This window comes from Rhodococcus sp. IEGM 1305 (assembly GCF_030058635.1).
In the GTDB taxonomy this organism is placed as follows: domain Bacteria; phylum Actinomycetota; class Actinomycetes; order Mycobacteriales; family Mycobacteriaceae; genus Rhodococcus_F; species Rhodococcus_F opacus_D.
The window spans coordinates 1-53,547 of the sequence record NZ_JASHKX010000045.1; the positions used below are offsets into that span (position 1 = coordinate 1).

Below are 53,547 nucleotides of genomic sequence, written 5' to 3' on the forward strand. Positions count from 1 at the left end.
GCACCGACTTGATCGCGTACTTCTTGGCGCGGTCGACGATGTTCTGGATCATCGCACCCGAGTTGAAGTCCTTGAAGTACAGGACCTCCTTGTCGCCGTTGGCGTACGTGACCTCGAGGAAGCGGTTCTCCTCGCTCTCGGCGTACATGCGGTCGACGACCCGTTCGATCATCACCCGGATGCAGGCCGTGCGGTCGCCGCCGAACTCCGCGATGTCGTCGGCGTGCACCGGCAGCGTCTCGACGAGGTACTTCGAGAAGATGTCCTGTGCCGACTCCGCGTCGGGACGTTCGATCTTGATCTTCACGTCGAGGCGGCCGGGACGCAGGATCGCGGGGTCGATCATGTCCTCGCGGTTGGACGCGCCGATCACGATGACGTTCTCGAGTCCTTCGACACCGTCGATCTCACTGAGCAGCTGCGGCACGACGGTGGTCTCGACGTCGGAGGAGACACCCGACCCGCGGGTACGGAAGATCGAATCCATCTCGTCGAAGAACACGATCACCGGGGTGCCCTCGGACGCCTTCTCCCGGGCCCGCTGGAAGATCAGCCGGATGTGCCGCTCGGTCTCGCCGACGAACTTGTTCAGCAGCTCGGGGCCCTTGATGTTGAGGAAGTAGGACTTGGCTTCCTTGCTGTCCTGGCCCCGGGCCTCCGCGATCTTCTTCGCGAGCGAGTTGGCGACCGCCTTGGCGATGAGCGTCTTACCGCACCCGGGCGGACCGTAGAGGAGCACACCCTTCGGTGGCCGCAGCTCGTATTCGTGGAACAGGTCCTTGTGGAGGAACGGCAACTCGACGGCGTCGCGGATCTGCTCGATCTGCCGTCCGAGACCGCCGATGTCGTCGTAGTGCACGTCGGGAACCTCTTCGAGGACCAGATCCTCGACCTCGGCCTTGGGGATCCGCTCGAACGCGTACCCGGCCTTGGTGTCGACGAGGAGGGAGTCACCCGGCCGAAGTTTGCGGGTGGGCGATTCCGCGTCGTACGCGATCGACTCCCTCTCGCTCTCCTCGAAGACGGTCGCGAGGGGTTCGGCCAGCCACACGATCCGTTCCTCGTCGGCGTGGCCGACCACGAGGGCGCGCTGACCGTCGTCGAGGACCTCGCGCAACGTGCTGATCTCACCCACACGCTCGAAGTTGCCCGCTTCCACGATCGTGAGAGCCTCGTTGAGGCGCACGGTCTGGCCGAGCTTGAGGGTCTCGGCGTCGACGTTCGGGGAGCAGGTCAACCGCATCTTGCGGCCGGAGGTGAACACGTCCACGGTCTGATCGTCGTGCACTCCGAGCAGCACGCCGTACCCGCTCGGCGGCTGGCCGAGGCGATCGACTTCTTCTCGAAGGGCGATGAGCTGCTGACGGGCTTCCTTGAGGGTGTCCATCAGCTTGGTGTTCCGGATGGACAGCGAGTCCACTCGCGATTCCATCTCACGAAGCTGTTCCGGCGACTCCGCGAGCTGCCTGCGCAGTGCCGACGCCTCTGCGCGCAACGCCTCGAGCTCTCGTGCGGCCGCAACCGAATCGGGGTTCTCTGTCGAGCTCATGTGCGTCTCCTCCCAATGAGATCTATCAACGCTACCGGCACTGCCCGAATTCTGCGCCGTGACACGGATTCTGCCGATTGCGAATCGGCATCGTGACGCCCTGGGCCACCGAACCTCTCATGTTAGCCTTACCTACTTGTCGAGCAGTTTCTCTCTGTTCTGTGTAACGAAAGGGTTCGTCGTGATAATCCGCAAGCCCCTGAACGGAACATCTTTCATCGGTAGGGCCGTGGTTGCCGTGGGCGCGGTGGTCCTCGCGCTCGGGATGTCGGCCTGCTCGTCCGACGACGCATCCGACACCGCGGCGACAACGTCCGCGGCTACGGCGAGCGAGGCGGTTGCCGCCCCCACGTCCGACGAACTGCTCGGTACGCTCCAGGTCCTCGTGGACCCCGCCCGACCGGTCGACGAGAAGACCGTCGTGGTCGTCGACGGCGACGAACGTCGCCCGAATCTCGAGGCCATGACGGCGGCGATGGCCAACTACCCGGTGTCCTTCACGGTCACGGATGTGCAGGTAGAGGGCGATACCGCGACGGCGAACGTCGCGATCGTCAGCCCGCACGGCACGGCCGCTCCGACCGCGTGGACGTGGGAGAACGTCGACGGCACCTGGAAGGTGTCGGACGAGAGCACGTGCACCCTGCTGGGCATGGCACGCGCCGGCTGCAGCTAGTCTCCCGCCTTCGGCGGCGTCCTGTCCGGGCGCCGCCGAAGGCGTGTCTCAGCCCTTGCCCGACCGGCGCTGCGGCTTGGGGGTGACGGTTCCCTCGGCGAGTCGCCGGGCGCTCACCAGGAACGCGGTGTGGCCCTGCATCCGGTGTTCCGGGCGCACGGCGAGCCCGACGACGTGCCACCCGCGGACGATCGATTCCCAGGACCGCGGCTCGGTCCAGCACTCCTGCTCGCGCATCGCCTCGACCACCTTCGAGAGCTGCGTCACAGTGGCGACGTAGACGATGAGCACACCGCCGGGAACCAGCGCCTTGGACACCGCGGGCAGCGCATCCCAGGGGGCGAGCATGTCGAGGACCACCCGGTCGACCTGACCGCCCGCCGCGTCGGCGTCGAACTCGGCGACGTCGGCGATGGTCAGGTCCCAGTTCTCGGGGCGTTCCCCGAAGAACGTCTCGACGTTCCGGACGGCGTGTTCGGCGTGGTCGTCGCGCACCTCGTACGAGATGACCCGGCCTTCCGGACCGACCGCCCGCAGCAGTGAGCACGTCAGCGCGCCCGACCCGGCACCGGCCTCGAGCACGCGGGCGCCGGGGAAGACGTCGCCCTCGTGCACGATCTGCGCGGCGTCCTTCGGGTAGATGACCTGGGCCCCGCGGGGCATCGACAGGATGTAGTCGACGAGCAGCGGACGCAGCGCGAGATATGGGGTGCCGTTGGTCGACTTGACCACGCTGCCCTCGTCGGTGCCGATCAGGTCGTCGTGCAGGATGCCGCCGCGGTGGGTGTGGAACTCCTTGCCGGCCTCCAGGTTGACCGTGTAGTGCCGGCCCTTGGCGTCCGTCAACTGGACGCGATCGCCCACCCGAAACGGTCCGCTCGGTCGCGTTTCGCGTCCCACCATCGTCACCGACTCCTCAGCCTGTTCGTCCGGCGCCGTCCGACGCCCACACCGCGCCCCGACTCGACTGTCGGACCGGGGGCCTACCCTGCCAGGTGTGAGCATCTCAGAGTCGCCAGCCCCCGTCACAAAGGGTTCCCCGTCACAGCCCGGCGACACTTCGGCCACCCGCAGGCGCCCCGCCCTGTCACCGTCCCGCGCCGGCGACTTCAAGCAGTGCCCGCTCCTCTACCGTTTCCGCGCGGTCGACCGGCTCCCCGAGGCGCCGTCGCGCGCGCAGGTGAAGGGCACGGTCGTGCACGCCGCGCTGGAGACCCTGTTCGGGCTGCCCGCGGCCGAACGCGTTCCGCGAAAAGCGGTCGATCTGATCCTCCCGTCCTGGGAGCGCATTCTCGCCGAGGCCCCCGACCTGATCGACCTGGTCCCCGAGGACGAGCGCGACACGTTCCTCGACGAGGCGCGTGCCCTCGTCACCGCCTATTACGAGCTGGAGGATCCCACCCGGTTCGAGGCCGAATCGTGCGAACAGCGCGTCGAGACCGAACTCGCCGACGGGGTGCTGCTCCGCGGATTCGTCGACCGCATCGACGTCGCCCCCACCGGTGAGGTGCGGGTGGTCGACTACAAGACCGGCCGTGCGCCCCGCGAGATGTCCGAGTCCAAGGCGCTGTTCCAGATGAAGTTCTACGCGCTGGTCCTGCTCCGCACCCGCGGCATCGTTCCCGCGCAGTTGCGACTGCTGTACCTCGCGTCCGGCACGGTCCTCACCTACGCACCCGACGAGGACGAACTGCTGCGGTTCGAGCGCACGCTGTCGGCGATCTGGAAGGCCATTCTGGCGGCCGGGGTCACCGGCGATTTCCGACCCAAGCCGAGCCGGCTCTGCGACTGGTGTGATCATAAGTCTCTGTGCCCCTCGTTCGGTGGAACGCCGCCTCCCTACCCGGGATGGCCGGAGGGGCCCGCCGAAGACGCACCGGGTTTCGAGGAGATTGTCGAATGAGTTCCGAGTCCTATTACGTACCACTCGGTTTGGAAGCACTGAGTGCGCCGGAAGTGGACTCGGACCAGAAGATCACCGTCGAGCGGTTCGACAGCACGGATCTGACGATCAGTGTGTGGGCGGAGACGATGCAGCACGGCGCTCCCCCGTCCGCGCTGCTCGTGCGGGCACTCGAGCGCTGCGCGCCGCGCGACGACGTGCGTCTCACGCGAGTCGTGGTCGAGATCCTCGGTCCCATCCCGATCGCCGAACTCGAGGTCCGGTCCTGGGTGCAGCGACCGGGACGCCGGGTGGAGCTGGTGGTCGCCGAATTGTGGACCGTCGGCGACCGTCCCCGTGCCGTCGCGCGGGGCTCGGCGTGGCGGATGGAGACCGTCGACACGAGCGACGCCGTCCACGTCGTCGACCCACCACTCGAACCGCGGTCCACCGGCCGGGACGGCAAGTTCGGCAAGGCCTGGAACTCGGGCTACCTGACGACCCTCGACTGGCGGTGGATCGCCGAGATGGGATGCGAGGGCCCGGGCAAGCTGTGGGCGAAGCCGCGACCCGCACTGGTTCTCGGCGAGACCTTGACGCCGCTCGAGCGGCTGTTCTCCATCGCGGACATCGCGAACGGCGTGGGATCGAAACTCGACCCGGCGGACTGGACGTTCCTCAACACCGACCTCACCGTGCACATCTTCCGGGTCCCCGAGGGTGAGTGGGTGGGGGTCAGCTCCGAAACCTCCATCGGACCCGACGGAGTGGGCATGTGCGCGGGCGTGCTCTACGACGAGACCGGCGCCGTCGGCCGGATCGCCCAGACCGTGCAGGTCCGCGCCCGCCCCTGAGCGGAGCGAGCGCGGACCGTGTTGCGGGCGGAGCGAGCGCGGATCGTGTTGCGGTGGAACCAGATCAGAGCGCGCGGCAGGACCGGATGTTGGACGCGAGGATGGCCTTGGCGCCGAGGTCCGCGAGTTCGTCCATGACTCCGTTGTGGCCCTTGATCGGGACCATCGCCCGGACCGCGACCCAGTTCTCGTCGGCGAGCGGCGACAGCGTCGGCGACTCGAGGCCCGGGGTGATCTTCAATGCGTCGTCGAGGATCGTCTTGGGGCAGTCGTAGTCGAGCATCAGGTTCTGCTGCGCGAACACGATGCCGCGCACCCGCTCGACCAGCTGGTTGCGTGCGGAATCGCCGTCGGGCGAGCCGGCGCGCTCGATGAGCACACCCTCGGAGTCGCACAGGGTGTCGCCGAACGCGACCAGGTTGTGCTGGCGCAGCGTGCGGCCGGAGCCGACGACGTCGGCGATGGCGTCGGCGACGCCGAGCTGGATCGAGATCTCCACGGCGCCGTCGAGGCGGATGACCGAGGCCTCGATACCGCGTGCGGACAGGTCGTCGCGCACCAGGTTGGGGTAGGACGTGGCGATCCGGAGCCCCGCGAGGTCCTCGACCGTCCAGTCCTTGCCCGCGGGAGCGGCGTACCGGAACGTGGAGCGGCCGAAGCCGAGCGACAGCCGTTCGGCGACCGGGGCACCCGAGTCGCGGGCGAGGTCGCGGCCGGTGATGCCGAGATCGAGTTCACCGGATCCGACGTAGATCGCGATGTCCTTGGGGCGCAGGAAGAAGAACTCGACCTGGTTGGACGGGTCGAGGACGGTCAGGTCGCGGGAGTCGGTGCGACGGCGGTAACCGGCCTCGCTGAGGATTTCGGCGGCGGACTCGGACAGCGAGCCCTTGTTGGGGACTGCGACGCGCAGCATGGCGGAGGGTTCCTTTCGGGAGCGGGTGGAGGAGTCTCGATCACCGATCACAGATGTCGGTAGACGTCCTCGAGCTTCAGGCCCTTACCCACCATCAGCACCTGCGTCCAGTACAGCAGCTGAGAGATCTCCTCGGCGAGCGCCTCATCGCTCTCGTGCTCGGCGGCGATCCACACCTCACCCGCCTCTTCGAGGATCTTCTTTCCCTGCGAATGGACGCCGGCGTCCAAGGCGGCAACGGTGCCGGAGCCCTCGGGGCGGGTAGCGGCACGCTCGGTCAGCTCGGCGAACAGGGATTCGAAGGTCTTCACGAGGACCCATTGTTTCACGCCGCCGCGGACCTCTCCGAACCGGTCACCACCCGAGTGTGCGGCGACTCTCGAACCGGCGGACCTCACCCGAACGGGGATCGGTGAACTCGATGGCCCGCGCCAGCAACCGCAACGGCGTCGAGAAGTCGCCGGGCTCGGATCGCCGGAAGTCCGGGTAGTAGTTGTCGCCCTCGATCGGCAACCCCAGCGACGACATGTGCAACCGCAGTTGGTGTGTCCGGCCGGTCTTCGGCAGCAGGCGGTACCGCGCGCGGCCGTCGCGGGTCTCGATCAGGTCGACGACGGTCTCACTGTTCGGTTCGCCCGGTTCCTCCGTCGCCGTCATGATCCCGTGTTCCTTGACGATGCGACTGCGGATGGTGCGCGGAAACGTGAGCGTCGGATCGTGCCCGGCGACGGCCTCGTATTCCTTGGTGACCTGCTGGGACACGAACAGTTCCTGATACGGCCTGCGGTCTTCCCGCCGGATCAGGAACACCAGGACGCCGGCCGTCGTCCGGTCGAGCCGGTGCGCCGGTGTGAGGTCGGGCAGGTCGAGCGCCCGCCGCAGCCGCACGACCGCCGTCTCGGTGATGTGCGCGCCCCGCGGAATGGTCGCGAGGAAATGGGGTTTGTCGATCACCACGAGGTGGTCGTCGCGGTGCAGGATGTCGATCTCGAACGGAACCGGGATCTCCGGCGCGGGGTCTCGGTAGAAGTACACGAAACGCGTCGGGGCATAACGGGTCCCGCGGTCGACCACCCTGCCGTGTTCGTCGACGACGTCCCCGCCGTCGATCAGCGACAGCCAGTGCGCGCGTTCGTCCGGGTACGTCTCGACCAGGAATTCGGCGACCGTCTTCGTGCCGACGCCTGCCGGCATCCGGATGCGATCGGGACCGAGGCCGTTGCGGACCGGCAGGGGCGCCCCCGCCACCTCAGCCCGCCCGATTCTCGGTGCAGTCGGCGCAGACGAGCACGAGTTCGCGACCCCGGTCGTCCGGCAGATTCTCGTACCGGGACGTCGGACCGCCGCACGTGCTGCAGCGCCCCAGGGTCTTGGCCTGATCGCTGAACTCGATGCTCATCCGCTTGTCGAACACGTACAGCGACCCCTCCCACAAGCCCGTGTCGCCGAATGCCTCGCCGTAGCGGACGATGCCGCCGTCCAGTTGGTAGATCTCACCGAATCCGCGCGAGCGCATCAGCGAGGACAGGACCTCGCACCGCACTCCCCCGGTGCAGTACGTGACGACGGCCTTGTCCTTGAGATGGTCGTACTTGCCGCTGTCGAGTTCGTGCACGAACTCGCGCGTGGTGGACACGTCGGGCACGACGGCGTCCCGGAAGCGTCCGATCTCCGCCTCGAAACCGTTGCGCCCGTCGAAGAAGACGACGTCGTCACCGCGACCCTCGATCAGGCGATGCACCTCGTCGGGCGCCAGGTGGGTACCGCCGCCGACAACGCCGTCCGCGTCCACCTTCAGCTCGCCCGGCGCACCGAACGTCACGATCTCCGGCCGCACCTTGACGCTCAGCCGCGGGAAGTCGTCACCGAGCCCGTCCGACCACTTGATGTCGGCGTCCTTGAACGGCGCGTAGCTGCGCGTCCCCTTCACGTACCGCTTGACGTCGTGGATGTCGCCGCCGACCGTCGCGTTGATGCCGTGCTCGGAGACGAGGATCCGTCCGGTGAGGCCGTTCGCCTCGGCGAGTGTGTACTGCCACAGCCGTATCGCCTCCGGGTCGGCGAGCGGAGTGAACACGTAGAACAGCACGATTTTCGGGACAGCCACGGGAAACCAGACTACCTAGAGACGGACACCACTCCGCTGCGCCCACACCTCGGCGAGGTCGGAACCGGTGAGGCCCTCGAGACTGTCCCGGAACACCCGCCCCGGGCCGTCGGCCACCGCGATCTCGCACGGGACGATGAGGACGACGCACCCCGCGGCCTGCGCGGACGCCGCACCGGTGGGCGAGTCCTCGATGGCGAGGCACTGCGACGGATCCAGCCCCAGCAATTCCGCGCCCCGCAGGTACGGGTCTGGATGCGGTTTGCCTGCCGGCACCTCGTCGCCGCACACCGAGTGGTCGAAGTGGTGCCTGCCGAGCGTCTCGAGTGCCCGCTCGGTGAGCCGGCGCTCGGTGTTGGTCACCAGCGCCGACCTCAGGCCGTGCGCCCGGACGGTCCGCAGTGCGTCGTGGGCGCCCGGCCGCCACGGGATCCCGTCGCCGAACAATTCCTCGACGCGCGTGAACATCCATTCCTTGGCCTCGGCGAGCGCCGCCGGATCCCGGTCGAGCCCGAGGGCGTCGAAGATGACGCCGAGAGCGTTGGCGCTGGACGCACCGATCGTCTTCAGCCGCGTCTCCTCGGTCATCGGCCCGCCGAGGTGCAGCGACAACTCGCGGACCGCGACGTCCCACATCTTCTCGGAATCGAGCAGCGTTCCGTCCATGTCCCACAGAACACCTGCGAGACCGTCGAATGCATCAGACATTGAAGTACTTCGCTTCGGGGTGGTGCAGCACGAACGCATCCGTGGACTGCTCGGGATGCAACTGCAGTTCCTCCGACAACTTCACACCGATCCGTTCGGGTTCGAGCAGGGCGACCATCTTCGCGCGGTCCTCCAGGTTGGGGCAGGCACCGTACCCGAAGGAGTACCGGGCACCGCGGTAGGCGAGGTCGAAGAATCCGGACACCTCGGACGGGTCCTGCTCGGCCACGTTGTGACCGCCGGGCAGCACGAGCTCCTCGCGGACCCGTTGATGCCAGTACTCGGCCAGCGATTCCGTCAGCTGCACGCCGATACCGTGCACCTCGAGGTAGTCGCGGTACGCGTTGGCGGCGAACAATTCGTTCGCGAAGTCCGCGATCGGCTGTCCCATCGTGACGAGCTGCATCGGGAACACGTCGACCTGACCGGTCTCCTTCGCCTCGGTGCGGGACCGGACGAAGTCGGCGACGCACAGGAAGCGGTCGCGGTGCTGGCGCGGGAACGTGAACCGGAAGCGTTCCTCCGCGTCGGGTGTCGGGTCGGTGAGCACGACCACGTCGTCACCCTCGGACACCGCGGGGAAGTAGCCGTACACGACGGCGGCGTGCGCGAGGATTCCCTCGGTGCTCAACCGGTCGAGCCAGTACCGCAGGCGGGGGCGGCCCTCGGTCTCCACCAGTTCCTCGTACGTGGGACCGTCGCCGGAACGCTGCCCGCGCAGACCCCACTGCCCGAGGAACAGGGCCCGCTCGTCCAGCAGCCCCGAGTAGTCCGACAGCGACACGCCCTTGACGATCCGGTTGCCCCAGAACGGCGGGCTCGGGACCACGATGTCGGTGGCCACGTCGGATCGCTCGGGCACCTCGATCGGGGTCTCGGCCGCCTTGCGCTTCTCCGCGATCCGCTTGGACCGCTCGTGCCGTGCCTTGCGTTCGGCCGCCTTCTCGCGGGCCGCGATCGCTTCCGGGCTGTCCGGGTCGGGTCCGCCGCCACGCTTGACGGCCATGATCTCGTCCATCCGGTGCAGGCCCTCGAACGCGTCGCGCGCGTAGCTGACGTCGCCCTCGTACACCTCGGCCAGGTCGTTCTCCACGTACGAACGGGTCAGCGCGGCACCGCCGAGGAGGACGGGGAACTTCTCCGCGACACCCTTGGCGTTGAGTTCCTGCAGGTTGTCCTTCATCACCACGGTCGACTTCACGAGCAGCCCGGACATGCCGATGACGTCGGCCTTCTGCTCGATCGCCGCGTCGAGGATCGTCGCGATCGGCTGCTTGATGCCCAGGTTCACCACGTCGTACCCGTTGTTGCTCAGGATGATGTCGACGAGGTTCTTGCCGATGTCGTGGACGTCGCCCTTCACGGTGGCGATGACGATGCGGCCCTTGCCGTCCTCGTCGGTGGCCTCCATGTGCGGTTCGAGGTATGCCACGGCCGCCTTCATCACCTCGGCGGACTGCAGCACGAACGGCAGCTGCATCTGCCCGGATCCGAAGAGTTCGCCGACGGTCTTCATGCCGGACAGCAGCGTCTCGTTGATGATCGCGAGCGGCGGCTTCTCCTCCATCGCGGCGGTGAGGTCGTCGTCGAGGCCGTTGCGTTCACCGTCGACGATGCGGCGTTCCAGACGCTCGAACAGCGGCAGCGCCGCCAGTTCCTGGGCGCGGGATTCGCGTGCCGACGCCGCGGAGACGCCCTCGAACAGTTCCATCAGCTTCTGCAGCGGGTCGTAGCCCTCGCGGCGGCGGTCGTAGACCAGGTCGAGGGCCGTTTCCCGCTGTTCGTCGGGGATCCGTGCCATCGGCAGGATCTTCGACGCGTGCACGATGGCCGTGTCCAGGCCGGCCTCGGTGCACTCGTGCAGGAACACCGAGTTCAGGACCTGCCGGGCCGCCGGGTTGAGACCGAACGAGATGTTGGACACGCCGAGGGTGAAGTGCACCCGCGGATGCCGCTTCTTCAGCTCGCGGATCGCCTCGATCGTTTCGATGCCGTCGCGGCGGACCTCTTCCTGACCGGTGGAGATCGGGAAGGTCAGCGCGTCGATGATGATGTCGGACTCGTCGAGGCCCCAGTTCGCGGTGAGGTCGTCGAGCAGGCGCTCGGCGATGCGGACCTTGTGCTCCGCGGTGCGCGCCTGGCCCTCCTCGTCGATGGTCAGCGCGACGACGGCGGCGCCGTGCTCCGTGACGAGCCGCATGATCTTCTGGAACCGCGAGTCCGGTCCGTCGCCGTCCTCGTAGTTGACGGAGTTCACGGCGCACCGGCCGCCGAGGTGCTCGAGGCCGGCCTGCAGGACCGCGGGCTCGGTGGAGTCGAGCATGATCGGCAGCGTCGACGACGTCGCGAACCGGCTCGCGAGGGCGGCCATGTCGACGGCGCCGTCGCGTCCGACGTAGTCGACGTTGAGGTCGAGCATGTGGGCGCCGTCGCGGGTCTGGTCCTTCGCGATGTCGAGGCACTTCTGGTAGTCCTCGGCGATCATCGCCTCGCGAAACGCCTTGGAGCCGTTGGTGTTCGTGCGTTCACCGATCATCAGGATGCTGGCGTCCTGCTGGAACGGCACCGCCGTGTACAGCGAGGACGTCCCCGACTCGTGCACCGGGTTCCGCTCGGCCTTCTCGACCAGACGGACCGCTTCGGCCACCTGCCGGATGTGCTCGGGAGTGGTGCCGCAGCATCCGCCGACCAGACCGAGTCCGAACTCGGTGACGAAGCCGCTGAGCGCCTCGGCGAGCTCCTCCGCGGTGAGCGGGTACTCGGCGCCGTTCGGGCCGAGCTGCGGCAGTCCGGCGTTGGGCATCACCGACACCGGAAGGGAGCTGTACTTGGACAGGTGGCGGAGATGTTCGCTCATCTCGGCGGGACCGGTCGCGCAGTTGAGGCCGATCATGTCGATACCGAGCGGTTCGAGCGCGGTCAGCGCGGCACCGATCTCGCTGCCGAGGAGCATCGTGCCGGTGGTCTCGACCGTGACGTGGGTGATGATCGGCAGCCGCGACCCCAGCGTTTCCATCGCCCGCTGACTGCCGAGGATGGCGGCCTTCACCTGCAGCAGGTCCTGGCAGGTCTCGACGAGGATCGCGTCGGCTCCCCCGTCGATCATGCCCATCGCTGCCTCCGCGTAGGCGTCGCGGAGGATCGCGAACGGTGCGTGGCCCAGCGTCGGCAGCTTGGTTCCGGGTCCCATCGAGCCGAGGACGAAGCGGCCCATGCCGTCGCGTCCGGGCCCCATCTCGTCGGCCACGTCACGCGCCAGCCGGGTGCCCTTCTCGGCCAGTTCCCGGATACGGTCCGAAATGTCGTAATCGGCGAGGTTGGGTAGGTTGCACCCGAACGTGTTGGTCTCGACGGCGTCGGCCCCGGCCTCGAAATACGCGCGGTGGATGTCTTTCAGCACGTCAGGGCGGGTGTCGTTGAGAATTTCGTTGCAGCCTTCGAGCCCGAGGAAGTCGTCGAGCGTGAGGTCCGCGGCCTGCAACATGGTGCCCATGGCTCCGTCGCCGATGACAACGCGCTGGTTCAACGCATCGAGCAGGGCAGAGTGAAATGGCGCAGACATGCCGTCCAGACTAGTGGGCGCGCGAACCAATGCTGGCCGTAGGCTGGGTGGGTGAGTTCCAGTGAGTTCCCCGTCACGCCTGCGGGCCGCGACGACGACACCCCCGACACCGAGGACGCCGGTGCGACGGACAGTGGCGTGCCCGTACTTCGTGACCCTGTCCTCGTCGCCGCCTTCGAGGGCTGGAACGACGCCGGCGATGCCGCGAGCGGAGCCGTCGAGCACCTCGAGTTGACCTGGGACGCCCAGCCGCTCGCCGAGCTGGACTCCGAGGAGTACTACGACTACCAGGTCAATCGACCCACGGTGCGGCAGGTCGACGGTGTCACCCGGGAGATCGTGTGGCCCGCCACCCGGCTGTCGGTGTGCTCGCCTCCCGGCAGCGACCGCGACGTGGTTCTGCTGCGTGGGATCGAACCGAACATGCGCTGGCGCAGCTTCTGCGAGGACCTCCTCAAGCTGATCGACCAGCTGCAGATCAACACCGTGGTGATCCTCGGGGCGCTGCTCGCGGACACCCCGCACACACGGCCGGTCCCGGTGACGGGCAGCGCGTACAGCAGTGAGGCCGCCGAGCGGTTCAAGCTCGAGCAGACCCGCTACGAGGGTCCGACCGGGATCACCGGGGTACTGCAGGACGCGTGCGTCCGGGCCGGTGTGCCAGCCGTGTCGTTCTGGGCGGCCGTGCCCCACTACGTGTCCCAGCCGCCGAATCCCAAGGCCACGGTGGCGCTGCTGCAACGCGTCGAGGATGTCCTGGACATCGAGGTTCCCCTCGGAGAACTCCCGGCCCAGGCCGACGACTGGCAGGAAGCCGTCACCGAGATGACCGCGGACGACGAGGAGATCGGCGAGTACGTCCGTTCCCTCGAGGAGCGCGGCGACGCCGAGACCGACATCTCCGACGCCATCTCGAAGATCGACGGTGACGCGCTCGCCGCCGAGTTCGAGCGATATCTCCGCAGGCGTGGGCCCGGCAGCTTCGGGCTGTGACGAAGAACTCATCCGAGTCGCTTCGTTCCTCGCTCCAGCGCACGGCGCTCTACGCCGGCGGTTTCCTCGGTCCCTTCGGCGGCGGGGTCGTCGCCTCGATCCTTCCCGAGATCGGGGACGACCTCGGCGTGAGTGCGTCCGCCGCGGCCGGCTCGCTGACGGCGTACCTGCTGCCGTTCGCGTTGCTGATGTTGGTGTCGGGCACGCTGGGCGCGCGGTGGGGGCAGACGCGGACCGTGCGGATCGCGTACGGCGTCTATCTGCTGTCGTCGCTGGCGTGTTTCGCGGCGCCGACGCTGCCGCTCTTCCTCGGCGCCCGCGTGCTCCAGGGGTGTTCGAACTCGTTCACGACGCCGCTGCTGCTGGCGGCGCTCGCCGCCTCGACTCCGCAGAAGCATCTGGGCCGGGCGCTGGGGGTCTTCGGCGCCTTCCAGGCCGCAGGAACGTCGAGCGCGCCGCTCGTCGGCGGGCTCGCGGCGGAGGTCGACTGGCGACTCGCGTTCCTCGTCATCGCCCTCGTGGCCGCGGTGCTGGGTCTGGTCGGCGTTCCGGACAGCGCTCCCGCCGAGCCGGGGGCACCGCGCCCGCGACTGCGCGACGCCCTCACCCCGTCGGTGCTGAGAATCGGGGTGGTGGCACTCCTCGGCTGGGGTGCGCTCGGTGGGCTGAGCTTCCTGGTCGCGTTCCGCGCCGAGGACGCCTTCGGGCTGAGCCCCACCCAGCGCGGGCTGCTCCTCACCGGGTTCGGCGTGGCCGGCATCCTCACCGCCCGCCTCGTCGGCGGGGTCATCGACAAGATCGGGGCCCGGTCAGCCGTCCTGATCGGCGCGGTCGGCGGGGCGATTCTCGTCGCGGCCGCCGGGACCGTGTCTCTCCTCGCAGTCGTGGCCGTGGCGTGGTTCGCGGCCGGAATCGCCGGTCAGTTCGTCCTGGTCGGTGTCAACGCCGCCGTGCTCGGGTCGCCGGGCCCGAACCGGGGCGGCGCGGTGTCCGTCGTGCAGGCGCTGCGGTTCATGGGCAACGCGCTCGCGCCGATCACCCTCACCCCGGTGTACTCGGTGTCGCCCGCGGCCGGCTTCCTGCTGCCCGCGCTGCTCCTCGCCGTGCTGGCCCCGCTGCTCATGCCCCGCGACCGCGCACCCGCCTGACACGCCTTCCGGGAGGGCTGTGAGGTGTTCCTGATTCCCACGTAACGTGCGCGCAGCCGTTACGACACTCCCGGGGCGGAGCCTCGACGCATGGCCAACACACCGAGTTCGAGCAAGCTGCTGGTCGTCGGCAACGGTATGGCCGGCGCACGCACCGTCGAGGAGATCCTGAACCGCGGCGGCGGCGAGCGTTTCGAGATCACCATGATCGGCGACGAGCCCTACGGCAACTACAACCGGATCATGCTCTCGCACGTGCTGTCCGGCGAAGCGGCCGTCGACGACGAGGACCTGATCCTCAACCCCATGGGCTGGTACACCGCCAACGGCGTCAAACTCCACGCCGGCGACCGCGCCGTCGCACTCGACCGGTTCGCGAAGACCGTCACCTGCGAGAGCGGCCGCGTCGTCGACTACGACGTGCTCATCATCGCCACGGGAAGCAACACGTTCTTCCCCAACATGGACGGGTTGCGCGAGCACGACGGGCGCCTGGCCCGCGGGGTGTTCGGATTCCGGAACATCGCCGACACCAACGGCATGCTGCAGATGGCACAGGCCCGCGACGACGTGTCCGCGGTGGTGATCGGCGGCGGCCTGCTCGGTCTGGAGGCGGCGTACGGGCTGCGCACACAGGGCCTCACCGTCGACGTCGTCCACTCCCCCGGGCACCTGATGAACCAGCAGCTCGACGAACGCGGCGGCAGCGTCCTGCGCGCCGAGATCGAGAAACTCGGCGTCGGCGTCCACACCTCGATGCGGACCACCGCCGTGCTGCGCGACGAAGCGGGCCTGGTGACCGGGGTGTCGTTCGTCGACGGCTCCACCCTGGACGCCGACATGGTCGTCGTCACCGCCGGAATCCGGCCCAACACCGAACTCGCACGGGCCGCCGGGCTGGTGGTCGAACGCGGTGTGGTGGTGGACGACCAGATGCGCTGCGAGGACGAGGGTTCCGTGTACGCCGTCGGCGAGTGCGCACAGCACCGTGGGGAGACCTACGGCCTCGTCGCCCCGGTGTGGGAACAGTCGGTCATCCTCGCCGAAGTCCTCACCGGCTCCAATCCCGAAGCGGCGTATGTCGGTTCGCGCACCACCACAAAACTGAAGGTCGCCGGCGTCGACGTGGCCGCGATGGGCGTCAAGGGACCGGAGACGGCGGACGACGAGTTCGTCCAGTACTACGAACCGCGCAGCGGCACGTACAAGAGCCTCGTCGTCCGCGACGGCAAGCTGATCGGCGCCACCCTGATGGGCGACATCAGCAAGGCCGGTTTCCTCACGCAGGCGTTCGACGGCAAGGTGCCGCTGCCCGAGGAGCGGATCAGCATGCTCTTCGACGTCGGAGCCCCGAGCGCCGCGACGAGTGTCGCCGATCTCCCCGACGACCTGCAGGTGTGCAACTGCAACGGCGTGAGCAAGGGCGATCTGGTGGCGTGCGTCCATTCCGGCGCCAAGACCCTCACCGACGTCTGCGCCCAGACCCGGGCCGGCAAGGGCTGCGGCTCGTGCAAGGGACTCGTCGCCGACATCGTGGCCTGCGCCGCGGGCGGCGAACTCGAGGCCGACCCCTCCGCAGACTGGTACGTGCCCTGCATCCCGATGACGAAGCCCGAACTCATCGCGACCATCCGGGAACGCGATCTCCGCGCCGTGTCCCAGGTGTTCGCCGAGCTCGCCGCGGACGCAAAGGAGGACGCGTCCGCGAAGATGCCCCTGGCCTCGCTGCTCCGCACCATCTGGGGGCCCGACTGGGTGGACGAGCGCGGCGCGCTGTTCATCAACGACCGCGTCCACGCCAACATCCAGCGCGACGGCACGTTCTCGGTGGTCCCGCAGATGAAGGGCGGCGTCACCACGCCCGAGCAACTCCGCAAGATCGCCGACGTGGCCGACAAGTACGGCGTGCCGCTCGTGAAGGTCACCGGCGGGCAGCGCATCGACCTGCTCGGCATCAAGAAGGAAGACCTTCCCAAGGTGTGGGGTGACCTCGACATGCCGTCCGGGTTCGCCTACGGCAAGAGCATGCGCACGGTGAAGACGTGCGTCGGAACCGATTTCTGCCGCTACGGTCTCGGCGATTCGACCAGCCTCGGCATCGCGCTCGAGGAGCGGTTCCAGGGCCTGGAAACGCCCGCGAAACTGAAACTCGCGGTCGCCGGATGCCCACGTAACTGCTCGGAGGCCCTGTGCAAGGACTTCGGTGTGGTCGCGGTCGGCGACGGCCGATGGGAAATCTACGTCGGCGGCGCCGCCGGAGCGCACATCCGCAAGGGCGATCTGCTGGCCACGGTCGAATCACCGGAAGCCGTAGTGGAACTCGGCGGCCGCTTCATCCAGTACTACCGCGAGAACGCGAAATGGCTCGAACGCACGTACGACTTCGTGCCGCGGGTGGGACTCGAACATCTTCAGGCGCTACTGGTCCGAGACGAGGAGGACATCGTGACGGGATTGGACGAGCGGATCCAGACGGCGGTGGACGGCTACCGGGATCCCTGGAAGGAGCGCAGCGCGCCGAAATCGCCCGCACAGTTCGCTCCGTCGCTCCCGCTGCTGCCGCTTCCCCAGGTGCCGGTCCGATGACCGCCCTGATCGAGGGGCCTTCCGAGGTCGCGGTGGGGCCGGTCAGCGACCTGACGCCGGGCGAAGGCCGGACGTACGTCGTGCAGAACCGTCAGGTCGCCGTATTCCTGTTGTCGGACGGCACCGTTCGGGCGATGGATGCGGTGTGCCCGCACAAGGGCGGGCCCCTCGCCGACGGACAGATCGACGCCACCGGCGTGATGTGCCCGCTCCACCAGTACGCGTTCGCCTTCGACACGGGCGCCTGCGCATCCGAGGGTGTGGGCTCGGTCCGCACCTACTCCGCGTCGGTTCGCGAAGGGTCGGTCGTCGTGCACGTGTGAGAGGCCGCTCACCGGCGCTGTGTCCTGATACGGCGTGCCTTTCGGGAAAGTCTCGGCACCGCTGTCATCATGAGCTCAATGCTGCAGCTGAAGGGGCACGTCGCATGGACAGATCGCTGGTCGAGTGAATACCGTCGCGAGTCCGGAACGGCGACGCCGATCCGGTAACCGCCCTCCGGCCGGTGTCCAGCCGGCCGAGACGAGGTTCCGCGCGGACATCGAGGGTCTACGCGCCGTCGCCGTGCTGGCCGTGGTCCTCTTTCACGCGGGCGTGCCCGGCATCGACGGAGGGTTCGTCGGTGTCGACATCTTCTTCGTCGTCTCGGGGTTTCTCATCACCGGCCTGCTGTGGCGGAACGTCGCGACCACCGGCCACGTCGGGCTGGCCGAGTTCTACGGTGCGCGGGCCCGCAGGCTGCTGCCCGCCGGGTGCATCGTGCTGGTGGCCACTGCGATCGGCTCGGCCCTGCTCCTGCCCCCTCTGCAGGCCCGCGCGGTCCTCGGTGACGGGATCGCCAGTGCGCTGTACGTCGGTAACTACCGGTTCGCCCTGCACGGCACCGACTATCTGGCCGCCGACGCGCCCCCGTCACCGTTCCAGCACTACTGGTCGCTCGGCGTGGAAGAGCAGTTCTACCTGCTGTGGCCGGCGCTGATCATCGGGGTCGCCTGGCTCGTCCGGCGCAGGTCACGGCGCCTCGACGCGGACGAAACACCGTCGACGACCCCGTATCTGATCGTGCTCGCCGTGGTCGCCGCAGTGTCGTTTGCGGTCTCACTCGACTGGACCCGGACCCTGCCGCCGTGGGCGTTCTTCTCATTGCCCGCCCGCGGCTGGGAACTGGCCGCAGGCGGGTTGGTCGCCCTGTCGGTTCGGCACTGGCAGCGGCTGCCGTCGGTGGTCGCCGCCGCGGCCGGGTGGACGGGTTTCGCGCTGATCGTCGTCGCCTGTTTCCGACTCGGTGAGACGACGCCCTACCCCGGAACCGCCGCGCTGGTGCCGGTCGTCGGCACGGTGCTGGTGATCGGGGCGGGGTGTTCGGCGCCCCGGCTGGGTGTCGGGCGGAGCCTGTCACTGCGGCCGATGCGGGCGGTCGGGCGGGTGTCCTATTCCTGGTACCTGTGGCACTGGCCGGTCTTGCTGCTCGCGCCGATCGTGCTCGGCCGCTCGCTCGACCTGACCGACCGTCTGGCGATGGTCATGGTGTCCGCGGGTCTGGCCGGCCTGACACTGGTCCTGGTCGAGAATCCCGTGCGCTTCGCTGCCCCGCTGCGTCGCTCGGCCTCGCGCAGCCTCGTGCTCGGCGGTGCCGTCACCGTCATCGCTGTCTGTGCGGCACTGGTGCTGCTGGTGGCGCGGCCGGTTCCGGTCGGACACGGAGCCGCGGCCGCGGCCCTCACCGTCTCTGCGCCGGCCGGATCGGCGCCTCCCGCAGTCGATCCGCGGGACGCCGCGGTCAACGACATGACCGCACAGGTGCAGGCGGCGGTCGCGGAATCAGCAGGGCTGCAATCGGTCCCGTCGAATCTGTCACCGCCGCTCGCCGACGCGCCGGCAGACAAGCCGGAGGTGTTCGTCAACGGCTGCGTGCGGTCGTGGCTCGAAGTGGGTCAGGACGAGTGCGCGTCGGGGGCCGTGGCGTCTCCGACGACGGTGGCGCTGGTCGGAGATTCGCATGCCGCGATGTGGGCCCCGGCATTCGAATCGGCCGCCGAGCAGAAACAGTGGCGGCTCGAGACGATGGGCAAGGTCACCTGCCCGCTTCTCGACCTCCCACTCACCAGCCCCTACCTCGGGCGGGAATACACCGAGTGCGAGCAGTGGCGCGGCGAGATCGTCGACCGTTTGCGGACCGAACGGCCCCGGTTGGTCGTGCTGAGCATGTCCCGGCGCTACGGCGCCGATTTCGGTTTCACCGTGTACGGCCAGGCCTGGCTCGACAGCCTGACCCGGCTGGTCACCGAACTCCGGGCCACGGGCGCGGCCGTCCTCGTCCTCGGACCGATCCCGGATCCGCAGTCGACGGTGCCGACATGTCTGTCCGCCCACCTGGACGACGCGACCGCCTGCTCACCGCCACGGCCGGTCGCGGTGAACGACGCCGGCGTCGCGGCCGAGGCCACGGCCACCGCCGTAGGCGGCGGGCGGTACGCCGACCTCACCTCCCTGTTCTGCACCACCGAGCGCTGTCCCGTCATCGTCGGCAACGACCTCGTGTACCGCGACGACAACCACCTGACCCTCGAACACGCTCAGGCACTCTCGCCCGTCGTCGCCGCGCTGGCCGACCGGGCACTCGCACCGGGCTGACCGGTTGCGACGGTTCCTGCAATCACATCCGGTTCGGGTGTCACATTCGGCCGGTGGCCGGTGTCTCATGTCGAGAGCACGACAACCGGAGGAGGAATCATGGCCAGCAGTACCCGGATCCCGAAGGCCGAGCTGACCGGCATCTACGGCGCGATCGTCAAGCGGATGTCCCGCAAGATGCTCGGCGAGGTAGCCGAACCGGTCGAGGTCGCGTGGCACAACCGGAAGGTGCTGAACTTCAGCTTCAGCGTCGGCCGCCAGGCACGGAAGTGGGATCAGTGTGACGAGAACCTGAAGTCGTTCGCCCACATGGCGGTGGCCTGCCTGGTCGGATGCAGCTTCTGCCTGGACTTCGGCTACTTCCACGCCCACAACGAGGGGCTCGATCTGACCAAAGCACGCGAGGTGCCCCGCTGGCGCCAGTCGGACGTGTTCACCCCGCTGGAGCGGGATGTGCTCGAGTACGCCGAAGCGATGACCCAGACCCCGCCGACGGTCACCGACGAAATGTCGGCCAGGCTGCTCGAGGCGCTCGGCCCGGCCGCGCTGGTGGAACTGACCGCGTTCGTCGCGCTGGCGAATCTCATGACACGCACCAACACCGCGCTCGGCATCGAATCACAGGGCTTCGCGACGGCGTGTGGCCTCGAGCCCCTCGCCGCACCCACGACGACATGAGCGACGTCGAAATATCAGCCGACGTCGTACGACAGAACGAATTCGTAGCCGCTGTCGCCGGGTCCTGCGATGGACAGGTCCGCGCTGCCGCGTAGGTCGATCAGACCGCCGGTGCCCATACCCGGCACCACCTCGATCCGGGCCGACACCGAACCCTGGTCCTGGCTGCCGATGTGCTGGAACACGCACGTCCCGTCGTGCCCGCCGATCGAGCCCTCGAAACGCTCGAGGCCGAGCACCGGCGCGGCATCGGCCTTGTACGCGATCAGGTAGACCACTGTGCTCGTTCCCTCGATGTCCCCGGAGTACGAGTACGCGACGGTCGCTCGGTTGGCACCGCGAGTGGGGTAGTAGGTGTCGCCGGCGGTCGTGCCTTCGCCGTCGATGTCGACGATTACCGATTCCGACCACGCGGCGATGGAGAACTTGCCTCGTACAGTGTGTGAGTAGCTCATGACACGTGACTCTAGGTACGAGGCAGCGTGGCGTTCTTGAACATTCGCGACACTAGGATGAGCGAATGTCGACTGTGCCAGGACACCCCGAGGCGATCGTCCGCCCGACGGCCGCCACACCGGGGTTCGAGGTCGAACGGGTCGCTCCCCGAGAGGCTTTGGCCGAGTTCGTCGACTACCACTGGCTGGTGAGGTGGTCGGTGCCGAAGCCCCATCGACAGCAGGTGGTGCCCCAGCCCCGCGTTCATGTCGCTGCCGAGGACGGACAGTTGCTGGTGCACGGGATCTCCCGGTCGCCGTTCTACCGAACACTGACCGGGAACGGCCACGTGCTGGGAGCCGCCTTCCACGCCGGAGGGTTCCGGCCTCTGCTGAAGGGCAGCGTCGGCGCGATCTCGGGAACCGTCCAGCCCGGACGGCATCTGCTCGCCGGTGACGATCGCCCGGTCGCGGAGCGGATCCTCGCCGGCACGGACAGCGCGGAGATGATCGACACCTTCGAGCAATACCTTCTCCGCACCGATCCCGTTCCGGATCCGACGGGACGGGAGATCACAGCCCTGGTGGGCGACGCCCAGTGCAACCGCGACATCGTCCGGGCAGACCAGCTCGCCGCACACGCCGGCTGCAGCCTGCGCACCCTGCAACGGCTGTTCACCGAGTACGTCGGCATCGGCCCGAAGTGGGTAATCCAGCGATTCCGCATCCTCGACGCGGCCGGCGCCGCCCACTCGGGCGAGAGGATCGACTGGTCGGCGCTCGCCTACGAACTGGGGTTCAGCGACCAGGCTCACCTGACCCGTGTCTTCACTCACGTGGTCGGGACACCACCGGCTACCTATCAGCGCACGCACGGCCGGCTGTAGGGCGGCCGGGTTCGGTTCACTTCGCGAAGCCGAGCCCCCGCTCCGCGAGTTCCTCCTCGAGGATTCGGATCGCCTTCGGTCCGACGCCGTGGATCTTCAACAGTTCCTTGGCGGTGACCGTCGTCAGTTGATCGAAACGCGTATAGCCGTGGGACGCGAGCTCACGACGGGAGACCTTCCCCATGCTCGCCGGAAACTCTGTCTGACCCGTTGTGTCGGAAGACGACATGTCCGTCCTTTCTACTCGTTGTGATCGGCGTGCAGGTGGGCACGCTCCCCGTCGTGGTCGAAGATCGTGAGGATCTCGACGGGACCGTCGTGGGCGCCGATGGAGTGCGGCACCATGGTCGAGAACTCCGCTGCGGCACCGGCTTCGATAAGTATGGTTCGCTCACCGAGCTGCAGGCGGGCCGTCCCCGATAACACGGTGAACCACTCGTGGCCGGGGTGCACACTCACATGCTCGGGGCCCGCGGGCCGGTCGGAGGTGATGCGCATCTTCGCCACGGTCGCGCCGTGGAGCGCGCGTTCGCGGGACAGCAGCCAGATTGTCAGGCCTCGCGTGTGTTCGGGTTGCGGCCGGATCACCACGTCCTCGTCCTCGACGGACTCGACGAGCTGATCGAGCGTGGTGCCGAGGGCCCGCGCGATCGGGACCAGTTGGTCGAGGGCGATCCTGCGGTGGCCGGTCTCGATGCGGCTCAGCGTGGACGGACTGAGAAAGCAGCGCGCAGCGAGCACGTCCAGTGACCAGCCGCGGGCCAGCCGAAGCCCCCTGATGCGTTGACGGATCACGCTGTCCAACCCGACTTCTTGCGTCATAGGCAAGAGTGTATGCGTGCAACGCAGGATGCGGCTAGCCTGGAGCCATGACACAGCATTCCCATCACCACAGCGGGCACACTCCCGAGCACGAGGCGGCGCTCGCGGATCTACTGGACCTGGACGCCGAGGTGTTCGGGTCCTACCTGGATTCCGTGGCCGAATGGGTCGGACAGCGCACCCGAGAGACCCCGCGCCGCGTCGTCGACGTGGGGGCAGGCACGGGCGTCGGCAGCCTGACCCTGGCTCGACAATTCCCCACGGCAGAGGTGATCGCGCTCGACAGGTCGGAGGTGATGCTCACGCGCCTGCGCACGGCCGCGCACGGGCAGGGACTGACCGGGCGGTTGAGCGTCGTCCACGCCGATCTGGATGTCGCCTGGCCCGCAGTCGACGCGGCGGACGTCGTGTGGGCAGCCTCCTCGTTGCACGAGGTCGCCGACCCCGACCGGGTGCTCCAGGACATGTACGGTGCGCTGAATACCGGCGGCGTGCTGGTGGTCGTCGAGATGGACGCGCTGCCGCGCCTCCTTCCGGACGACCTAGGCCTGGGCCGCCCTGGCCTGGAGTCGCGCTGCCACGAGGCCTTGGCGCGGTTGGACTGGAACGCGCACCCGAACTGGCGGTCCCATGTGGAACGGGCCGGTTTCGTGGACGTCGAGGAGCGCAGTTTCACCAGCGAGGCAACCCCGGCCCCACCGAGCACCGGACGCTATGCACAGAACTTCCTGCGCCGCATTCGCTCCGCGCTCGACAGACAGCTTTCCGCCGACGACCGCGACACTCTCGATCACCTTCTCGCGGACGACGACCCCGACAGCGTCCTGCACCGCGGGGATCTGACGGTGCGGGGCAGCCGGACCGTATGGATTGCCCGACGCCCCTGAACCCGACGGACGGAGTGGAACTCCCTCACGCCGTCTGCGCCTGTGGGAACCGGTCCACGTGGAAGTGGTGAGTTGCGGCGGGATCCGACCACTCGGCGAGGCTCGGAACCGACCACGATCATTCGGTGTATTTTCCGGTTCCGTCTCGGACCGATTCCGTAGACTGGCGACGTGCCGAATCAGGAGAACGCCGAATTCGCAGGCAGCGAGCCGAAGGTGCCGTTTCCCAAGCCGGAACGCGACATCGATCTCTACCGACGGGCGATCGCCACCCTCCAGGCCGCACTCCCCCACGGCTGGACGTTGACGTCCGGAAAGTCCCGCTCCCTCGCCGACGCGCCGGAACGATTGCTGGTCGGCGCACCCAACGGCGAGGTGGCGTCCTTCTCCGTCATCCCCGCCCGGGGGGTGCTCGCGGGCGACGCCGCCCGGTTCGCCGACGGGTTGTCCGGAACCGATCGCGGATTCGTCTGCGCCCGTTACCTTTCCGAGCCGGTTCGCCGTCAACTCGACGCCAGGGGTCTCTCCTACGCCGATGCGACGGGCAACACCTCCCTGGCGGCGGACCGGCCTGCGATCTGGGTGCGCGACCGGGGCGCCGACGCCGACCCGTGGCGTGGCCCCGGCCGTCCGGCCGCCCAGCTGACCGGCGATCCTGCCGCTCGGGTGGTGCGCGCCCTCGCCGATCATTCGGGTCAGCTGACGGTCCCCGAACTCGTCCGACTGTCCGGCGCGTCCACCGGCGCGACCTATCGGGTGGTGGAAACCCTGGAGGAACGCGATCTGCTCGAACGTCTCCCCCGTGGCCCCATCACCAGCGTCCGGTGGCAGCAGATGCTGCGCGCCTGGAGCAGTGACTCCAGTTTCAAGGACTGCCCCACGGTCGGCTACTTCGCACCCGAGGGAGTGCAGTCGTTCGTCGCGAAACTCGGGAAGGTCTCCGGCCACCTCTACGCGGTGACCGGGTCACTCGCCGCGGCGGCGTTCGTCGAATACGCGCCGGCGCATCAGGTCCAGATCTACGCCGACCACGGCGAGGCGCTGGCCGGCGCACTCGAGCTACGCCCCGTCGATCAGGGTGCCAACGTCCTCGTCGCCACTCCCCGATCGGCTGCGGTCTTCGAGCGCACCCTGTTCCGCGACAACGTTCGTCTGGTCGCCCCGGCCCAGGCCTTCGCGGATCTTCTCGCCGGCACCGGTCGTCATCCGCAGGAGGCGGAGCACCTCCTCGATTGGATGACCGAGAACGTGACCGAGTGGAGAACAGCCCTCGGCGCACCGACGGTTACCTGACCGATCACTCGCCGCGGGCGAAAATGCCCGAGTGTGCGCAACACGACCACGCCACGCCGCGCGTGATGGCGCGCACAAGCGTGCTCGGGTAGCAGGATGTACATCTTGTGGCCTCACCGAGTGAGTCGGAACGGGCCTGACGGAAGTCGCGATCCGTTCGCAAAACGAATAGGGGTACTTGCATGTCCATGGGAGTCGGGCTCAGGATCGGCAGTGTCGTGTCCACCGCGGTGGTGGCGTCGAACGATCCAGGATCCCCGGATCCGGTCGTCATCGTCCGGGACACCGTCCTGCACATGTGCCCGGACGGCACCGCAATTCTCGGCGGGTCGGCGCCACACACGATCGGCGACACCCACACCGTGTCGGGGTTCCTTCCCCGCGTCGGCGACCCGGCCGGTGTCGCGGTCGGTGACGGATCGCGCTACCGCGCTGAAGACCTGGTCGCGGGCGCGATGCGGTGCCTGCTCCGGGAGTGCGAACCTCTCCCCGACCACGGCGGTCGGACCGGCGGCGCCCCCGACATCATGGCCGCCTACCCCACCCGCTGGGACTCGGCCGCCGTCGCGGCGCTCCGCGACGCCCTGGACTACGCCGACATGTCCTACCTGTCCCTCGTCTCGGACGCCGAAGCCGCCGCAGCCTGGTTCGAATCCGAGATCGCGGAGCGTCCCGGGCAGCTGGTCGGCATCTATCACGTCGACGACACCGGCGCGACCGTCGCGCTGATCCGCTCGGGCGTCGAGGCAGGCAAGGCGTTTCGTTTCTCCTCGGGGGGTTCTCCCACGGCCCAGATCGCCACCGCGCTCGGGGCGTTCGGCTGGCTGCCCAGCAACCTCGATGCCGTGGTCATCACGGGCGACGGCCTGATCGCGCGGGACTCCGCGGCCATTCACGGGTTCGCGAACACCGTCGGTGAGAAGTTCGGTGTGCGATGTGTCGTCGGCCCGGGCCCCGAGCAGACCGCAGCGCTCGGTGCCGCCATCCGCGCCGCCGGATTCAACCCGACCACCCACAGGGTCACCCCGATCGGCCTGCCGCCGTCGTACGACGTCACCGAGGTGATCGACGCCGTGGTCGGCGAGCCGGTGCCCTCGGCCTCGACAACCGCGAGCCGGCCGGCGACGCGCACGCCCAACCCCGCGTCGGCCGCGGCGGTGGGCGCCTCCCCTGCCCGGGCGTCGGGCGGAACGGCGGTCGCGACACCACCGGAACCTCGCGCAGTCGCGCAGTCCGGCGACGAATCCACCTCCGACCCGACGTCCCGGGCGTCCTGGCTCGTCGCCGCGGCAGTCGGGCTGGCTCTCGTGCTGGTGGCGATCGTCTTCGTGCTGTTCGTCCTCTGAATGCCTGCCCCCCGTCATCGGTGCAGCGGCGGGGTGAGGCGGGTTGATCGTGAGGATGGAACATCGGTGACAGAGGGTGGTTCATACGCGACCGAGCACCTGAATTCGGTAAATTACAGCGTTCCGTCAGGTTCCGATTCAGATTCCAGCGTTGATGGTGCGCGTCGGCACGGCGTTCGCTCGACGGCTGGGCGACCGCATAACCTGTCACGGTGAGTGAATCAGGCAGCGATCCCGGTCGGTCCCCCTCGGGGCTGCGCGCAGCGCGTTCGGCGGTTGCTCCCCCACTCCGAGACGACCGGTTGAAACTGTTCGCCTTCACCACGGCGGAGAAGCGCGCGGAGTACCTGTGGGTGCTGCGGGCCTTCGACCACGCCCGCGCCAACTACGTCGTCCTGCTCCACGCCGGCGACGTCGCCCGCATTCTGGACGGTCTCGCCTGCGACGATCCGTCCGGACAACTCGGCGCCGGCGACGTCACTCCCCTGCTCGAGCAACTGCACGTCTGGGAAGTGCTCGAACGCAGCTACGACGGAACCCGCGCCGCCACGCTGGCCGAATACCGGAACCGGCACTTCGTCTATCAGTTCAGCCAGGCCGGCTACCAGGTGTTCCGAGCCGTCGAGGACGCTCTGGCGGCCCGGCTCGACGACGCGTCGCTGTCCCGCCTGGCGCTGCCCGACCTCCTCGCCGACATGAACGACCTGGCCGCCGCGAATCGTGCGGCCGACAACGACCTCGTGTACCGGAAACTCAACCGTCTCGACGCGACGCTGTCGGACATGGCCGGACGCGCCGCCCAGTTCTACCTGACCCTCGGCGACCTCGTCCGCACCACGGAGATCACGCCCGAGACGTTCATGTCCCACAAGGACGCTCTCCTCACGCACATGCGCGAGTTCAGCTCCGACCTCTCACGCTTTGCACCGAAACTCGCGGCGGCCATCGCGCTCGTGGAAGACACCGGCGTCGAGACGATGGTGGCGCGGGCCGCCGCCAGCGACGAGCGGGTGTTCCTCGGCATCGAAGAGCGCGAAGCCGACTGGCGCGCACGGTGGGCGGGATTGACGCATTGGTTCGTCGGGAGCGAGGCCGGTCTCAGCGAGTCGGAACGCCTCCGCGAGGGCACGATGAGTGCCATCGCCGCCGTCCTGTCGCTGCTGCGCCGCGTCACCGAGACCCGCAAGGGCGGTGTCAGCAGGGAGAGCCAATTACGCCACCTCGCAGGCTGGTTCGCCGCGACTCCGACCGAGGACGCCGCGCATGCGCTGTTCCAGGCCGTGTTCGACCTCGGGCGTCCGCGCCACCTGTCGATGGTGCATCCGGACGCCGACATCATTCCCGACACGCGGTCGTGGTGGGAGGCCCAGCCCGTCGAGATCTCCCGCACGCTGGCCGAGACGGGACGTCCCCCGTCGCCCGGCCTGCCCGCACGGGTGCAGCGCAACGAGGGCAGCGTCCGCCGCCTGCGGGAGGAACAGCTGACCGCACAACGACTTCGCGCCGCCGCCGCCCAGTCGCTGGCCCGGGGCGGGGTCTACGAGCGGGAACTCGACGAGGCCGAAACCGACGTGCTGCTGAGTCTGCTCAACGCCGCGCTGACGGCGCGGGTTCCGGTCAGCGGCCGTGTGAAGAGCAGCACAGGATCGGAGAACGGTGTGAAGCTCACCCTCAGCCCACACAGCGAATCGACGGTGGTGCGCACCGCCCGAGGACGCCTGCACCTCGACGGACTGCAGGTGAGCGTTCGGTGAAGGCACGGGAGATCTCGCCGCTCGCCCTCGACTCGTATCAGCGCGCCGCCCGCGTCATTCTGTCGAATCACCTGGTGACACAGACCTATCCGGATCGCATCGCACTCCCCCTGCTCCGCCGGTGGGCCACCGAATTACGCGACGATCTGATGACGCTCTTCGGGTACCGACTCGAAGTCACGGAGACGACCGCCCGGCTGTTCACGGTGAGCGACCGACTCGACGCCGGGACCCCGGCCAAGACGGCCACCGACCGCACGTTCGACCGGTACCGCTACGCCTACCTCGCGTTGGCGCTGGCCGCCCTCGGCCGCGCCGGAAACCAGATCACCCTGTCCGAGCTCGCCGATCACGTGGCCGCCGACGCCGCACAGGTCGACGGTGTGGACCTGTCCACGGAACGCGCGTCCGACCGGGATGCGTTCGTCGACGCCGTCGGCTGGCTCGCCGCCCGCGGCGCGATCGCCCTCGCCGACGGCGACGCGGGCGGCTGGGCCGCCAATCCCGATGCGGGAGAGGCGCTCTACGACATCGACAGGTCCGTCGTCATCGCCCTGTTCCGGCCGCCGCGCGCACTGCAGCACCTGCGGTCCATCCGCGGACTGCTCGCCGGTGCGGACGCGGTGACCGAGGACGACACCTCCGAGTTCGGGACCGCCCGGCCGGTCGATGTGAAGGAGACCGCGCGGCGGGTCCGGCGTGCTCTCGTCGAACGGCCCGTGGTCTACGCCGCCGACCTCGACGATGACGAGCTGATGCAACTCGCACTCCCCCGCACCGCAGCCGATGTCGAGTTGCTCACCGGACTGGTCGCGGAGCGGCGTGAGGAGGGTGTCGCGATGATCGACTCCTCCGGACGTCTGTCCGACGTCCGGTTCCCCGGTACGGGAACGGTCGCGCAGGTCGCGCTCCTGCTCGCCGGCGAGATCGCCGATCGCGTACTGGATCCGGATGCCCCGGAGACGGCCCGGATGCCGCTGCCGCGGGACCGATTCGACGACCTGATCGAACAGGTCGACAGCGCCATTCCGCAGTCCGGGATCTTCGACAGCCTCGCCGGCCACGACGGATTCGAACCCGCGGACCCCGCCCCCGCGGACCGGCTGTTCCCGGTCATCGAGGACGCGTGGATCGCCGGCACCGTCCGGACACTGACCGAACGGTTCGGGCGCACGTTCGCCGCCGGGTGGCAGGCGGACCCGGACGGTCTGGGACGCGCGGCGCTGGCGCTGCTCGAGCGGCTACGCCTCACCGCGGCCGTGCCGGGTGGTGTGCTCGCACTCCCGGCACTCGCCCGCTACCGGGGTGTCGTGGTCACGATCCGCGACCGCACACCCGAGATCGACCTGTTCCAGAGCTCAGCGAACGACAGCGAGGAAGTCACAGCATGACGAGTGCGCGTTTCCGGCCCACCCGCGCCGGGATCATCAACCTCTGGGACTACCGCGATCAGGAGTTCTCCTTCGCCGACGGTCGCCTCGTTCTCCGCGGTCCCAACGGATCCGGCAAGACGAAGGCCCTCGAAGTGCTGTTCCCGTTCGTCCTCGACGGCCGGATCGAACCCCGGCGGCTCAATCCGTTCGCCGGCGAGGAACGCACCATGAAGTCGAACCTCCTGTACCGCGGGCAGGACAGCGCGTACTCGTACGTCTGGATGGAGTTCTGCCGCGGCGCGAAGGACGACCCCGAGGCCGTCACCGTGGGCATCGGCATGCGCGCCACCCGCACCAACGACAAGGTCACGCGCTGGTACTTCGTCGCCGACGGACGCGTCGGCGTCGACTTCTCCCTGCTCGGCAGCGACGACCGTCCGCTCACGAAGAAGCAACTGGGCGAACAGATCGGCACCGACTCCATCACCGACCGGCCGCTCGACTACCGCGCCGCGATCGACGCCCGGATGTTCGGGCTCGGCGTCCAGCGCTACGACCAGCTGATCAACCTCATCCTCACGCTCCGGCGACCTCAGCTCGCGAAGAACCTCGACCCCAAGGGACTGTCGCAGGCACTCACCGACGGTCTGCGACCGCTCGACGAGCAACTGGTCCTCGAGGCCGCCCGTTCGTTCAGCGACATGGAGGAGGTCGGCCGGGCGCTCGAGGGGCTGGCCGCGGCGGACCAGGCGGCACAGAGCTTCGTCGGCGTGTACGCGAAATACCTTCGCCAGCAGGCACGTACGGACGTCGACCACCTCGCTACCCGCCTGGAGGCCGTCCGATCCGGTATCGCCGCCCTCCATGGGGCGGCAGCGGACCGGGCCCGCAGCCAGGAGAGTCGAGCGGCCGCCGAAGAACGCTTCACCGCCGCCGAACGCGCACTCGACCAGGCAAATGCCACCCTGGACGCGCTGAAGCGGTCGACGGCATACGAGGGACGGACACAACTCGACGACCTCGCGCAGGCCGTCTCGACGCTCGAGAAGTCGACCGAACTGCAGGCCGAGAAGGCGCGCAAGGCCAAGGCGACCCTCGAACAGCGAGCCGAGGAACACGCCAAGGCCGGTGACGCCGTCGCACGCGCCGTCGAGGCGCTCACCCACGCCGAAGACGAACTTCACCTCGCCGCCGAGGACGCGGGAATCACCTGGACCGCACTCCCCGAGAACGCGCGCACCGACCAGCTGACCGCGGCGCTGCGCGGGCACACCGAAGAACGCGACGGCGACATCCGCGCGGTCCGGGCCGCGCTCGCCACCGTCGAGAGGGCCGCCACCGAGCGGACTCGCGCCGACGAGGCGGCACGCCGCGGCCAAGAGCAACTCGACACCGCGACGGTGGCCGTACTCGAGGCCGAGACCGCGGTCGAGTCGGCCCGCAGCCGGTGCGCCACCGAACTCCGGTCCTGGTGGACGGAACAGTCGTCCCTCTACGCCGAGATCGACACGCCCGCTTCACTGTTCGAGGCCCTGGACACCGCCCTCGGCCGGATCGGCGACGACGACGCCGCCACCCTGTCGGAGACGCTGACCGAACAGACGACGGACGCCGTCGACGCGCTCCGGCTGCGTCGTCAGCAGTACGACCGCGACGCCACCGCCGCCGAGGAGGCGATCGCCGAACACGAATCCGCCCGCGCGGCCATCGAATCCGAGCACGACGACGCCCCGCCGCTCTCGACCGCCCGGCAGGACGCCCGGTCCCGGCTGACCGGTGCACCGCTGTGGCGCCTCGTCCGCTTCGCCGACGGTGTCGACGTCGCCGCGGCGGCAGGAATCGAAGCCGCACTGCAGGCCGCGAATCTCCTCGACGGCTGGGTGCCCGTCGACGACGCACTCCCCGACGTCGAATCCGAACAGTTCCTCGTGGCCCTTCCGGCCGGGGATCGGCCCACCGGCACGACCCTCGCCGACGTTCTCGAGGTCGAACAGGACACGGGCGTTCCCGACGATCGCGTGCGCGGGATCCTCGAGTCCATCGCCCTCGAATCCCTCGACCTGTCCGAAGGTCCGGTCGGTGTCGCCGAAGACGGTGCGTACCGGCAGGGAATCCAGCGCGGACGCCACACGAAATCGGACGCCGAGTACATCGGAACCACCGCACGGGCCCGCAGGCGCGCCACCCGTATCGCCGAACTCGACAGGATCCTCGAGGAAACGCGGGCGACCCTCGACGAGACCCGGGCGGCCGCGGATGCGGCAGCGGCGCTGCTGTCGCGGACCACCGCGGCGGCGCAGGCCCTGCCCCGCACCGGATCGATCCTCACGGCGCTGAAGAAGGTCACCGAATCCGCAGGCGCACTCCGCAGCCGCTCCGACACGGCGACAGCGGTCGGTCGCGAACTCGACCAGGCCATCGCCGACCTGTCCGCGAAGGAGAAGCAACTCCGGGCCACTGCGTCCACGCACCGGACTCCCCACGTCGCCCGCGAGATCGACTCGCTCGCCGCGGCCGTCCGGCATTTCGAGAAGCAGGGCGAGATGGTGCAGCGGTGCAGGCGCGAACACGCCAAGGAGGTGGAGCACACCCGCGAGTCCAAGGACCGACTGCACGAGGCGCGCGGCAGCGCGGAGGAGTTCGCGGAAGAAGCTGCCATCGCCGAAGAGGTTCTCGCGCAACAGGTCCAACGCCTCGAGACGCTGCGCGACACGCTGGGAGCGGGGGCCGAGCAGTTGGACCGGCAACTCGAGGAGGCGCACGCGCGGATCGAGGCATGCAAGAAGGAGCAGCGCGACGCCCGCAAGGCCGACAAGGACGCGGGTGAGGCCATCGGTAAAGCCGAGGGCGCGTACAACACCGCCGTCCAGACGCTCCGGCTGGCGCTCACCGAAACGCACGCCGACGCCGCCCGCCTCGCGCCGTACGCCCGGCGCGACCTACTCGAACTCCTCGGCGTCGACGGCGGCCACACCTGGCCGGCGAGCTCGGCGGCGTGGATGAGTGCCGAACAGCTGGTGTATCGAATCCAGAACGCCGAAGACGACACCCCGATCCTGCCGCCCGAAGTGGACGCACTGTTCCGCGCACTGGACGGCGCCACCGAATCGGTGCGGGTCAGCGACTCGGCGCGCAAGTCGACGCGCACCGCGCTCACCACCGCGCTGCAGGATTTCGACGCACAATTGGCGGCCGCCGGCCAGGACTACCGGTTGCAGTGGGACGCCCCGGACGGCGTGACCGTGGTGCAGGTGCAGGACGACGAGGGTTACTCGTCGATCGGCGAGTTCGCCGCCCGCATCGCGTCCGCTCGCTCCGATCAGGAACTGCTGCTCACCGAATCCGAGCGTCGCATCCTGGAGGACGCGCTGCTCACGGGTCTCGCACAGCAGATCCACGAACGGACCGTCGACGCCCGCGAACTCATCGCCCGGATGGGCACCGAGATGCGGGAGCGCCGGATGTCGTCCGGCAACACCATTGGGGTCCACTGGGTGCTCGCCGACAACCTCGACGACAGCGCGAAGGCGATCTCCAAACTGCTCGAGCGCGACACCTCGGCGCTGGGGCCGGACGAGCTCGCCACGATGCGCGCCCACTTCGCCCATCAGATCAGGACTGCCCGCGCAGCCCACCCGGAGCGTTCGTACCCGGAGATCCTGGCGTCCGCCCTCGACTACCGGCGGTGGCGGGTGTTCTCGTTCACCCTGATCAGCGGCAACGGCAACGAGGACCGGCTGACCGTCGCCCGGCACAGCGCACTCTCCGGCGGCGAGCAGTCCGTCTCGCTGCACCTGCCGTTGTTCGCCGCAGCGCACGTCATGCTCGATTCCGCCGACCCCCATGCACCGCGACTGCTGGCGCTGGACGAGGCGTTCGCCGGCGTCGACGACAACGGCCGGGCCGAACTGCTCGGCCTCAGCGTGCAATTCGACCTCGACCTGTTCATGACCGGGTTCGACCTGTGGATCACGTACGGCGGCGTGCCGGGGTGCGCGCACTACGATCTGGCGCACTCGACAGCCGAGCAGAGCGTCAGCGCCACGCTGCTCGTGTGGTCGGATGGCGAACTACTCGCCGAACACGACGGCACCGACCTGGCGCAGGCGCTCGGTTCGCCCCTCCGCAGGCGCGTCCCGACGCCCGCGGAGGGTGCCCTCGAGTTCGCCTGACCCGTGAGTACTTGTTAACCGCGGGCGGTTGACAAGTACTCACGGGCGCCGGAGGCGCACACCGAGCAGGGCGTCCACGGCGGCGGCGAATTCGCCCGGCGCGTTCGTGTCCGAGCCACCGTTGTCGAGGGCGCGACGGGCCCAGCCGTCGAGGGCGTCGAGCGCCTTCGGGGTGTCGAGATCGTCCGCGAGATGCTGACGCAGGCGGGCGATCGTGTCGGTGGCCGACTGCGCCGACTCGAGTGCGGCGGCGTCCTTCCACAGCTGCAGCCGGGTGTGGGCGTCGGCGAGAACCTGCTCGGTCCACGGGCGGTCCTGTCGGTAGTGCCCGGACAGCAGTCCGAGGCGGATGGCGGCCGGGTCGACACCCTCGCCGCGCAGCTTCGACACGAACACGAGGTTGCCGCGACTCTTCGACATCTTCTCGCCGTCGAGACCGATCATGCCGGTGTGCACGTAGTGGCGGGCGAAGCGACGGTCGCCCGTGGCCGACTCGGCGTGCGCCGCGGAGTACTCGTGGTGCGGGAAGATCAGGTCGCTGCCGCCGCCCTGCACGTCGAAACCCGAGCCGATGCGGTTGAGGGCGATGGCCGAACACTCGATGTGCCAGCCGGGGCGCCCGGGACCGAACGGCGACGGCCACGACGGCTCCCCCGGGCGGACCGCACGCCACACCAGCGCGTCGAGGGGATCTTCCTTGCCGGGGCGGTCGGGGTCGCCGCCGCGCTCGGCGAAGAACTTGTCCATCGTCTCGCGGTCGTAGCCGGACTCGTACCCGAACTGCTCGGTCGCATTGGCGCGGAAGTACACGTCGGGGAATTCGGGGTCGTCGACGACGTAGGCGGCGCCGGACGCGACGAACTTCTCGACCATCTCGATCACTTCGCCGATCGACTCCACCGCGCCGATGTAGTCGCGCGGGGGCAGCACCCGGAGGGCTTCCATGTCTTCGCGGAACAGCGCGGTCTCGCGCATGCCGAGGACGACCCAGTCCTCGCCGTCGCGGTTGGCGCGCTCGAACAGCGGGTCGTCGACGTCGGTGACGTTCTGGACGTAGTGCACGTCGTGCCCGGCGTCACGCCAGATCCGGTTCACCAGATCGAACGTCAGGTACGTGGCCGCGTGACCGAGGTGGGTGGCGTCGTAGGGGGTGATACCGCACACGTACATCGTGGCCGTGCGTCCGGGAGTGACGGGACGTACCTGCCGGTCAGCGGTGTCGAACAACCGCAGCGGAGGCCCCTGGCCTGGAACGGACGGGACAGCGGTTTCGGACCAAGACTGCATGAGAGCGAGCCTAGTGGACCCGCATTTCCGCCTCGGAGGGAGCCGCCGCCCCCACGGGCACCGAACGGTTCCGTCAGAACGCGGGCCACGGAATCGGCCGGTGACCGTTCGGCCGGGGCATCACCGGTGCCGTGAGGAGGTCCACGGCACGCTCGTACAGCGCGGCGACCTCGCCGGACGTGATGTGCTCACCCAGTCGCGTACCGAAGTCGCCCTCGAGCGAGGAGATCAGTTCGGCGATGTCGACGACGAGGGCGCCCGGCACCTCCGTCCCGGCCCACCCCCACAACACGGTCCGCAGCTTGTTCTCCGTGTGCAGGCAGATGCCGTGGTCGACGCCGTAGACGGACCCGTCGAGCCCTTCGAGTGCGTGGCCGCCCTTGCGGTCGGCGTTGTTGATCAGCACGTCGAGGACCGCCATCCGCTGTAGCCGCGGGTCGTCGGCGTGGATGAGCGCGACCGGTTCTCCGTCCATGTCGGTGGCGCGCAGGATTTCGAACCACCCCTCGGGAACGGCGTCGGGAGCGCAGATGTCGACCAGGTCGAGACCGCCGGTGTCGTCGGCGTGCCGGTCGGGGGTGTCGACCCACCGCTGCACCATTCCCGGGCCGAACGGACCGTCCCGCAGGAGAGTGCGGGGAATCACACCCCACCCGAGCTGCTCGGATACGAGATACGACGCGTATTCACGTCCGGCGAGCGTGCCGTCGGGGAAGTCCCACAACGGACGCTCCCCGCGGACCGGCTTGTACACGCAGCGGACGGTGGTCTCGCCCTCGACCGCGTCGCACACCAGGGTGGCGTTACTGGCGTGGGTGATCTGGCCGATGAGGGTCAGCTCGCCGGACTCCAGAGGATCGGACTCCTCGGCAGGCACCCGTCAGTCCTCCTCGTCCATCTCCGGGGTGAGGCCGAAGCTCTGGCCACGGCGGTACCCGTTGGTCCGGATGCAGATGTGCCCCTCCGGCGCCAGTGGCTCACCGCACAGCGGGCACGGCGCGCGTCCGGCGGCGATGACCCGTTCGGACCGCAACGAGAAGTCCCGCGCCTGCAACGGGGTGAGGAAGACGCGCACGGCGTCCGGTCCGTCCTCGGAGTCGTCGAGAACGACGGACTCGTCGAACTCCGTCTCGCTGACGGCGAGCAGTTCCACCACGACGGCTCCGGCGTCCGCGTCCCAGCCCAGGCCCATCGTGCCGACCCGGAACTCGGCGTCGATCGGGGTGACGAGGGGGCTCGCGTCGTCGAGTTCGGCCCCCTCCGGGGGAACCTCCGTCCCGAACCGGCGGTGCACTTCCTCGAGGAGGAGCCCCATCCGGTCGGCCAGTACCTGGACCTGCTGTTTCTCCAGCAGGACGCTGATCACTCGCGCCTCGTGTACTGCCTGGAGATAGAACGACCTGTCGCCGGGCTCACCCACCGTCCCGGCAATGAATCGGTCAGGAGTGCGGAATACGTGAATTGCGCGTGACATTGCACCTCCTTCGGCTGGAGCCGGGCCCTACTGCGGCGCTGCCCACTCGTTGTTCCGTCTCGGACTGTTCCTCGCAGCATGTTGCGTTCATTATCCGTCAATCGTCACCGGCGGGGTCCGCCTAATCGTCACCGGCGGGGTCCGCCTAATCGTCACCGGCGGGGTCCGCCTAATCCTCACAGGCGGACCTCCCCGCCGGGCACCGATCCGGATACTTCGGCGCGGGCGCCGTCTCCGGACACCGGTGGCGTGTTGACTCCGGACAGATCGGCGCCGGTGTCGTTCATCTTCAGCACGTACGGACGGGTGGAGGTGTACCGGACGACGCTGATCGAGGCCGGCTCGGCGACGATCCGCTGGAATCCGTCGAGGTGCGCGCCGAGGGCGTCCGCGAGGACCGACTTGATGACGTCGCCGTGTGAGCACGCCACCCACACGACGTCGCGGCCGTGCAGTTCCGCGAGCCGTGCGTCGTGCTCGCGGACCGCGGCGACGGCCCGGGCCTGGACCTGCGCCAGACCTTCTCCCCCCGGGAACACCGCGGCGGACGCGTGCTGCTGCACGATCTTCCACAGCGGTTCCTCGAGCAGGACCTTCAGCTCGCGACCGGTCCACTCGCCGTAGTCGACCTCGACCAGCCGATGTTCCACCACGGGGGTCAGGCCCCGGGCCCGGGCGAGCGGTTCCACGGTCTGCTCGCACCGCACGAGCGGCGAATGCACGATCTCCTCGATGGCCACGTCGGCGAGCCGGGACACGATGGCTTGCGCCTGCTCGCGGCCGCGGTCGTCGAGTTCGACTCCCGGTGACCGGCCGGCAAGCGTGTGTGCAGTGTTCGAGGTCGACCGCCCGTGGCGCAGCAGCACAACTGTCATTGGCCCAGCCTAGTGTCGTGCACTCCCCGGCTGCCCGATCTCAGGTGGCCGACACGACGCCGGTCGCGAGAAGCGACAGGACGATCACGCCGAGGATGATGCGGTAGCCGACGAACCAGTACATCGAGTGGTCGACGACGAAACGGAGCAGCCACGCGATCGACGCGTAGCCGATGGCGAACGCGATCGCGGTGGCGACGAGAAGCTGCGGGCCGCTCGCGTTGAGACCCTCACCGGCCGGTTCGAACGCGTCCGGCAGGCTGAACAGCCCGGACGCGACGACCGCGGGGATCGCGAGGAGGAAGGAGTAGCGCGCCGCGGCTTCACGGGTGAGTCCGAGGAAGAGGCCTGCGCTGATCGTGCCGCCCGACCGCGAGACGCCCGGGATCAGTGCGAGCGCCTGGGCGGAACCCATGATGATGCCGTCCTTGGCACGCAGGTCCTCGACGGGACGCACCTTCCGCCCGTAGTACTCGGCCGCCGCGATGACCAACGCGAACACGATCAGCATGGTGGCGATCAGCCACAGGTTGCGGGCACCGGTGCGGATCTGGTCCTTGAACAGGAACCCGAGCACACCCACCGGGATCGTGCCGATGATCACATACCAGCCCATCCGGTAATCGAGATCACTGCGATGCTCGGGATGGAACAGTCCCCGGAACCATCCGGCGATGATCCGTCCGATGTCGCGGGCGAAGTAGATGAGCACCGCGGCTTCCGTGCCGAGCTGGGTGACGGCGGTGAAGGACGCACCGGCGTCGTCACCGAAGAAGATCTCCGACACGATCCGAAGATGGCCGGACGAGGAGATCGGCAGGAACTCGGTCAATCCCTGGACCGCACCGAGGACAATCGCCTGGAGCCAGGACATCGCCTCGCCCATCACTCACCGGTCCCGAGGTCGAATGTGCCGCTCTGACGCCAATTTCCCATGTCGCGTTCGTAATTCACCGGCGCCACGGTACCGGGGAGGGCGACCTCCGGCAGAATCCGGCGTGGCAGGACCCCCTGCCCCGCGATACCCCACTACTCTGCACCTGTGGTGGCCGGTTCCGGGGGGCACCAGCATCTTCGGGGGTGACGCCGGGGTTGCAGCTACGGTACGAGACGCAGGCGGTTATGGAACAGAGATCGGTCGGAGCAAGCGGGTTGCGAGTGTCACGACTCGGCCTGGGCACGCTCACCTGGGGTCGGGACACGGACGGCGACGAGGCCGCGGCGCAGATCGCGGCGTTCGTCGATGCGGGCGGAACGCTCGTCGACACCTCGCCCGCGTACGGCGACGGTGTGGCGCAGCGGATCCTGGCGGAACTGCTCGACGACGTGGTGCCGCGAACGGAACTCGTCCTGAGCTCGAGTTCCGGGATCAACCCGTCGGGTCCGTCACGAATCGACTGCTCGCGGCGCGGTCTCGTCGCCCAGCTCGACGCCACTCTGCGCGAACTCGGCACCGACTACCTGGACATGTGGCAGGTCGCCACCTGGGATCCGTTCACGCCGGTCGACGAGGTCGCCGCCACACTCGATTTCGCGGTGGCGAGCGGCCGGGTCCGGTACGTCGGGGCGCGGGGTTACCTCGGGTGGCAGCTGGCCACCGCGGCAGGCGCGTCCCGCGGCACCACGCTCGTCGCCACCCAGGTGGAGTACTCGCTGCTCGCCCGGGGAGTCGAGGAAGAACTGGTTCCGGCCGCGGTACATCACGGCATCGGTGTGTTCGCTGCGGTGCCGCTCGCCCGCGGAGTCCTGACCGGCAAATACCGCAACGGCATCCCCGTCGATTCCCGCGGTGCCGACGACGCGCACGCGCAGGACGTCCAGAGTTACCTCGGCGACTCCTCCGTCCGGGTGGTCGACGCGGTCGTGACCGCGGCCGACGGGCTCGGCACGTCCCCGCTGGCCGTCGCGCTCGCGTGGGCGCGCGACCGTCCGGGTGTTGCGAGCGCGGTCGTCGGGGCGAGGGACATCGCACAGCTGACCGGGGTGCTCGTCGCCGAGGAACTGGAGTTGCCCGCCGCGATCGCGGCGGCGCTCGACGACGTCAGCGCCTAGCGTGTGCAGGAGCAGGCAGACATGCACCTGCAGTTCACGTGCAGGGCAGGCTAACCTGGTGCCCACCGGCCGACGCCCGTAGATCTGCAGGAGAGTCCATGACCACGCTGAACGAGGCCGACGCGGCCGATCGCCGAACCGTCGGCTTCGCCGAGCGCATCAAGGCGGGGACGGACGCCGCTCACCGGGAGACGGAGCAGTCCCGCTTCGTCGGGGCCCTCCTCGCCGGTGAACTCACCTCGGACGGCTACGCCGAACTGCTCGCGCAGACGTACCTCGTCTACTGCGAACTCGAGGACGCCGGGCGCACCCACACCGGCAACCCCGTCGCGTCGCCGTTTCTCCACGACGAACTGCTGCGGGTTCCGTCGCTGGAAGCGGATCTCGAGTTCCTGCGCGGGCCGTCGTGGCGCGAGACGGTGGCCGCACTGCCCGCCACCACCCGTTACGTGGAGCGGCTCCGCGAGGTGGCGTACGAGTGGCCCGCCGGTTTCGTTGCGCACCACTACATCCGGTACCTGGGAGACCTGTCCGGCGGGCAGATCATCCGGCGCATGCTCGAACGCGCCTACGGGTACACCACCGACGGCCTGCAGTTCTACATCTTCGACGAGATCCCGAAACCGAAGGTGTTCAAGGACACCTACCGCGCGAAACTCGACGCCGCGCCCCTGACTCCGGCGGACCAGCAGCGGGTGATCGACGAGGTCAACCTCGCCTACCGGCTCAACGGCGACCTGTTCGCCGCCCTCGAAGCGGACATCGACCGGTACCTCGCACGATGAGATCGGTGTTCCGGACCCGCACGGACAGGTCGCTGTTCGCCGTTCTCGTCCTGCTTCTCGTGTCGGCGATAGCGGTGACGGCGTGCACTTCCGGCGCCGGTGACAGCGCCGGCGGCACCGGCGGTGCGCGCACGGCGGTCCTCGACGACCTGAATCCCGAACCCCTCGATTCCCCTGCCACGCCGGTGCTGCCCGTCACGGTCCGCAGTTTCGACGGGGTGGACGTGACGATCACGGACGCGAGCAGGATCGTGACCGCGGACCGCTACGGAACGCTCACCGAGACGGTCTTCGCACTCGGACTCGGCGACAACGTGGTGGGCCGGGACATCGCCTCCGAGTTCCCGGCCGCACAGGACGTGCCGGTGGTGACACCGGGCGGGCAGTCCCTCAACGCCGAGGCCATCCTCGACCTGGCGCCGACGGTGATCCTCACCGACACCAGCATCGGACCGCAGGCCGTGCAGGATCAGCTGCGGGCAGCCGGTGTTCCCGTCGTCTTCTTCGATCCGACGCGGACCCTCGAGGGCGTGCCCGATCAGATCACGGCGGTGGCGAATGCGCTCGGCGTGCCCGAGCAGGGCCGCGAACTCGCGGCCCGCACCGAGAGTGAGATCGCCGCCGCCCGGAGTCGCGCCCCCCAGGGCGACGATCCCCTGAAGATCGCGTTCCTCTATCTGCGCGGCACCGCGATCACCATGATCGGCGGCCCCGGGTCGGGCGCCGACTCGCTGATCGACGCGCTCGGCGCAGTCGACGCCGGCACCGCATCGGGCATCACGCAGCAGTTCGCGCCGATCACCAGCGAGGCTCTGATCGCCGCCGCTCCCGACGTCCTCCTGATGATGACGGGCGGGCTCGAATCGATCGGCGGCATCGAGGGACTCGAGAAGATCCCCGGGGTGGCGCAGACTCCGGCGGGCAAGAACCAGCGCGTCGTCGACATGCAGGACGGGGTGCTGCTCAGCTTCGGCCCCAACACGGGCCGTGTTCTCGGCGCGCTGGCCGACGCCGTCTACCCGACCGCCAATCCATGACCGTCGAAGACCTCCACGCTCCGGGTAAGCCTTCCTCACGCACTCGAACCGGTGCCGTTCTCGGCGGTCTGCTGATCGCCCTTGCTGTCGCCGCCGTCTTCTCGGCCTGCATTGGGCAGGTGCCGACCGGACCCGGAGAGGTTCTCGGCAGCATCCTGCACCGAATCGGACTGGATCTCGGACCGATGCCCGCGCATCCCAGTGGTGAGGTGACGCTGTGGGAGGTTCGGTTCCCGCGCGTGGTCCTCGCCATCCTGGTCGGGGCGGCGCTCGGATGCGCGGGAGCGCTGCTGCAGGGTGTGTTCGCCAACCCGCTCGCCGAACCCGGCGTCATCGGGGTGTCGGCAGGCGCCGCGGTCGGCGCCAGCGCCGCCATCGTGGTCGGCGGCGCGTTCGCGGCCGGGTGGACGGTGGCCGCGGCCGCATTCGTCGCGGGCCTGATCACCACCGTCGCCGTGTACGTCCTCGCCCGGCACGAGGGCCGCACCGAGGTGGTCACCCTCGTCCTCACCGGGGTGGCGGTCAACGCGTTCGCCGGCGGCCTCATCGCCTTCTTCACGTTCGTCGCGTCCCCCGCGGCGCGCGATCAGATCGTGTTCTGGCAACTGGGCAGCCTCAACGGGGCCACCTGGAACGCCGTCGCGGTGGTGGCGCCGATGACCGTCGCCGGGATCGCCGCCACGATGATGATCGCCGGGAAACTCGACCTGCTGTCTCTCGGCGAGAGCGCGGCCCGGCACCTCGGCCTCGACGTCGAGCGACTGCGTCAGATCGCCGTGCTGATCGTCGCCCTGCTCGTCTCGTCCAGCGTGGCCTTCACCGGCATCATCCTGTTCGTCGGCCTGGTGGTCCCGCACCTGATGCGCATCGCCGTCGGGCCGGGCCACCGGGCCCTGATTCCGGCGAGCGCGCTGTGCGGCTCGCTCGTGCTGCTCCTCGCCGACCTGGGCGCCCGGTCCCTCGTGGCGAACGCGGACCTTCCGCTCGGCATGCTGACGGCCCTGGTCGGCGGGCCGTTCTTCTTCTGGTTGTTGCGCCGCACCCGGGCCAGTCAGGGCGGGTGGGCATGAGTCCGGCATTCCACCCGCTCCGCACCCGGGTCGGCGAGGCCATCGAGCAGAGCCTGTTCCGACGGACCGACCCGGTGCCCCCGCCGCGCTCCTCGGGGGCCGTGACGCTGCGGGCGGACGGCATCGCCGTCACCCGCGGGGGCAGGCCCGTGCTCGACGACGTGTCCGTGGACGTGCGGATCGGCGAGGTCCTCGTTCTCGTCGGCCCCAACGGGGCAGGCAAGTCGACCCTCCTCGCGGCGCTGTCGGGCGATCAGGACGTGCACACGGGAACCGTGCACCTCGACGACCGGGACCTCGGCGAGTGGACGGCGCTCGAGATGGCCCAGCGCCGGGCGGTCCTTCCCCAGCAGAACACGGTCGGATTCTCGTTCACCGCACGTCAGGTGATCACGATGGGCCGCTCACCGTGGGCGCGCACCCCCCGCTCCGACGACGACGCCGCCGCGATCGCCGAGGCCATGCGGATCTGCGACGTCGTGGCATTCGCCGACCGGCCGTTCACCGCGCTGTCGGGTGGCGAACGTGCCCGGGTGGCCCTGGCGCGGGTGCTGGCGCAGCGCACCGAGACGATCCTGCTCGACGAGCCCACCGCCGCCCTCGACCTCGGGCACCAGGAGACCGTGATGCGTCTCGCCCGCTCCCGCGCGGAGCAGGGTACCGCGGTGGTGGTCGTCCTCCACGACCTCGCGCTCGCCGCCGCATATGCGGACCGGATCGTGGTCCTCGAGCAGGGACGTGTCGCCGCCGACGGCCCGCCCGCCGACGTTCTGTCCGAGGCATTGCTGACCCGGGTGTACGGGCACCCCGTCGAGGTCATCGAGCACCCGGTGACCGGTGCGACCCTCGTCCTCCCCCGCCGCGACCGGCGCTAGACCGCGGGGTTCACAGCCCGTCGATGACCGCCCCGAGACGGCTGAGGACCGCACGGACGGTGATCCCGTCCTCCGGCCCTGCCACGTGGGAATCGGGATCGGACACGGCATCTCTCACGACGGCGACGATGCTGCGTTCATCGGTCAGGTCGATCTCCCGCACCGAGCGCCGCGCCGACGCGACGATGTCGTCCGGAGCCGGGACCTCGGTTTCCACGTCGGCGCGGTAGACCTCGACGTGCATCGTGCTCTTGCGCACCCGGAATGCGTAGGAGTTACCTTCTGCGGTCCGGCCGAAGCCGTGTGCGTGCGGTCCTACCGAGATGTCTTCGACGGTGAACGTCGGTGTTTCGGGTATTTCCACGGTCTTCTCCTCGATGACCTGGGCCGGCGATCGGGAGACCGCCGGGCGCGGGGTCGATGTTTCTCACGGTATCGCCTCGGCACCCGCTCGGCACCGACCGCATTTCGTGGGCGTTTCGCGGATCAGGGATGCTTGTGGGCAGTTGTACAGGTGTAGGTCGATGAGAGAACCCCGAGGAGCAGCACATGGGTAGACCGGGAGCGCGCGTCGTCGCCTCGTGTATCGGAGTGGCATTTCTACTGGTCACGGGCTGTTCGTCGAACTCCGACGAGGATCAGGCGATCACGATCGCGCCCGCGAGTGCCGCGCAGTCCCCGGCCCAGAACACCACGCCTGCCGGTGTCGTCCACCCTGTCGGCGTGCCGATCGAGTCCACCACATTCGACCCCGAGACCCGCACGACCGTCGTGCTGGGAGGCGAAGGCAACCAGGTCCTGCTGTTCCCGGCGGGGGATTTCACGGCGCCTCCGCGGGTGATTCCGCTGGACGACACCGTCGCCCAGGTCTCCCTTGCCCCCGGTGGTGTGGCGCTACTCGCCCTGAACACCCAGGTAGGACGCCTGGACCTGCGGACGGGTGAGGTGACGTTCGTCCCCGCCGACGGCGACGTCCGGTCGGTCGCCCAACTGCCCGACGGGCGGCTGGCGATGGGCCTGGGCAATGGCGAGATTCACATCGTGAACACCGAGACGAACGAGTCACAGGTGATCGGCGGTCTCACGTCTGTCGACGGACTTGCCGTCGTCGGCGACTCGCTCACCGCTCTCGATCGTGGTCAGACGTCCGTCACCGCCATCGACGTCCCCGCTGCCGCGCTCGGTGTCGCGCTGCGCGCCGGGGAAGGCGCGACTCAACTCACGACCGATCATTACGGACGAATCCTCGTCACCGACACCACCGGCGACGAACTGCTCGCCTACACCACCGACACACTGATGCTCCGTCAGCGGTTCCCCGCCGGGCTCGCTCCGTACGCCGTCGCCTACGACGACACTGCCGACCGCGCGTGGGTCACGCTGACCGAGACCAACGAAGTGGTCGGATTCGACCTGTCGAGTGGTGTCGGCGTGGAAACGGCGCGGTATCCCACCGTCCGGCAGCCGAACTCTGTCACTGTGGATACCGTGAACGGTGACCTCCTGATCGGTTCCGCGACGGGAGACGGCCTACAGCAGATCCCGACGAGGAGTTCGTAGATGGCATCGCATTCACGTCGACTCCCCTCCGGGTGGGAGATCGAATCCGAGGACTTCGAGTACGTGCCGCTTCGGCTGCCACCCGACGTCACCCGCATCAGCGCTTCGATGAGGTTGGCCATCCAGGCGGAATTCGGTGGCTGGGAGCTGTCCCGAGTCCGCCTGTACTCCGACGGAAGCCGCCGTGTGCTGCTCAAACGAAGGAAGACCGCTCACCATGTCCCCGACCCCGCAATCTAGGGAGACCTCCTTGTACCACCTGCTGTTACGGGTGATGTTCCGCGTTCCGCCGGAGCGGATCCATCACCTGGCCTTCGCCGCGATGCGCCTGGTCACGCGGTTCTCGCCGCTGCGCCAGCTCGTCGGCAAGGTTCTCGTCGTGGACGATCCGGTACTGCGGAACACCGTGTTCGGACTCGACTTCCCGGCGCCGCTCGGACTCGCCGCCGGGTTCGACAAGGATGCGACCGGCGTCGACGCGTGGGGCCCCCTCGGCTTCGGTTTCGCCGAGGTGGGCACCGTCACCGCCCAGGCCCAGCCCGGCAACCCGTCTCCCCGCCTGTTCCGGCTGCCCGCGGACCGCGCCCTGATCAACCGGATGGGTTTCAACAATCACGGTGCAGGCAATGCCGCCAATCATCTCCGTCAGCGCCGGGCCGGTGTGCCGATCGGCGCGAACATCGGCAAGACCAAGATCGTCGACGCCGCGGACGCCCCGGCCGATTACACGGCGAGCGCGCAACTGCTCGGTCCGCTGGCCGATTTCATGGTGGTCAACGTCAGCTCCCCGAACACCCCGGGACTGCGGGACCTGCAGGCCGTCGAATCTCTCCGACCTCTCCTGCGTGCCGTTCTCGACTGCGTGACCGTCCCGGTTCTGGTGAAGATCGCACCCGACCTGTCCGACGACGACGTCGACGCGGTCGCGGATCTCGCGCTCGAACTCGGCCTGGCGGGCATCGTCGCGACCAACACGACGATCCGCCGAGACGGGCTGAACACCCCGGACGACGCGGTGGCGGCGATCGGCGCGGGCGGGTTGTCGGGACCTCCGGTCGCCGAACGATCCCTCGAGGTCCTCCGCCGCCTGCACGCGCGGGTGGGTGATCGCCTGGTGCTGATCTCCGTCGGCGGCATCGAGACCGTCGACCAGGCGTGGGACCGGATCCTGGCCGGGGCGTCCCTCGTGCAGGGTTACACCGGATTCATCTACGGTGGGCCGTTCTGGGCACGCCGCATCCACAAGGGGCTGGCCCGGAAGGTGCGCGAGGCCGGCTACTCCTCCGTCGCCGATGCGGTCGGCGCAGGCGCCGTGCGCTGACACCGACCGCACACAGACAGGTGGCCGGCGAATCCGAGGATTCGCCGGCCACCTAAGTCTTTCCGGAGCTACCGGGCTACTGCTCGTACGTCCCCTGGATCTTCGCGCGAGCGATCGCATGCGAGAACAGGTTGAAACCCAGGAACGCCGGCGTCGAATCGGCCGTGACCCCGTCGAGGGTCTCCACGTCGAGCGCGTGGACCACGAAGATGTAGCGGTGCGGACCGTGTCCTTCCGGCGGTGCCGCACCGAGGAAGCGACGCAATCCGGCGTCGTTCTTCAGCGTGATCGCACCGCTCGGCAGCCCGGTTCCGTCGTCGTCGCCTGCACCGCTCACCAGCGTGGTCGTGTCGGCCGGAATGTTGGCAACAGCCCAGTGCCAGAATCCGGACGCCGTCGGCGCGTCGGGGTCGTACACCGTCACCGCGAAGCTCTTGGTCTCGGCGGGGAATCCCGACCACGACAGCTGCGGTGAGTTGTCGTAGCCGCCGGCGCCGAAGATTCCGCTGACCTGTTCCTTGTTCAGCGGCTGCCCGTCGGTGACGTCGGTGGAGGTCAGCTCGAAACTCGGCAGGTCGGGAAGTGCCTCGTACGGGTCGTGTGACATGCGGTTCCTCTCTTGTCGCGTATCGGTTCTCGGATCAGCTGTGGAGCAGAAAATGTTCCAGCACGCGTGTACCGAACAGTAGTGCGTCGACCGGTACCCGTTCGTCGACACCGTGGAACAGCGCGCTGAAATCCAGGTCGGCGGGCAGCTGCAGCGGAGCGAACCCGAAGCACCGGACGCCGAGCTTCGCGAACGCCTTGGCGTCGGTTCCACCCGACAGCATGTAGGGCACGGTCCGGGCACCGGGATCGTGCGCGAGGATCGCGTCGTTCATGGCGTCGACCAGATGCCCGTCGAACGTCGTCTCGTAGGAATCGAGTTTCGTGATCCATTCACGCTGGACGTCCGGCCCGATGAGCTCGTCGACCGTCGCCTCGAACTCGGCCTGCCTGCCGGGCAGGATCCGGCAGTCGACGACGGCCTCCGCGGTCTGCGGGATGACGTTGGCCTTGTAGCCGGCAGAGAGCATGGTCGGGTTCGCGGTGTCGCGCAGGGTGGCACCGATGATGTTGGCGATGGTGCCGAGTTTCGCGAGGGTGCCGTCGAGGTCGGGCGACTTCGGGTCGAAGTCGAGTCCGGTCTCTTCACCCGCCGCTGCGAGGAATTCGGCCACCGAATCGGAGATGACCAACGGGAAGGTGTGCGCACCCAGCCGGGCGACTGCCTGCGCCAGGATGGTGACGGCGTTGTCGGTGTGCAGGAACGAACCGTGCCCGGCCCGGCCCTTGGCCGTCAGCCGCATCCATCCGAGGCCCTTCTCGGCGGTCTCGACGAGATAGAGCCTGCGGTCGGTGCCGTCCGGTCGCGGAACGGTCAGGGAGAAACCACCGACCTCACCGACCGCTTCCGTCACACCCTCGAACAGGTCAGGGCGATTCTCGACCAGCCACTGGCAGCCGTACTTGCCACCGGCCTCTTCGTCGGCGACGAAGGCGAACACGAGATCGCGGGGAGGAACGATTCCCTCGGCCTTGAACTGGCGGGCCACCGCCAGGATCATCCCGACCATGTCCTTCATGTCGACGGCGCCGCGACCCCACACGTATCCGTCCTCGACGGCTCCGGAGAACGGGTGGACGCGCCAGTCCGCCGGCTCGGCGGGAACGACGTCGAGGTGGCCGTGCAGCATGAGGGCGCCGCGGTCGGGGTTCGACCCCTTCAGCCGCGCGAATACGTTGCCGCGGCCCGGTGCACCCGACTCCACGTACTCGGTCTCGTAACCCACTTCCTGCAGCTGGGCCGCCACCCACTCCGCACACTCGCGTTCGCCCTTCGTCGTGGCGAGCTCTCCGGTGTTGGACGTGTCGAAGCGGATCAGTGAACTGACGAGATCCACGACTTCGGCTTCGGCGCGACCCTGGCCTGGGGTTTCCTGTGTAGTTGGCACTCCACTTTCCTACCACCGCAGCAGCGGAAACGCTCAGGTGAGAGGGGCGATTTGGGCCGTGGCGGTTCATCGGTTAATCTTTTGCAGCACCCAGGAAATGGGGGCAAGCAAGTCCGAGTGGCGGAATGGCAGACGCGCTAGCTTGAGGTGCTAGTGTCCTATTAACGGACGTGGGGGTTCAAGTCCCCCCTCGGACACTCTGAGTTGAGACAGACGAAAAGGCCCCGGTTCATCGAACCGGGGCCTTCTTCGTGAGAGGGCGAAGTTCGATGGGTGAAACAACGACGACGATCGATCCGTCGGAGCTCGAGATCTGCTTGAAGGTTCTCGATCAGGCGGCGGAACTCGACGACGCGGATCCCGATTCCGTCACGGTCCAGCGCGCCGTCGGTCACCTCTTCAAGAAGTTGAAGAAGCGCAGGCGGATCGCGGCCCGCGACGCCGTCTCCGAGGCCGACCGTCAGGTCGTCGCCGCGACCGCCACGGGTTCCCCCGATCGAATCGACGACGAGACCGCAGGCATCCCCCTCACGTCGAACGCCGACGGCGCGTCCGCGGGCACCCTGATCCGGCCCCGCCCGTGCTACATCTGCAAGCAGCGGTACACCCGGGTCGACGCCTTCTACCACCAGCTGTGCCCCGACTGCGCGGCGACGAGCCGCGCCAAGCGGGACGCGCGCGCCGACCTCACCGGACGCCGGGCGCTGCTGACCGGCGGCCGCGCCAAGATCGGCATGTACATCGCGCTGCGGTTGCTCCGCGACGGAGCCCACACGACGATCACGACACGCTTCCCCAACGACGCCATCCGCCGGTTCAAGGCGATGGAGGACAGCAGCGAGTGGATCCACCGGCTGCGCGTCGTCGGAATCGATCTGCGCGACCCGGCGCAGGTCGTCGCGCTCGCCGACTCCGTTGCCGCGCAGGGCCCGCTGGACATCCTGATCAACAACGCCGCGCAGACGGTGCGACGCTCCCCCGGCGCCTACAGCGCGCTCGCGGATGCCGAGTCCGGTGCCCTTCCCTCCGGCGACCTGCCCGACGTCCTGACGTTCGGCAAGACGAGCGACGCCCACCCGGCGGCACTCGCCGGTTCACTGTCCGACGTGTCCGCGATGGCGGGCGCCGCACTGTCCCCCGACGCGGTGAGCTCACTTGCGCTGGTCGCGAAGTCGGCATCCCCCGATCGCATCGACCAGGGTCTGGCGATCGACGCCGGCGGACTCCTGCCCGACCTCGCGCACACGAACAGCTGGGTCCAGACGGTCGAGGAAGTCGACCCGATCGAGCTGCTCGAGGTGCAGTTGTGCAACTCGGTCGCCCCGTTCATCCTCGTGTCCCGGCTGCGCCCCGCGATGGCGGCGGCAGGCGCCCGCCGCAAGTACGTGGTGAACGTCTCCGCGATGGAGGGCCAGTTCAGCCGCGCCTACAAGGGCCCGGGGCATCCGCACACCAACATGGCGAAGGCCGCGCTGAACATGCTCACCCGCACCAGCGCCAAGGAGATGCTCGAGGACGGCATCCTCATGACCGCGGTGGACACCGGGTGGATCACCGACGAGCGGCCGCATTACACCAAGATGCGCCTGGCCGACGAGGGTTTCCACGCCCCCCTCGACCTCGTCGACGGCGCCGCCCGCGTCTACGACCCCATCGTCCAGGGCGAGCAGGGCGTCGATCTGCACGGCTGCTTCCTGAAGGACTACGAGCCCTCACCCTGGTGATCGAACACAGCTCGGATCCGCCTACGAGAGCATCGACACAGCCGGAGCACTCTCCGGCACGGGGATAATAGGGGTCGTACCGATACCTGCAAATGGAGGCGCTTCATGGCGATAGCCGTTGTCCACCGAGACAGCCCGGAAGGCCGGGCGGCCATCGTCCACGCCGCCCGCGAGGCTGTGCAACGACGGGAACAGCTGCTCGTCCTCCACGTCCTCGACGACGACCCCGGGCAGGACGCCGAGTCCGACCGGTCCGCCTTGCGCGCCGAGATCCAGGCGACGCTCGAGGGCGGCGGGGTCGGCGAGTCGTCGTGGGAACTGCGCACCAACGAACACGACGGAGATCAGGTGAGCGCACTGTGCGCGCTGGTCGACAGCAGCGGTGCGGATCTGCTCGTCGTGGGTACCCGGCGCATGTCCCCGATCGGCAAGTTCCTCCTGGAACGGTGGCTGCAGCGCCTCCTGCTCGAGGTCGACATTCCGATCCTGGTGGTCAAGGAAGACGTGCGCGGCACCGCCTGAGCCCGTTACCCGGCGGACCCGGCCGGGCGACGCCTACGATGGCGTAGGGGGAACTTCGGATGTCAGGGGTGCATCGATGGGGAACGTCTTCTTCGAGGTCGTCGCCGACGCCACTGCCGTCGCGCACCTGATCTTCATCCTCTACGTCGTGTGCGGCGGGTTTCTCGCCTGGCACTGGCCGCGCACCATCGCCCTCCACCTCGCCGCGGTGGCCTGGGGATTCACCGGCCTCCTCGTCGGCATCGACTGTCCGCTGACACACGTGGAGAGCTGGGCCCGGGTCCGCGCCGGGCAGGACCCACTCCCCTCGTCCGGGTTCATCTCCCACTACCTCACCGGGGTCGTCTACCCGGAATCCGCCGCGGGAGCGATCCAAACTCTCGTCGCGCTCGGCGTCGTCACCTCGTGGGTCGGCTACGTCGTCCTGCGCCTCCGCACCCGCGTACCCCTCGCACCCACCCACCCCGGTACCGGAGTCTGAGCTCCCGCTTCCCTACCGCCGAGTAGGGTCGTGCCATGACAGACAGCGCACGTGAATTGGATCTCGTCGTCTACGGGGCCACCGGCTTCGTCGGCACACTTCTCGCCAACTATCTCGCACAGCACGCCCCGGACGGCGTGCGGATCGCGCTCGCGGGGCGGACAGCCGCCAAACTCGAAGCGGTGCGGTCCTCGCTCGGTCCGCGCGCGGCGCAATGGCCCCTCATCGTCGCGAACTCCGACGACGCCCCGTCGCTCGCAGCCCTGGCGGGACGCACCCAGGTGGTCGCGACGACGGTCGGGCCGTACGCCAAGTACGGACACGCCCTCGCGTCGGCCTGCGCCGAGGCGGGCACCGACTACGTCGACCTCACCGGAGAGGTGCTGTTCGCCCGCGAGAGCATCGACGCCAACCACGATCGGGCCCGCGAGACCGGCGCCCGGATCGTCCACTCCTGCGGGTTCGACTCGATTCCGTCCGACCTCGGGGTGCACGTCCTGCACGAGAAGGTCCGGGAGGACGGCGCCGGCGAACTCACCGACACCACCCTGGTGGTCACATCTGTGCGCGGCGGCGTCAGCGGCGGCACGATCGATTCGCTGCGCACACAGGTGGACGTGTCGAAGAAGAATCCGGCGTCGCGGCATCTCGCGGCGTCGCCGTACTCGCTGAGCCCCGACCGCTCGAAGGAACCGGACCTCGGCAAGCAGTCCGACATGAGCGTGGTCAACGGCAAGGACATCGCACCCGGCCTGAAGGGGTGGAAGGCCCCCTTCTTCATGGGCCCCTACAACACCCGGGTCGTGCGGCGCAGTAACGCGCTCCGCGACTGGGCCTACGGTCGCGAATTCAAGTACCGCGAGGTCATGAACGTCGGAAGCTCCCCGATCACACCGGTGATCGCGGGTGCGGTGGCGGCCGGCCTCGGCGCGTTGATCGTCGGAATGGCCCTCCCGCCCACCCGGTACGTCCTCGACCGCGTTCTGCCCTCACCGGGCGACGGCCCCAGCGAAGAGGCGCAGCGCAAGGGCCACTTCACCATCGACGTGTACACGACCACCACCACGGGCGCGCGCTACACGTCGCGGGTGAAGGCGAAGGGCGACCCCGGATACAGCGCCACCGCGGTGATGCTCGGCGAATCCGCGCTGAGCCTCGTCCTCGGCGGCGATGCACTGCCGGATTCGGCCGGTGTCCTCACCCCCGCGACGGCACTCGGCGACGTCCTGGTGACACGGCTGCGCGACGCGGGCTTCGAGATCTCTGCGCGAAAACTGTGAGCGGTTGGGCGCGTGTGAAGATGACACGCGCCCACCCCTCCAGCTAGTGTCGAGCCTTGTGCGCGGACGGCCGCGCACGCGACGAGAGATGTGGGAGTCCGAGTGAACGGCACGAGCGCGCAGGCAGGCCCCGCGGCCTCGCTCGCCCTCATGCCCTTCTGGCCCTCCCGCCGAGGCCATGCCTTCGACCAGGGATGTTGCTGACCAGCCTGCTCGCTGGTCTTTGCTGCCCTGACGGTTCGCTCTCTCGGTCGGAGTCTCGATGTTCAAGCTCTTGATTTTCACGCTGGTCGGCGTGGGTGCCCAGCTGGTCGACGGCGCTCTCGGCATGGCCTTCGGCGTGACTGCGACCACCCTGCTCGTGTTCAGCGGCGTCGGACCGGCACACGCCAGCGCAGCAGTGCATTTCGCCGAGGTCGGCACCACGCTCGCCTCCGGCGCGTCGCACTGGCGGTTCCGCAACATCGACTGGGCCCTCGTACTGCGCCTGGGTGTCCCCGGCGCCATCGGCGCGTTCCTCGGTGCGACGGTGCTGTCCCAGTTGTCGACGGCCGCCGCCGTCCCCGTGACGTCGACGATCCTGCTGGCGATCGGTGTGTACGTCCTGCTCCGCTTCTCGATCCGCCCTCCCGCCGTCAACGACGCCCGGACGTCGCCGCACACGGCGAAGTTCCTGTCACCGCTCGGCCTGTTCGGTGGATTCATCGACGCGAGCGGCGGCGGCGGCTGGGGGCCGATCACCACCAGCACGCTGCTCTCGCGCGGCAAGACCGCACCGCGCACCGTCATCGGTTCGGTCAGCGCGTCGGAGTTCCTGGTGTCCGCCGCGGCCAGCATCGGGTTCATCTTCGGTCTCGGCAGCGACTTCTTCGACAACATCCCCATCATCGCGGGGCTGGCTCTCGGGGGCATCATCGCCGCACCGCTCGCCGCCTGGCTCGTCAGCCGGGTGCCCGCGACCCTTCTGGGTACCGGTGTCGGCGGCATCATCATCATCACCAACGCGCAGAAGCTGTTCAAGACGTTCGACGTCACCGGTGTCGCCGCCACCCTCGGGTACCTCGCTCTCGTTGCGGTGTGGGCCGGACTGCTGGTCGTCGCCTGGCGTCGTTCGCGTCTCAGCGCGGCAGAGGCCGCAGGCGATCTGCACCGGATCGACGCCGAGAACGACACGCCCATCGAGTCGGAGGCCCCGTCTCTGGAGCCGTCCACCGGCGAGAAGGCCTGACCTCACTTCCCGCCCTCACCTCGGGGCGATCCTCCGCCGAGCATCTGCCACACCGCATCCTTACCAGCGGGTAACATTGGCTGCGGTTCATGGCACCCGTCCGGTGCTCCAAGTGCGGAACAGTGAGGCATTTCATGACTGAGCGTGTTGAGGTCGGCGGTCTGCAGGTCGCGAAGGTGCTCTACGACTTCGTGAACGAGGAGGCGCTGCCGGGGACCGGGGTGGACGCCGACGGGTTCTGGTCGGGTGCGGCCAAGGTGATCGACGAGCTGGCGCCGAAGAACAAGGCCCTGCTCGCCACCCGCGACGACCTGCAGGCCCGGATCGATTCCTGGCACCGCGACCGGGCCGCCGCCGTGATCGACCCGGCCGAGTACAAGGCGTTCCTGACCGAGATCGGGTACCTGGCGCCCGAACCGGCCCCGTTCGAGGTGTCCACGGCGAACGTGGACACCGAGATCACCTCGACCGCCGGCCCGCAGCTGGTGGTCCCGGTCCTCAACGCCCGCTTCGCGCTGAACGCCTCCAACGCGAGGTGGGGGTCGTTGTACGACGCCCTGTACGGCACCAACGCCATCCCCGACGACGGCGGCGCGGAGGCCGGGAGCTCCTACAACAAGGTCCGCGGCGACAAGGTCATCGCCTGGGCGCGCACCTTCCTCGACACCGCCGCCCCCCTGACGACCGGGTCGCACGCCGACGCCGCCCGCTACACCGTCGA

At 68.8% G+C, this 53,547-nt stretch carries 48 protein-coding genes, 1 tRNA gene and 1 pseudogene; 31 read left to right on the top strand and 19 right to left on the bottom strand.

The window, feature by feature from the left end:
• The coding region (gene arc / locus QM693_RS33075; protein ID WP_283354444.1) for a proteasome ATPase at positions 1-1,549 on the bottom strand (1,549 nt) is incomplete at its 3' end.
• Between the two features lie 181 nt (positions 1,550-1,730).
• Between arc and QM693_RS33080 the strand changes: the two genes are divergently transcribed.
• Positions 1,731-2,225 carry a WKL family lipoprotein gene (locus tag QM693_RS33080; protein ID WP_283335139.1) on the top strand — a complete coding sequence of 165 codons (495 nt, stop codon included), beginning with the start codon at positions 1,731-1,733 and terminating at the stop codon, positions 2,223-2,225.
• 48 nt (positions 2,226-2,273) lie between these two features.
• Here QM693_RS33080 and QM693_RS33085 read toward each other — a convergent pair whose 3' ends face one another.
• Positions 2,274-3,128 (bottom strand): tRNA (adenine-N1)-methyltransferase, encoded by an 855-nt coding sequence (locus QM693_RS33085; RefSeq protein WP_009473523.1) that lies wholly within the window; start codon positions 3,126-3,128, stop codon positions 2,274-2,276.
• 94 nt (positions 3,129-3,222) lie between these two features.
• Between QM693_RS33085 and QM693_RS33090 the strand changes: the two genes are divergently transcribed.
• Both QM693_RS33090 and QM693_RS33095 read left to right on the top strand, forming a co-directional pair.
• Positions 3,223-4,128 (top strand): RecB family exonuclease, encoded by a 906-nt coding sequence (locus QM693_RS33090; RefSeq protein WP_283354445.1) that lies wholly within the window; start codon positions 3,223-3,225, stop codon positions 4,126-4,128.
• Positions 4,125-4,961, top strand: coding sequence for a thioesterase family protein (locus QM693_RS33095; RefSeq protein ID WP_280780054.1), 837 nt, complete (start codon positions 4,125-4,127; stop codon positions 4,959-4,961). The genes QM693_RS33090 and QM693_RS33095 overlap by 4 nt, the downstream gene beginning before the upstream one ends.
• A gap of 64 nt (positions 4,962-5,025) precedes the next feature.
• Here the strand turns inward: QM693_RS33095 and hisG are convergent, their stop codons facing one another.
• The 6 genes from hisG to metH are packed head-to-tail and all read right to left on the bottom strand — an operon-like array spanning position 5,026 to position 12,254.
• A complete protein-coding gene (hisG, locus tag QM693_RS33100; RefSeq protein ID WP_105416235.1) occupies positions 5,026-5,877 on the bottom strand; it encodes an ATP phosphoribosyltransferase in 852 nt (283 codons plus the stop codon).
• Positions 5,878-5,924: 47 nt separating this feature from the next.
• On the bottom strand, positions 5,925-6,206 hold the full coding sequence (locus tag QM693_RS33105; protein ID WP_009473527.1) for a phosphoribosyl-ATP diphosphatase: 282 nt from the start codon (positions 6,204-6,206) through the stop codon (positions 5,925-5,927).
• A gap of 25 nt (positions 6,207-6,231) precedes the next feature.
• Positions 6,232-7,125, bottom strand: a complete 894-nt coding sequence (locus QM693_RS33110) for a pseudouridine synthase (RefSeq protein WP_283354446.1) — start codon at positions 7,123-7,125, stop codon at positions 6,232-6,234.
• Position 7,126: 1 nt separating this feature from the next.
• The gene (gene trhO / locus QM693_RS33115; protein WP_283335142.1) at positions 7,127-7,984 is read right to left on the bottom strand and encodes an oxygen-dependent tRNA uridine(34) hydroxylase TrhO; all 858 of its coding nucleotides are present in this window, start codon (positions 7,982-7,984) and stop codon (positions 7,127-7,129) included.
• 15 nt (positions 7,985-7,999) lie between these two features.
• A complete protein-coding gene (locus tag QM693_RS33120; RefSeq protein ID WP_283335143.1) occupies positions 8,000-8,692 on the bottom strand; it encodes an HAD family hydrolase in 693 nt (230 codons plus the stop codon).
• Positions 8,685-12,254 (bottom strand): methionine synthase, encoded by a 3,570-nt coding sequence (gene metH / locus QM693_RS33125; protein WP_280780050.1) that lies wholly within the window; start codon positions 12,252-12,254, stop codon positions 8,685-8,687. The genes QM693_RS33120 and metH overlap by 8 nt, the downstream gene beginning before the upstream one ends.
• 51 nt (positions 12,255-12,305) lie before the next feature.
• Here metH and QM693_RS33130 point away from each other — a divergent pair, with 51 nt between their 5' ends.
• From QM693_RS33130 to QM693_RS33155, 6 genes are all read left to right on the top strand, one after another.
• Complete coding sequence (locus QM693_RS33130) at positions 12,306-13,247, top strand: PAC2 family protein (protein WP_283354447.1); 942 nt, start codon at positions 12,306-12,308, stop codon at positions 13,245-13,247.
• Positions 13,244-14,395 (top strand): MFS transporter, encoded by a 1,152-nt coding sequence (locus QM693_RS33135; RefSeq protein ID WP_280780049.1) that lies wholly within the window; start codon positions 13,244-13,246, stop codon positions 14,393-14,395. Before QM693_RS33130 ends, QM693_RS33135 begins: the two co-directional genes overlap by 4 nt.
• A gap of 90 nt (positions 14,396-14,485) precedes the next feature.
• The gene (gene nirB / locus QM693_RS33140) at positions 14,486-16,981 is read left to right on the top strand and encodes a nitrite reductase large subunit NirB (protein WP_283335145.1); all 2,496 of its coding nucleotides are present in this window, start codon (positions 14,486-14,488) and stop codon (positions 16,979-16,981) included.
• On the top strand, positions 16,978-17,304 hold the full coding sequence (locus QM693_RS33145; protein WP_280780047.1) for a Rieske (2Fe-2S) protein: 327 nt from the start codon (positions 16,978-16,980) through the stop codon (positions 17,302-17,304). Before nirB ends, QM693_RS33145 begins: the two co-directional genes overlap by 4 nt.
• 124 nt (positions 17,305-17,428) lie before the next feature.
• Positions 17,429-19,615, top strand: coding sequence for an acyltransferase family protein (locus QM693_RS33150; RefSeq protein ID WP_283335146.1), 2,187 nt, complete (start codon positions 17,429-17,431; stop codon positions 19,613-19,615).
• 99 nt (positions 19,616-19,714) lie between these two features.
• Positions 19,715-20,293, top strand: coding sequence for a carboxymuconolactone decarboxylase family protein (locus QM693_RS33155; protein WP_283335147.1), 579 nt, complete (start codon positions 19,715-19,717; stop codon positions 20,291-20,293).
• Between the two features lie 14 nt (positions 20,294-20,307).
• On the opposite strand, the gene QM693_RS33160 is transcribed toward QM693_RS33155, so the two are convergent.
• Positions 20,308-20,748 (bottom strand): DUF3224 domain-containing protein, encoded by a 441-nt coding sequence (locus QM693_RS33160; protein ID WP_283335148.1) that lies wholly within the window; start codon positions 20,746-20,748, stop codon positions 20,308-20,310.
• A 65-nt stretch (positions 20,749-20,813) separates the two neighbouring features.
• Here QM693_RS33160 and QM693_RS33165 point away from each other — a divergent pair, with 65 nt between their 5' ends.
• Positions 20,814-21,614 carry a helix-turn-helix domain-containing protein gene (locus QM693_RS33165; RefSeq protein ID WP_280780043.1) on the top strand — a complete coding sequence of 267 codons (801 nt, stop codon included), beginning with the start codon at positions 20,814-20,816 and terminating at the stop codon, positions 21,612-21,614.
• Between the two features lie 16 nt (positions 21,615-21,630).
• Here QM693_RS33165 and QM693_RS33170 read toward each other — a convergent pair whose 3' ends face one another.
• Positions 21,631-21,843, bottom strand: a complete 213-nt coding sequence (locus tag QM693_RS33170; RefSeq protein ID WP_280780042.1) for a helix-hairpin-helix domain-containing protein — start codon at positions 21,841-21,843, stop codon at positions 21,631-21,633.
• An 11-nt stretch (positions 21,844-21,854) separates the two neighbouring features.
• Complete coding sequence (locus QM693_RS33175; RefSeq protein ID WP_007299039.1) at positions 21,855-22,436, bottom strand: helix-turn-helix domain-containing protein; 582 nt, start codon at positions 22,434-22,436, stop codon at positions 21,855-21,857.
• 47 nt (positions 22,437-22,483) lie between these two features.
• On the opposite strand from QM693_RS33175, the gene QM693_RS33180 reads away from it, so the two are divergent.
• The 6 genes from QM693_RS33180 to QM693_RS33205 all read left to right on the top strand — a co-directional run bounded on the left by QM693_RS33180 (position 22,484) and on the right by QM693_RS33205 (position 33,261).
• Positions 22,484-23,323 (top strand): class I SAM-dependent methyltransferase, encoded by an 840-nt coding sequence (locus tag QM693_RS33180; RefSeq protein WP_283354448.1) that lies wholly within the window; start codon positions 22,484-22,486, stop codon positions 23,321-23,323.
• 171 nt (positions 23,324-23,494) lie between these two features.
• The gene (locus tag QM693_RS33185; protein WP_283354449.1) at positions 23,495-24,616 is read left to right on the top strand and encodes a helix-turn-helix domain-containing protein; all 1,122 of its coding nucleotides are present in this window, start codon (positions 23,495-23,497) and stop codon (positions 24,614-24,616) included.
• A gap of 182 nt (positions 24,617-24,798) precedes the next feature.
• Positions 24,799-25,962 carry a hypothetical protein gene (locus QM693_RS33190; protein ID WP_283354450.1) on the top strand — a complete coding sequence of 388 codons (1,164 nt, stop codon included), beginning with the start codon at positions 24,799-24,801 and terminating at the stop codon, positions 25,960-25,962.
• A gap of 302 nt (positions 25,963-26,264) precedes the next feature.
• Complete coding sequence (locus QM693_RS33195) at positions 26,265-27,716, top strand: TIGR02677 family protein (RefSeq protein ID WP_349307530.1); 1,452 nt, start codon at positions 26,265-26,267, stop codon at positions 27,714-27,716.
• Positions 27,713-29,107, top strand: a complete 1,395-nt coding sequence (locus QM693_RS33200) for a TIGR02678 family protein (protein ID WP_280780038.1) — start codon at positions 27,713-27,715, stop codon at positions 29,105-29,107. Before QM693_RS33195 ends, QM693_RS33200 begins: the two co-directional genes overlap by 4 nt.
• The gene (locus QM693_RS33205) at positions 29,104-33,261 is read left to right on the top strand and encodes a TIGR02680 family protein (protein ID WP_283354451.1); all 4,158 of its coding nucleotides are present in this window, start codon (positions 29,104-29,106) and stop codon (positions 33,259-33,261) included. Before QM693_RS33200 ends, QM693_RS33205 begins: the two co-directional genes overlap by 4 nt.
• Before the next feature lie 39 nt (positions 33,262-33,300).
• On the opposite strand, the gene mshC is transcribed toward QM693_RS33205, so the two are convergent.
• The 5 genes from mshC to QM693_RS33230 all read right to left on the bottom strand — a co-directional run bounded on the left by mshC (position 33,301) and on the right by QM693_RS33230 (position 37,783).
• On the bottom strand, positions 33,301-34,548 hold the full coding sequence (gene mshC, locus QM693_RS33210; RefSeq protein ID WP_283354452.1) for a cysteine--1-D-myo-inosityl 2-amino-2-deoxy-alpha-D-glucopyranoside ligase: 1,248 nt from the start codon (positions 34,546-34,548) through the stop codon (positions 33,301-33,303).
• A 73-nt stretch (positions 34,549-34,621) separates the two neighbouring features.
• A complete protein-coding gene (locus QM693_RS33215) occupies positions 34,622-35,425 on the bottom strand; it encodes an SCO1664 family protein (RefSeq protein ID WP_283354453.1) in 804 nt (267 codons plus the stop codon).
• A 3-nt stretch (positions 35,426-35,428) separates the two neighbouring features.
• Positions 35,429-36,022, bottom strand: coding sequence for a DUF3090 domain-containing protein (locus tag QM693_RS33220; protein WP_005243068.1), 594 nt, complete (start codon positions 36,020-36,022; stop codon positions 35,429-35,431).
• 176 nt (positions 36,023-36,198) lie between these two features.
• Positions 36,199-36,897, bottom strand: coding sequence for a histidine phosphatase family protein (locus QM693_RS33225; RefSeq protein ID WP_011594100.1), 699 nt, complete (start codon positions 36,895-36,897; stop codon positions 36,199-36,201).
• Positions 36,898-36,937: 40 nt separating this feature from the next.
• Entirely contained in the window at positions 36,938-37,783 is an 846-nt protein-coding gene (locus QM693_RS33230; RefSeq protein WP_043788485.1) for an undecaprenyl-diphosphate phosphatase, read from the bottom strand.
• Between the two features lie 236 nt (positions 37,784-38,019).
• Here QM693_RS33230 and QM693_RS33235 point away from each other — a divergent pair, with 236 nt between their 5' ends.
• The 5 genes from QM693_RS33235 (at position 38,020) to QM693_RS33255 (ending at position 42,716) form a co-directional block, all read left to right on the top strand.
• Positions 38,020-38,949 (top strand): aldo/keto reductase, encoded by a 930-nt coding sequence (locus QM693_RS33235; protein ID WP_280780035.1) that lies wholly within the window; start codon positions 38,020-38,022, stop codon positions 38,947-38,949.
• A gap of 98 nt (positions 38,950-39,047) precedes the next feature.
• On the top strand, positions 39,048-39,734 hold the full coding sequence (locus QM693_RS33240; protein WP_283335155.1) for a biliverdin-producing heme oxygenase: 687 nt from the start codon (positions 39,048-39,050) through the stop codon (positions 39,732-39,734).
• The gene (locus QM693_RS33245) at positions 39,731-40,771 is read left to right on the top strand and encodes a heme/hemin ABC transporter substrate-binding protein (RefSeq protein WP_283335156.1); all 1,041 of its coding nucleotides are present in this window, start codon (positions 39,731-39,733) and stop codon (positions 40,769-40,771) included. The genes QM693_RS33240 and QM693_RS33245 overlap by 4 nt, the downstream gene beginning before the upstream one ends.
• Positions 40,768-41,841 carry a FecCD family ABC transporter permease gene (locus QM693_RS33250; protein ID WP_037229443.1) on the top strand — a complete coding sequence of 358 codons (1,074 nt, stop codon included), beginning with the start codon at positions 40,768-40,770 and terminating at the stop codon, positions 41,839-41,841. Before QM693_RS33245 ends, QM693_RS33250 begins: the two co-directional genes overlap by 4 nt.
• Positions 41,838-42,716 carry a heme ABC transporter ATP-binding protein gene (locus tag QM693_RS33255; protein ID WP_283335157.1) on the top strand — a complete coding sequence of 293 codons (879 nt, stop codon included), beginning with the start codon at positions 41,838-41,840 and terminating at the stop codon, positions 42,714-42,716. The genes QM693_RS33250 and QM693_RS33255 overlap by 4 nt, the downstream gene beginning before the upstream one ends.
• A 10-nt stretch (positions 42,717-42,726) precedes the next feature.
• On the opposite strand, the gene QM693_RS33260 is transcribed toward QM693_RS33255, so the two are convergent.
• Positions 42,727-43,080: a hypothetical protein gene (locus tag QM693_RS33260; RefSeq protein ID WP_005243085.1), complete on the bottom strand. Its 354-nt coding sequence runs from the start codon at positions 43,078-43,080 to the stop codon at positions 42,727-42,729.
• A gap of 185 nt (positions 43,081-43,265) precedes the next feature.
• On the opposite strand from QM693_RS33260, the gene QM693_RS33265 reads away from it, so the two are divergent.
• Genes QM693_RS33265 through QM693_RS33275 form a run of 3 tightly spaced genes read left to right on the top strand, consistent with a single transcriptional unit; the run spans position 43,266 to position 45,597 of the window.
• The gene (locus QM693_RS33265; protein ID WP_283354454.1) at positions 43,266-44,276 is read left to right on the top strand and encodes an NHL repeat-containing protein; all 1,011 of its coding nucleotides are present in this window, start codon (positions 43,266-43,268) and stop codon (positions 44,274-44,276) included.
• Entirely contained in the window at positions 44,277-44,516 is a 240-nt protein-coding gene (locus QM693_RS33270) for a DUF5703 family protein (RefSeq protein ID WP_005243088.1), read from the top strand. It begins immediately after the preceding gene.
• A gap of 10 nt (positions 44,517-44,526) precedes the next feature.
• The gene (locus QM693_RS33275; RefSeq protein WP_283354455.1) at positions 44,527-45,597 is read left to right on the top strand and encodes a quinone-dependent dihydroorotate dehydrogenase; all 1,071 of its coding nucleotides are present in this window, start codon (positions 44,527-44,529) and stop codon (positions 45,595-45,597) included.
• A gap of 76 nt (positions 45,598-45,673) precedes the next feature.
• On the opposite strand, the gene QM693_RS33280 is transcribed toward QM693_RS33275, so the two are convergent.
• Both QM693_RS33280 and QM693_RS33285 read right to left on the bottom strand, forming a co-directional pair.
• On the bottom strand, positions 45,674-46,204 hold the full coding sequence (locus QM693_RS33280) for a YbhB/YbcL family Raf kinase inhibitor-like protein (RefSeq protein ID WP_005243092.1): 531 nt from the start codon (positions 46,202-46,204) through the stop codon (positions 45,674-45,676).
• A gap of 34 nt (positions 46,205-46,238) precedes the next feature.
• Positions 46,239-47,591, bottom strand: a complete 1,353-nt coding sequence (locus QM693_RS33285; RefSeq protein WP_105416290.1) for a M20/M25/M40 family metallo-hydrolase — start codon at positions 47,589-47,591, stop codon at positions 46,239-46,241.
• Positions 47,592-47,702: 111 nt separating this feature from the next.
• On the opposite strand from QM693_RS33285, the gene QM693_RS33290 reads away from it, so the two are divergent.
• The 7 genes and pseudogenes from QM693_RS33290 to QM693_RS33320 all read left to right on the top strand — a co-directional run.
• A tRNA-Leu gene (locus QM693_RS33290) sits at positions 47,703-47,788 on the top strand.
• A gap of 72 nt (positions 47,789-47,860) precedes the next feature.
• Positions 47,861-49,315, top strand: coding sequence for an SDR family NAD(P)-dependent oxidoreductase (locus QM693_RS33295; RefSeq protein ID WP_280780028.1), 1,455 nt, complete (start codon positions 47,861-47,863; stop codon positions 49,313-49,315).
• A 105-nt stretch (positions 49,316-49,420) separates the two neighbouring features.
• Positions 49,421-49,837, top strand: coding sequence for a universal stress protein (locus QM693_RS33300; protein WP_009473568.1), 417 nt, complete (start codon positions 49,421-49,423; stop codon positions 49,835-49,837).
• Between the two features lie 76 nt (positions 49,838-49,913).
• Positions 49,914-50,318, top strand: coding sequence for a DUF2784 domain-containing protein (locus tag QM693_RS33305; RefSeq protein ID WP_283354456.1), 405 nt, complete (start codon positions 49,914-49,916; stop codon positions 50,316-50,318).
• A 35-nt stretch (positions 50,319-50,353) separates the two neighbouring features.
• Positions 50,354-51,598: a saccharopine dehydrogenase family protein gene (locus tag QM693_RS33310; protein WP_283354457.1), complete on the top strand. Its 1,245-nt coding sequence runs from the start codon at positions 50,354-50,356 to the stop codon at positions 51,596-51,598.
• 262 nt (positions 51,599-51,860) lie between these two features.
• Positions 51,861-52,826 (top strand): sulfite exporter TauE/SafE family protein, encoded by a 966-nt coding sequence (locus QM693_RS33315; RefSeq protein WP_037229417.1) that lies wholly within the window; start codon positions 51,861-51,863, stop codon positions 52,824-52,826.
• A gap of 134 nt (positions 52,827-52,960) precedes the next feature.
• Positions 52,961-53,547, top strand: a pseudogene (locus QM693_RS33320) (malate synthase G); the annotation flags it as partial.

Excerpts from the sequence above, each read along its gene's own strand:
- QM693_RS33315 (WP_037229417.1), top strand. The coding sequence starts at position 51,861 with ATGTTCAAGCTCTTGATTTTCACGCTGGTCGGCGTGGGTGCCCAGCTG.
- QM693_RS33170 (WP_280780042.1), bottom strand. The coding sequence starts at position 21,843 with ATGTCGTCTTCCGACACAACGGGTCAGACAGAGTTTCCGGCGAGCATG.
- hisG (WP_105416235.1), bottom strand. The coding sequence starts at position 5,877 with ATGCTGCGCGTCGCAGTCCCCAACAAGGGCTCGCTGTCCGAGTCCGCC.
- QM693_RS33235 (WP_280780035.1), top strand. The coding sequence starts at position 38,020 with ATGGAACAGAGATCGGTCGGAGCAAGCGGGTTGCGAGTGTCACGACTC.
- QM693_RS33255 (WP_283335157.1), top strand. The coding sequence starts at position 41,838 with ATGAGTCCGGCATTCCACCCGCTCCGCACCCGGGTCGGCGAGGCCATC.
- metH (WP_280780050.1), bottom strand. The coding sequence starts at position 12,254 with ATGTCTGCGCCATTTCACTCTGCCCTGCTCGATGCGTTGAACCAGCGC.
- QM693_RS33270 (WP_005243088.1), top strand. The coding sequence starts at position 44,277 with ATGGCATCGCATTCACGTCGACTCCCCTCCGGGTGGGAGATCGAATCC.
- QM693_RS33265 (WP_283354454.1), top strand. The coding sequence starts at position 43,266 with ATGGGTAGACCGGGAGCGCGCGTCGTCGCCTCGTGTATCGGAGTGGCA.
- nirB (WP_283335145.1), top strand. The coding sequence starts at position 14,486 with ATGGCCAACACACCGAGTTCGAGCAAGCTGCTGGTCGTCGGCAACGGT.
- QM693_RS33225 (WP_011594100.1), bottom strand. The coding sequence starts at position 36,897 with ATGACAGTTGTGCTGCTGCGCCACGGGCGGTCGACCTCGAACACTGCA.
- QM693_RS33250 (WP_037229443.1), top strand. The coding sequence starts at position 40,768 with ATGACCGTCGAAGACCTCCACGCTCCGGGTAAGCCTTCCTCACGCACT.
- QM693_RS33245 (WP_283335156.1), top strand. The coding sequence starts at position 39,731 with ATGAGATCGGTGTTCCGGACCCGCACGGACAGGTCGCTGTTCGCCGTT.
- QM693_RS33190 (WP_283354450.1), top strand. The coding sequence starts at position 24,799 with ATGTCCATGGGAGTCGGGCTCAGGATCGGCAGTGTCGTGTCCACCGCG.
- QM693_RS33095 (WP_280780054.1), top strand. The coding sequence starts at position 4,125 with ATGAGTTCCGAGTCCTATTACGTACCACTCGGTTTGGAAGCACTGAGT.
- QM693_RS33175 (WP_007299039.1), bottom strand. The coding sequence starts at position 22,436 with ATGACGCAAGAAGTCGGGTTGGACAGCGTGATCCGTCAACGCATCAGG.
- QM693_RS33155 (WP_283335147.1), top strand. The coding sequence starts at position 19,715 with ATGGCCAGCAGTACCCGGATCCCGAAGGCCGAGCTGACCGGCATCTAC.
- QM693_RS33310 (WP_283354457.1), top strand. The coding sequence starts at position 50,354 with ATGACAGACAGCGCACGTGAATTGGATCTCGTCGTCTACGGGGCCACC.
- QM693_RS33305 (WP_283354456.1), top strand. The coding sequence starts at position 49,914 with ATGGGGAACGTCTTCTTCGAGGTCGTCGCCGACGCCACTGCCGTCGCG.
- mshC (WP_283354452.1), bottom strand. The coding sequence starts at position 34,548 with ATGCAGTCTTGGTCCGAAACCGCTGTCCCGTCCGTTCCAGGCCAGGGG.
- QM693_RS33085 (WP_009473523.1), bottom strand. The coding sequence starts at position 3,128 with ATGGTGGGACGCGAAACGCGACCGAGCGGACCGTTTCGGGTGGGCGAT.
- QM693_RS33145 (WP_280780047.1), top strand. The coding sequence starts at position 16,978 with ATGACCGCCCTGATCGAGGGGCCTTCCGAGGTCGCGGTGGGGCCGGTC.
- QM693_RS33295 (WP_280780028.1), top strand. The coding sequence starts at position 47,861 with ATGGGTGAAACAACGACGACGATCGATCCGTCGGAGCTCGAGATCTGC.
- QM693_RS33165 (WP_280780043.1), top strand. The coding sequence starts at position 20,814 with ATGTCGACTGTGCCAGGACACCCCGAGGCGATCGTCCGCCCGACGGCC.
- QM693_RS33230 (WP_043788485.1), bottom strand. The coding sequence starts at position 37,783 with ATGGGCGAGGCGATGTCCTGGCTCCAGGCGATTGTCCTCGGTGCGGTC.
- QM693_RS33180 (WP_283354448.1), top strand. The coding sequence starts at position 22,484 with ATGACACAGCATTCCCATCACCACAGCGGGCACACTCCCGAGCACGAG.
- QM693_RS33280 (WP_005243092.1), bottom strand. The coding sequence starts at position 46,204 with ATGTCACACGACCCGTACGAGGCACTTCCCGACCTGCCGAGTTTCGAG.
- QM693_RS33240 (WP_283335155.1), top strand. The coding sequence starts at position 39,048 with ATGACCACGCTGAACGAGGCCGACGCGGCCGATCGCCGAACCGTCGGC.
- QM693_RS33205 (WP_283354451.1), top strand. The coding sequence starts at position 29,104 with ATGACGAGTGCGCGTTTCCGGCCCACCCGCGCCGGGATCATCAACCTC.
- QM693_RS33220 (WP_005243068.1), bottom strand. The coding sequence starts at position 36,022 with ATGTCACGCGCAATTCACGTATTCCGCACTCCTGACCGATTCATTGCC.
- QM693_RS33160 (WP_283335148.1), bottom strand. The coding sequence starts at position 20,748 with ATGAGCTACTCACACACTGTACGAGGCAAGTTCTCCATCGCCGCGTGG.
- QM693_RS33300 (WP_009473568.1), top strand. The coding sequence starts at position 49,421 with ATGGCGATAGCCGTTGTCCACCGAGACAGCCCGGAAGGCCGGGCGGCC.
- QM693_RS33120 (WP_283335143.1), bottom strand. The coding sequence starts at position 8,692 with ATGTCTGATGCATTCGACGGTCTCGCAGGTGTTCTGTGGGACATGGAC.